The sequence below is a fragment of the Dellaglioa algida DSM 15638 genome, assembly GCF_001434695.1.
In the GTDB taxonomy this organism is placed as follows: domain Bacteria; phylum Bacillota; class Bacilli; order Lactobacillales; family Lactobacillaceae; genus Dellaglioa; species Dellaglioa algida.
Window position 1 is genome coordinate 173,015 of sequence record NZ_AZDI01000001.1, and the last position, 57,671, is coordinate 230,685.

Here is a 57,671-nt window from a genome sequence, read left to right on the forward strand (position 1 = left end):
TAAGGCTACTATTGTAAGGATCTAAACCTTTATCTTTAACTGTTTGAATGACTTCTTTTAAATATGAATCAGAAATTTTAGCATTATAAGTATCTTTTTCAGCGGAATGAGACGTTCTCAATCCGGAAGTAATTGGTGTCGCTTTTGCTGTACTTGCATCACTTGCTGATATTTTGTCATTTGATACCATGGCATCAATAACTTCATCTCGTCGTTCCTTTGAGTATTTTGGGTGAGCATAAGGATTGTAAGATGATGGCGCATTAGGAATTCCAGCAAGCATTGCAATTTGTGCGATATTTAGTTTATCTAATTTTTTACCAAAATAGTAGTTTGAAGCGGTCTGCATACCATAGACACCATTACCCATAAATACTTTGTTAGCATAGAATGTTAGTATTTGAGATTTGCTGTATTTACGCTCAACTTGAAGAGCTAACCACGCTTCTTGCGCCTTTCGCTTCATGGTTTGATCAGATGCTTTCGTTGAAAAGACGGACAGTTTAATAAGTTGTTGTGTTAAAGTACTACCGCCTTGTAGTCCAGCTGAACCTCCGGTAACATTTGCCAATGCTGCCCCCGCAATTCGAACGGGATCAACACCATTATGTTTGTAAAAACGTTTATCTTCAATAGAGACAATCGCATCCTTCAATGTTTGCGGAATATCGGAAGATTCGGCATAGACTCTTGAGGTTCCAAGAGTCGTAATGACCTCATCATTTTTAGCGTATATAACACTAGCCGGTGTGCTTTCTAAACTACTTGACGTTATTTTGGGTGAATCTTTTGCGTAGTAGAAAAACAAGCCAACACTTGCGATTACACCAACAACGAATAAACCAATTAGACTAAGAAAAATACGTTTAAAAAGTTTTTTCTTAGTGGGTTTCCCCGTTTTTCCTTTTTTGTTAGTATTTAATTCTTGTTCACGTCGCGCAACGCGAGTTTTACCTTTATTATCAGCTGCTGCCATAAATAAAATTCTCCTTTAATTACATAAAGCCTTAGTTATAGATGCTCTATCATTTTATCAACGTATTTTAAATAGGGGATAACCGGATTTAAAGTATATTGTAGTTCGAATCCTTCAGTTTGAATCGTTTTCAATGGAATTGATTTACGACCATCTTTATTCTGTTGATCCCAGTAGGTAAGAAGTGTTTTTGATGGTAACAAGTATAGCTTATCCAAGGTTGCAAACTTTATTATAACAAAACTAATTCCTTTTTGTAACACGCAAGCTTTCATGTGTTCAATCTGGTGTTCATGAAAGTTACTCAAGGGAAACGATGTTTTATTTTTGGTTTCCTTTGCCTCAAAATCTAAATAGTGGCCATTGTAAATACCATTATAATCTGTCGTCGACGCCGTTTGAAAGTAGGCTTCTTTAATGACAGCTGCACTTCGTTTAGGGTAATCAACTTTTACAATTTTAATAGGCGTTGGTTTTTTATGGATGACGGCGACGTTATTAGCAAGATAAAATGCATTGCTTGCGTTAATATCATCTTCCAATGACATGCCTCGTTTACCAAATAACAATAGATTTGATTTTTTTGGCGTATTTAAAGGTGATTGTTCATAAATTTTCCCATTCGGATAGTTAATACTCACGATTATCTCACACTCCAATCTAAAATATTATAACAATAAGTGATATAATTTAATAGCTTTAAAGGATTTGGTAACATATTCTTAATATAAGGAAAGGATGCCTAATTAATTATGAAACGTTTATGGGTGACCGGTTATCGAACATATGAGTTGGGTATTTTTAACGAAAACGACCCTAAAATAACCATAATAAAAAGTGCAATCAAAAAAAATATTATTAATGAAATAGAAAATGGGTTGGAGTGGGTTATAACTGGACCTCAACTTGGCATTGAACAATGGACGGCACAAATCTGTTTGGATATGCAAACAGATTATCCGGACTTTAAAGTATCGCTTATGTTACCATTCAAAGAGTTTGGTAACAATTGGAAAGACGATAAAAAACTAGTTTTGAGTCAAATTTTAAATAAAGTTGATTTCTCTGGCTACGTTAGTAATGATGTTTATCAGTCGCCACAACAATTAAAGAATTATCAATCATTTATGATTGAGCATACAGATGGTGCTTTACTAGTATATGATCCAGAAAATGAGGGTAAAACAAAATTTGATTTGCTAAAAATTAAAAATGTCAAAGAATCAAAAGAGTATCGGTTACGTATGATAGATTTCATGGAATTAGAGGATGTTGCAAGTGAAATTGAAGAAGAACGAAATAATCATTTGAATTATTGAATAATTCTGCTATAATAAACGAGTATTAACATTATTTATGAGAAATTAGTGATGAGGTGTACGAATATGACGGATGTTAATTTTTCACCTAAAGATATCCTACAAAAGCATTTTGAAACAAAAATGCGTGGATATGATTCTAAAGAAGTTGACGAATTTCTTGATGACGTTATTAAAGATTACGAAACCTTTGATAAAGAAGTCAAAAAAGTTCAAGAAGAAAATGATCGTCTAATTGCGCAAGTTGATGAACTTACGAAACAGGTAACTGTGGGTAAGAGTTCACAAACAACTCAAACAACGTCTACAACTTCAAATATGGATATTCTTAAACGTTTATCAAATTTGGAACGTCGCGTATTTGGTGCTCAACTAGATGAAAATGAAAATTCTAGAAATCAATTTTAAATTAATTGAATGATGTAGTAATATAGATTCAGTGTAAATTTCGGGTAATTGCGGTCTATTAAGTTAGGCTGAGGAAAGTCCATGCTTGCACAAGCTGAGATGCTTGTAGTGTTCGTGCTTGGTGAAAAAATAAGCCAAGGTACCTTCGGGTAACGGCGGATAAAATGACTAAGGCTTCGGCTATGTCAAAGTAATCTGTAAAGTGCCACAGAGACGATACAATATTGGAAACGGTATTGCTGGAACGCGGTAAACCCCACGAGTAGGCAACCCAAACTTTGGTAGGGGCGCTTCATGACGGAAATGAACAAATCATGGGGGCAGATAATATCTGGAGATAGATGATTACCACTGATTTCATCGCCTGAGATGGATGACGTACAAAACATGGCTTATAGAAATTTACATGATTTCAGGATGAACTAGGATGAAGGATTTTCTTTTATCCTAGTTTTTTTTATTAAAAAAATTAAATTATAGTGAAGGTGCAAAATGGAAACTTTTAAATTATTGGCAACCGCAGCCAGCGGTATTGAGTCAATTGTTGGAAATGAACTTAAACATATGGGCTACAATGTCCAAGTTGAAAACAGTCGTGTTCGTTTCGAAGGAACGATGGAAGATGTAATTAACACTAATCTCTGGTTGAGGAGTGCTGATCGCGTTAAGATTATTGTCGGCGAATTTACTGCCACTACTTTTGATGATCTATTTGAACAAACAAAGGCAATCTCTTGGGATAAATTTTTACCCTTGGATGCGGAGTTCCCCGTCCAAGGTAAATCTCAAAAATCAACACTTTATAGTGTGCCAGATGCACAAGCGATTGTTAAAAAAGCAATTGTTGATCAATTAAGCGATGTTTATCATCGAACTACGCGTCTACCTGAAACAGGAGCTAAATACCCATTAGAAGTTGCTATTAATAAAGATAATGTTCTTTTAACGCTTGATACGACAGGTAGCAGTTTATTTAAACGTGGCTATCGTGTTGAAAAGGGTTACGCACCATTAAAAGAAAATATGGCTGCCGCTCTAGTTATGTTAACAAATTGGTACCCGGATAAACCATTCGTTGATCCAGTATGTGGTTCGGGAACAATTCCAATTGAAGCAGCATTGATTGGGCACAATATTGCACCAGGTATTGGTCGCTACTTTGTGTTTGAAGATTGGGATTTTGTTGAAAAAGGACTCTTCGACCGATTAAGAGAAACGGCAAAAGGTGAAGCAAATCTTGATGTTGTTTTAGATATTGCAGGATATGATATTGATGCCGGCATGATTGAAATTGCTAAAAAGAATGCAGCCGAGGCAGGCGTTTTAGATAGTATTGAGTTTAAGCAACTCGCCGCAAAAGATTTCACGACTGAAAAAGAAAATGGTGTTTTAGTTGCCAATCCGCCATATGGTGAACGATTGAGTGATACTGAATCTGTTCGTGTCTTATATAAACAGATGGGTGTTGTTTATAAACAAATGCCAACTTGGAGTAAATATATTTTAACAAGCGACCTAACTTTTGAAGAGTTTTATGGATCAAGGGCGTCAAAAAAACGAAAATTATATAACGGCTCGTTAAGAACGGACTATTTCCAATATTGGGGCAAGCGTAAACCCAGAGTCTAATGAATTGAATTATATCTAACTTATTAATAAATTAGATGTCTAAACAGTCATAATTTATTATTATAAGTATTGTTGATGAAAGTATTACAAGAAATCTGCTATTTAATAGTGGGTTTCTTTTTTTATCAATAATGTATCCTGAATTTTTATATCCTGGACTAGTCTATCTAAAGTTGTTGTTCTTTTATATTTTTTGAATTAAACGGATGGCGCTAAGAATGTTGCTACATCAACGCGTAAGAACCTATGTGTGCTCCGTATAAATAAAAAAATAACATTTATCACTTTACTTATTAAAAGTAAGTGATATACTAAGTATATTCAATTAGAGAAGGAGAACTTAACTATGAAAACTCAATTATTAGATCTTATGGAACAACGTCGCACAATCTATGCTTTAGGTGAAAATGTAAGTCAAACACCAGACGAAATTAGCAGTGTTATCGAAGGTGCTGTTAAGCAATCACCAACTTCATTTAATAACCAATCAATCAGAGCAGCTGTTTTATTCGGTAAGAACTCAGATAAAGTTTGGGATATTGTTGAAAAACGTCTTGAATCTGAAGTGCCTAATGCAGATGCTTACAAAAAAACACAAGAAAAAATTGCTTCATTCCGTGCCGGATTTGGAACGGTCTTATACTTTATAGATACTAGTGTTATTGCTCAAAACGAAAAAGATTTTGCATTATACGCTGATAACTTCAGAGTATGGGCAGAACAAGGTTTGGGCGGCGCTCAACAAAGTGTTTGGACGGCATTAGCCGAAAATGGTATTGGCGCAAGCTTACAACATTACAATCCACTTATCGATGTTGAAATTAGAAATGCATTTAATATTCCAGAAAACTGGGAATTACGTGCACAAATGCCATTTGGTTCAATTGAAGCAGTAGCAGGCGATAAAGATTTTATGTCTGATGACGATCGTTTCTTAGTAATCAAATAATCATTAAAATGGATGAAACTTAAGGTTTCATCTTTTTTTTGTAAAAATTTAAAAATAACTGTTTAGTTATGTTAGACTTTAAACATGAATAAATTATCTTAGATTGGCGGAGAGGGATAACGCGTATGCAAAGACATCAAAAAACATATTTTTACCAGCCTGAACTAGCAAAAACGGTTATTTTATGGTCATGGACATTTTGTATATTATTGAGTAGTTTATTACTATGGTTAGAGATTACAACGATACAGATTTGGACAATTATTTTATTTCTTATTTTTCTTATTATATCGGTCATTCAGATTTTAAGCCGAAAATTAATAATTGACGATAAAAATATCAAATTGACAAAAGTTATTCGAAAATATAATGAAACGATTGAAATTTCTGAAATTAAAAAAGTTAAACTGAGAAGATTTGGGCTTTCATTTTATTTTTCCGATGGTAAGAAGTCAATTGTTTTAAACTCTAGAAGTAAGCTACAGCTATATACGGATTTACAAATAGATAAATAAACGATGCCGGTTGGTGTCGTTTATTTTTTGTTAAAAAGAAATATTAAAAATAAATTGGTGTAATATAACCATTAAAATACGAACTATTTTTATTATATTTTAGATATTATCCTTTTTTTGCTTTGACACAATGCTTAGTTGCTGATAAGATAGGCTTATTAAAATTGGAGGTAATCTAATGGCAGAGGTAGCAATTGTAATGGGCTCAATTTCTGACTGGACCACAATGGTATTTACGGCTAATATATTAGATGAGCTTAAAATTACATATGATAAGAAGGTTATCTCGGCGCATCGAATGCCAGCTGAGATGTCTGAATTTGCGATGAGTGCGGAGGAAAATGGTTATAAGGTCATTATCGCAGGTGCCGGTGGTGCCGCGCATCTACCCGGCATGATTGCCTCTTCAACGAGCCTCCCTGTGGTAGGCGTACCCGTACAGTCTCACGCACTGAGTGGGATGGATTCTTTATTATCAATTGTGCAAATGCCAGCAGGAACGCCGGTGGCAACTATGGCTATTGGTAAAGCCGGTGCAACAAATGCTGGTATTTTTGCCGCAAAAATTTGTGGTTTATATAATTCAAAAATAAATGATGCATTAAAAGTATATCAACTGCAGATTCGTCAAAAATCCTTGGAAAGTAGTGATTTACTTGACTAAAAAAATATTACCAGGACAGATAATTGGGATCATAGGCGGTGGACAGTTAGGTAAAATGATGACGACATCTGCAAAAGAGATGGGTTATCGTGTTATTATTTTGGATCCAGAAGAGGACTGCCCTGCAGCTCAGGTTGCTGATGAACAGGTTATCGCCAGTTATGATGATGAAAGTGCTATCATAAATCTTGCGAAAATGTGTGATGTTTTGACTTTTGAATTTGAAAATGTGAATGCAGATACGATTGACATGGCAAAACATTACTGCTATATACCGCAAGGATCAACCGCATTACGCATTTCTCAGGATAGAATTAGTGAGAAACGTTTTTTAGCGGCACGTAATTTTCCAATTGCACCGTTTAAAGTAATTCTAAATTCAGTTGAGTTACAAGATGCAATCAAAATGATGGGCTATCCGGCCATTTTAAAAACGGTTCGTGGTGGGTATGATGGCAAGGGGCAAGTTATTCTGAAAAATGCTCAAAATTTAACTGAAGCGATAAATCTTCTTCAAAATGGTGAGTGCGTGTTAGAAGGGTTCGTTCAATTTAATCGTGAAGTCTCCGTTATTATTGCTAGGAATGAATTAGGACAACAAAGTATCTTTCCAATTATTGAGAATCGACATCGCAACAATATTTTACATGAAAGTTTTTGTCCAAGTTTATTGTCAGTTGAAATGGCTACAAAAATCGAAATGATTGCCAGTAAAATTGCTGATGACTGTTTGTCTGTTGGAACGATGGGTATTGAATTTTTCATCTCAGATTCGGGAGGTATTTACGTTAATGAGATAGCGCCCAGACCCCATAATTCTGGGCATTTAACGATGGAAGCTTGTTCTCTATCACAATTTGAAGCGCATATTCGAGGCATTTGCAATTTACCAATGCCAAATCCGCAATTATTATCTGGTGCTATTATGATTAATATTTTGGGGCAGCATACTTCAAAAGTCTTGAATGAGATTAAGAATAAAGCGCAATGGCATTTTCATTTTTATGGTAAAGAAGAAGTGAAAAAAAATCGAAAAATGGGCCATATAACGGTTTTAACAAACAATTTGGAACAGGCAACAACAGATATTTATCAAACAAAAATTTGGGATTAAGAGAGGAAGATAATAATGATTGATCGTTATACAAATGCTGAGATGGGTGCTGTTTGGTCAGATGAAAATAAATACAATGCGTGGCTAGAGGTTGAAATTTTAGCCAGCGAGGCTTGGGTTGAGTTAGGGCATGTACCAGCAGCAGATGCAGGTAAAATTCGCAAAAATGCCAGTTTTGATATTGATCGTATTTTAGAAATAGAACAAGAAACAAAACATGATGTTGTTGCCTTTACAAGAGCCGTTTCGGAATCTCTTGGAGAAGAACGTAAATGGGTTCATTATGGGTTAACATCTACTGATGTGGTTGATACTGCCTATGGTTCTATTTTAAAACAGGCCAACAATATCTTACGTAAGGATATTGAAGAATTTATGACTGTTTTAGCCGATAAGGCGGTTGAGTATAAAGATACCGTTATGATGGGGAGAACGCATGGGGTACACGCTGAACCAACAACTTTTGGACTAAAAATTGCCTTGTGGTATTCAGAAATGAAACGCCATCAAACTCGCTTTGAAGCTGCGGCCTCAGAAGTTGAAGCGGGCAAAATAAGTGGCGCAGTTGGAACTTTTGCGAACATTCCAATGTTTGTTGAAACTTTTGTGTGTGAGCATCTTGGAATTAGGCCACAAGAAATTTCAACACAGGTCCTACCGCGAGACTTGCACGCTAACTATGTATCAGAAATGGCCTTACTTGCGACGTCAATTGAAAAAATGGCGACAGAGATTCGTGGACTACAAAAAAGTGAAACACGTGAAGTTGAAGAATACTTTGCTAAAGGACAAAAAGGGTCATCTGCCATGCCACATAAACGTAATCCAATTGGCTCCGAAAATATTACAGGATTAGCACGTGTTATTCGAGGTCATATGGTGACGGCTTTTGAGGACGTTACACTATGGCATGAACGTGATATTTCGCATAGTTCTGCGGAACGTATTATTTTACCCGATACAACTATTTTATTAGATTACATGTTACGTCGATTTACAAAAATCATTAAAGAGTTAACTGTATTTCCAGATAACATGAAAAAAAATATGGGTCGGACTTTTGGTCTTATCTATAGTCAACGAGTTTTGCTTAAATTAATTGATAGCGGGATGTCCAGAGAAGCCGCATACGATTTGATTCAACCTAAGACCGCAATTTCGTGGGATCAACAGATTCAATTTCGACCATTGTTGGAAGCAGATGAACAAATCATGTCGGCACTAACTCAGGAAGATTTGGATGAAGCGTTTGATTATCATTATCACATTCGAAATGTTGACGCAATTTTTAAACGAATTGGTCTTATTTAGTATCATTTAAAGGGATTTTAAGTTTTGTAGTTATCAATGTGAATTGTTATTAATAATGAATGGAACGGTTTAATAATAAGGTTATCGGAAGGTGTCCCTAATTGGGAAATACTTCCGATAATTTTTTTTATTACAGTTAATGTATTTTTTAATCGTTGAGAATGCTGTTGACGGAATATTCAGCTTAAACTTACTTTATATATCTCTAGGCAAATAAAAAACACTTCACGTTAGGATTGATTATTACAATCTCAACTAATGAAATGTTTTTTATGGTCTACTACATCCCAGAACTAGCACTGCTGTTAATCCTTAATTAGAATTTAATTTTACGAAGTGCAGCTTCGCGTTTAGCGAGCTTAGCATCACCATCAAAGGTCAGCCATTTAAATTTTTTTAGACCAATTTTATGAAAAGTTCCTACCCAGAATGAGTAGAAGACGGGTTTATGATAATGTAATTTATAATAAAGAGGCGGGGTTCCCATAGTTGTCATCATGATAACCGTGGGATTTTTAGGAAAAGGCGATTTTCCATGCTTAGGTAAAATTGAACGTGATAAAACTTTGTCTAAAAATCCTTTTGTCATAGCAGGCATAAGTTCCCACCAAATTGGAAAAATAAAAATAATTTTATCCGCGTCTAATAGGCGGTTCTGGTAATCTAATGTTTGTGGATCTAAAGAATGTCCCGTTCGCCAACTGGCTAAATCTTCAGCTGACATAACGGGGTTAAAATGATCTGCATGTAAATCGATAATATCAACGTCTTCACCTTTTGCCTTAAGCATGCTAACTGTCTGCTTAAGGACAGCGGCGGCATAGGCACGATTATGAGGTTCATTTTCACTGGCAATTGCAGTGTAAGGGTGGTCAAAAATAATAACATTTTTCATTTTATTTCCTTCTTTCTGTTTATATTCTTTGGAATGTAAACTATAATAATACGTGACGGTGTAAATGTCAAATATATATTCCTAGGAATTTAAAAGAGGCTTACTATGAATAAAGAATTATTGCAGGCATTACGTGAATTTAGAGAACGTGACGATGAATTAGATATTGAACATCAATGGATTGTTGATCATTTAGAAAGCGTAAATTTAAAAAAAAGAACTGAGGCAATTAATTCTAGCGATTTGGATGTTTTATCACTCATTTCAGAACGTCCCATTGCTTTAAAAGAAATTGTTTCAAACGTATCAATGACGCAAGGAGCAGTTTCTAAAATTATCTCTAAGTTAGAAAAAAGGGGATTAATTGAAAGGATTAAACGACCGACTAATCAGAAGGCTATTTATCTGTTATTAACGACGGATGGAATCAAATTAAAAAAAGTCCATCAACAAATGCATTTAGATTTAGATAGAAAATATGCGCAATTAGAAGACGAATTTACGCCAGAACAATTAGAGGTTATCCTGGAGTTCATACAGAAAGTTAATCATTTGCGTTATAATATAAAATAAATTTTACCGCAATCCAATTGTTAAATAGATTGGTTGCTTGCTTTGTTCTAATGGGACAGTCTATTTATAAATCATTTGTGAAAAGATAACTCCGTTCTAGTATTTTACTAGAGTGGAGTTATCTTTTTTTGTAGTTATTAGTTTTTCGTGATTATGTAAATGATTCTTTGGACAAAATACGTCATTTAAACTCAAAAACATTTCTTTATTTAGTAAAACACGAACTATTTATTTATTATTTTTAAAATATATCGTATTTAACCATTGATATTTCTTTAATATATTGTTAAACTTACTTTGTTATTAACGAACGATTATTACTATTTTCATTAAATTGTTAAGAAATTATCTAAAGGAGGCCAATTACTTGGATCAATTAATTTACGAGGGAAAAGCTAAAGATGTCTACCAAACAAGTGATAATGAAGTGCTAAGAATGGTTTATAAAAACCAAGCGACTGCTCTTAATGGTAAACGAATGGAAGAAATACCGGGTAAAGGGTCCTTGAATCGTCAAATTTCTAATATCATTTTTACTTATTTGACAAATAACGGAATTAAAACGCATTTCATTAAGAATATGTCAGAAACCGAACAATTGGTTAAAAAAACTGATATCATTCCAATTGAATTTGTTTTACGAAATGTAATTTCTGGTAGTTTTGCTCGTAAGTTTAATCAAATTGAAGGAACCAAACTATTATCACCAGTTCTTGAATACTATTATAAAAGTGATGCACTTGATGATCCGGTAATAAATGAATCCCAAATTTTTGCTTTAAAATTTGTAACGGAACTTGAAATAATTGAGATAAAAAAACAGATACTAGTTATAAATCAACTATTGGTTCAACTATTTAAAAAAATAAACATTGATTTGATTGATTTTAAACTTGAATTTGGTCGTTACCATGGTGCCATCATCTTAGCGGATGAGTTCTCACCAGATAATGCACGGTTATGGGATACAACGACACACGATTCATTAGATAAAGATATTTTTAGAAAAGAACAAGGAAGTATTATTCCAGCGTATGAGGAAGTGTTAAACCGATTGAAAACGGAAAAGGGGCTAACTAATGTATAGCGTAAAAGTATATGTTACCTATAAAGAATCAGTTTTAGATCCACAAGGGCAGGCCGTTAATGAGGCAATCAGTCGATTGGGCTTTTCAGGCGTGAGTGATGTCCGGGTTGGGAAATACTTCGTAATGAACATTAAAGCAACTGAACTTGAAATCAATCAAAAGGTTGATAATATTTGTGACAAATTGTTGGCTAATCCCAATATGGAACGTTATCGTTATGAACTTGAAGAACTGGGGGAGCAAGTATGAAATTTGCGGTTATTGTATTTCCAGGTTCGAATTGTGATGATGATTTGTTTTATGCCATTCGGGATGGCTTGCATGAGCAGGTAGCGTTCGTATCGTATACGGAAACCTCGCTTGATGGATTTGACGGCGTTTTACTTCCCGGCGGATTTTCGTATGGGGACTATCTAAGAAGTGGTGCAATCGCAAGTTTATCGCCAATTATGAATGAAGTGCGACGGTTTGCTGATGAGGGTAAACTCGTGTTTGGAACATGTAATGGTTTTCAAATGTTAACTGAAATGAACTTACTTCCGGGAGCCTTAATTCGAAATAAAAAAATTAAATTTATTTGTAAACCTGTTTCATTAAAAATCGTCAATAATCAAACAAGTTTTACAACTGATTACAAAGATCAAACATTAATTGAATTACCAATTGCGCATGGTGAAGGTAGTTATTATTGTGATGATAAAACTTTAGTTAAGTTAAAGAAAAACAAACAAATTGTTTTTAGATATGAAGACAACCCAAACGGAAGTATCGATGATATTGCTGGAATTGTTAACGAACGGGGGAATGTTCTCGGTATGATGCCTCATCCAGAACGGGCAATTGAAACATTACTAGGTTCAACCGATGGACTAGATTTATTTAAATCGATGCTAACGACACACACAGAGGGGGTGAGGTGATTTGGTTATGATACAAGAACCGACAGCACGGGAAATCGAAGAGACCAAACTGTATCAAGAATGGGGTTTAACGGACTCGGAATATAGATTAATTAAAAATGATATTTTAAAGCGTCAACCGAATTATACTGAGGCCGGTCTGTTTTCAGTCATGTGGAGCGAACATTGTTCATATAAAAATTCTCGGCCCGTTCTAAGTCGTTTTCCAAACTCTGGTCCACAAGTTTTGCAGGGACCAGGAGAGGGCGCAGGTGTTATTGACATTGGTGATGGTAAGGCAGTTGTTTTCAAAGCCGAAAGTCATAACCATCCCTCAGCCGTCGAACCATACGAAGGGGCTGCAACAGGTGTCGGAGGCATTATCAGAGATATTTTTTCAATGGGTGCTACCCCAATTGCGCTGCTGGATAGTTTGCGTTTTGGTGAATTAGATAACGAGCGCACAAAGTATCTTATGTCAGAAATTGTTTCCGGTATTGGTGGCTATGGTAACTGTATTGGGATTCCAACCATTGGCGGTGAAACGAGTTTTGATCCTTGTTATGAAGGAAATCCACTTGTGAATGCCATGTGTGTGGGACTCATTGAGCATAAAAACATTCAAAAGGGTCAAGCCAAGGGGAATGGTAATCTAGTCATTTATGTTGGCGCAAAAACAGGTCGTGATGGTATTCACGGGGCAACGTTTGCTTCCGACGAATTTGCTGATGATAAAGAAACGCAACGTTCAGCTGTTCAGGTGGGAGATCCATTTATGGAGAAATTACTGATGGATGCCTGTCTGGAACTTATTTTGGACCATCCCGACTGGTTGGTAGGAATTCAAGATATGGGTGCTGCTGGATTAGTTTCGTCGACGGCCGAAATGGCTTCCAAAGCCGGTTCCGGTATGGTTCTTGACCTGGATAAGGTGCCACAACGAGAAACGAATATGTCTGCTTATGAAATGATGTTATCTGAATCTCAAGAGCGCATGGTTCTTTGTATTAAACCCGAATTCGAAACAGAAGTAACGGATTTATTTAAAAAATATGATTTAGAAGCCGTTAATATAGGCTATGTAACGGAAAGTACGGATTACATATTAATACATGAAGGAAAAATTGTGGCCAATTTACCAGTTGATTCTTTGACAAGTGATGTACCCGTTTATCACAAAGAACAAAAAGAACCGGCTAGAATTAATCAATTTAAAAACCAGGATGATTTTATTCCTGAAATTGAAAATGTGAGGGAAACATGGCTAGATTTATTGAGGCAACCAACAATTGCGTCTAAAGCATCGTTGTATGAAACATATGATTCGCAAGTTAAGGTTAATACAGTTGTAAAACCAGGTAGTGATGCCGGTGTTATCCGTATTAGAGAAACGAATAAGGCGCTCGCAATGACGACGGATTGTAATGCACGCTACATTTACTTAAATCCGAAAATTGGTGGACAAATTGCCGTTTCTGAAGCCGCACGTAATATTGTTGCGTCTGGCGGGAGACCGCTGGCAATTACTGATTGTTTAAACTATGGTCGTCCGGAGAATCCAGAAGTATTCTGGGAATTTGATCAAAGTGCCATTGGTATTTCGGAAGCTTGCGAGTTGTTTAATACACCGGTCATTTCTGGAAACGTATCATTATATAACGAATTTAATGAACAGGCTATTTATCCGACACCCATGATTGGGATGGTTGGTTTAATCAAGGACGTTAAACACATAACAACACAGGATTTTAAACATCTTAATGATCTGCTATATCTAATTGGTACAACATACGATGATTTCAATGGTTCAGAAATTCAGAAAATGGTGTCTGGCAAGATTTCTGGTGATCTCACACATTTTGATTTAAAGCAGGAAAAACGTAACCAAGAATTAGTGTTGGAAGCTATAGAGTCTAATCTGGTCGAAAGTGCTCATGATTTGGCTGAAGGGGGCCTAGCCGTTGCCTTAAGCGAATCGGCGTTTAAAAACGACTTGGGCATGACGGTCGAGCTAGACATAACTGACGCACAACTTTTTTCGGAAACGCAATCACGTTTTATCTTATCGGTTAATCCGGCGAATGCGGAAGCATTTGAAAAATTGATGGAACTAAATGCCCAAAAAATTGGTCGCGTAACGGCGACACAGATGATTGACGTAACGACAAAAGATAACCATATAGTAATTGCTGTTGCTGAAGCAAAACATGCCTGGGAGGATGCCATTCCATGTCTAATGAAGTAAGAAGTTTAAACGAAGAATGTGGTGTTTTTGGCGTTTGGGGTCATGAAGATGCTAATCAAATAACCTATTTTGGTCTCCATAGTTTACAACATCGTGGACAAGAAGGTGCCGGCATCATCTCGAATGATGAAGGCAAGTTAATTGGGTACAGAGGATTGGGATTATTATCAGATGTTTTTAGAAAACCTGAAAAGATTAAAAAATTAACGGGGAACGCGGCCATTGGTCACGTCCGGTACGCAACTGCTGGAAGTAATGGAATTGATAATATCCAACCTTTCTTGTTTGATTTTTATGACGCACAATTTGCGTTAGCACATAATGGTAATTTAACTAATGCAACTACCCTCAGAAATGAATTAGAACAAGATGGTGCTATCTTTAAATCAAGTTCAGATTCGGAAGTTTTGATGCATTTAATTCGGCGTTCGGATGCGGATACCCTACATGAACAAGTTAAGGAAGCATTAAATCAAGTTCGCGGTGGTTTTGCATACTTATTAATGACATCTGACTGTATGATTGCGGCACTGGATCCAAATGGGTTTAGACCTTTATCAATTGGACAAATGGTTAATGGTGCTTATGTTGTTGCGAGTGAGACATGCGCGTTAGATTCTGTTGGGGCAACGTTTGTACGTGACGTTAATCCTGGAGAAATTGTTACGATCAGCAATCAGGGATTATCAATTGACGTGTACACAACGGACACAAAAATGGCAATTTGTTCAATGGAATATATTTATTTTGCCAGACCAGATTCAGATATTTGTGGGATTAATGTCCATTCGGCACGTAAAAGAATGGGTCGTCAATTAGCAAGAGAGACAAATATTGCTGCGGATATGGTTATTGGTGTGCCAAATTCATCACTATTTGCGGCGAGTGGGTACGCGGAAGAAAGTGGCATCCCTTACGAAATGGGATTAGTTAAAAATCAATATGTTGCTCGAACCTTTATTCAACCGACACAAGCGCTGAGAGAACAAGGTGTGAGAATGAAATTATCAGCCGTTAAAAGTGTTGTTAGAGGTAAAAAAATTATATTAGTGGATGATTCAATCGTTCGGGGAACAACGAGTAAGCATATTGTTCGCTTATTGAAGGCTGCTGGGGCGGCTGAAGTTCATCTAAGAATTGCTTCACCACCTCTTAAATATCCATGCTTTTATGGAATTGATATACAAAAACAATCTGAATTGATTGCTGCTCACAAATCGGTAGAAGAAATGCGGGCCATTATTGGTGTGGATTCATTATCATTTTTAAGTGAGAGCGGGTTAATTGACTCGATTGGGCTGAATTTAGATGCTCCTTATTCAGGATTATGCATGGCATATTTTAATGGAGACTACCCAACGCCATTATACGATTACGAAACCGAATATTTGGCGAATTTAACGGCAGAAAAGTGAGGATTTTAAGATGGTAAATGCTTATCAAAAATCGGGTGTTGATGTAACCGCAGGATATGACGTTGTTAAACGAATCAATAAGCAAATGTCATTAGTTAATGGAGCGAGTGACATTTCTGGATTTGGTGGACTTTTTGATCTGAGTACGAAACAGATTCAAGAACCACTGATGGTCTCAGGGACGGATGGTGTTGGCACAAAATTAATGGTAGCTTTTGAAGCAAACAAGCATGACACAATTGGTATTGACTGTGTGGCAATGTGTGTGAATGATATTGTTGCACAGGGCGCAACGCCTTTATATTTCTTAGATTACTTAGCAACGGGTAAAACTAATCCCGAGAAAATCGAAAAAATTGTATCCGGCATAATCAAGGGATGTCAAACAGCTCACATGGCCCTTATTGGTGGTGAAACGGCCGAAATGCCAGGGATGTATCAAGAAACACATTACGATATGGCGGGATTTGCAGTTGGGGTTGTCGAAAAACAACACTTAGTTGATGGACATTTAATTCAAGCCAATGACGTCTTAATCGGCATCTCATCCACGGGTATTCATTCGAACGGGTTTTCATTGGTTAGAAAAATATTCTTTGAAGATAATCGGTTTAAGTTAACTGAACCCCTACTAGAAAATCTAAATGAAACACTTGCTGAGACATTACTGAAACCCACTAAAATATATGTTGATGACTTACGCCCTTTATTCCAAGCTAACCTGATTAAAGGTGCTGCTCATATCACGGGGGGCGGCTTCATTGAGAATATTCCAAGGATGTTACCCAAGGGGCTTCAGGCAAAGATTCAATTAAATACGTGGCCAGTATTACCCATTTTTGAGGCCATTGAAAAATATGGCGAGGTTCCACATTTGGACATGTATGAAATTTTTAATATGGGAATTGGAATGGTTTTAGCGGTCGATGAATCTAATGTAGAAGCTGTCTTGACGAGTCTAAATAAGCAAACGGTTCAAGCTTTTGAAATAGGACATGTAGCCATTAAAACTAATGATGAAGTCATCAGTTTAGAGGGGGCCTGAAATGCTGAAAGTAGCTATTTTTGCGTCAGGAACCGGGTCTAATTTTGAAAACATTGCGGATGATCAAACGCTGAAAGATAGGGGATTAAAAATTGAAATCCTGGTCTGTGATCGACCAAAAGCCGCCGTAATTGAAAAGGCTAAGCGTAGAGAAATCCCGACGTTCATCATTCAGCCTAAAGATTTTGAAAATCGGAACTATTATGAGCAAGCAATTATTAAGGAGTTAGTTAATTATCAAATTGACTTCATCCTGTTGGCAGGATATATACGGGTAATAACAACTACGTTACTTGATGAGTATCCAATGAAAATAATTAATATTCATCCCGCTTTATTGCCCCTTTTTCCAGGAATTCATGGGATTGAAGATGCTTATAATGCTGGGGTAACCGAAACAGGTGTAACCATTCACTATATTGATGAAGGCGTAGATACGGGGCCAATTATTGCGCAACAAAAGGTCCCAGTCCTGGCACATGAAACGTTAAAACAATTAGAAGTAAAAATTCATTATATAGAACATCAGTTATATCCGAGTGTTATTTTGAATTTATTAAATAAATGATGAAAAGGGAGATTAATTAAGATGAGAAGAGCGTTGCTAAGTGTTTCCGATAAAACAGGTATTATTGATTTTGCTGAAGGATTAATTGAGCGCGGCTTCGAACTTATTTCCACGGGTGGGACATTTAAAGCTTTGAAGAATGCGGGACTTTCGGTTATTGAGGTTGAGGAAGTAACTCATTTTCCAGAAATGCTCGACGGGCGAGTTAAAACGTTACATCCTATGATTCATGGCGGTTTATTAGCGAAACGTGATAATCCCACGCATATGGCTAAATTAAAAAAAGAGTCGATTACGCCAATTGATTTAGTTTGTGTCAACTTATATCCTTTTAAAGAAACAATTGAAAAGCCTAACATAATTGAGTCTGAAGCAATTGAGCAGATTGATATTGGTGGCCCAGCAATGTTAAGGTCCGCTTCTAAAAATTTTCAATCAGTGTACGTTGTTGTCGATAAGGCTGATTATGCAGCTGTTCTAATTGAACTTGATGACGAAAAACAAAATCATCATTTTCGTCGTCAGTTGGCTGCCAAGGCATTTCGACATACGGCGGCATACGACGCGCTTATCGCAGATTATTTAACAAAAGAATTGGAAGTTACTTTTCCTGAAAAATTATCGTTAACATATGATTTCAAGCAAGGGATGCGCTATGGTGAAAATGCTCATCAGAGTGCTACTTTTTATCAGGCTGGGATACCTAATGCCTTTTCTATTGCCTCAGCTAAACAATTGCATGGTAAAGAATTATCATACAATAACATCAAGGACGCAGATGCTGCATTAAAGGTTGTTTCCGAGTTTAAACGTCCTGCTGTAGTTGCGATGAAACACATGAATCCTTGCGGCGTTGGTGTTGGCGAGAACATCTATGAAGCATGGCAAAAAGCATTTGATGCTGATAAAACATCTATTTTTGGTGGCATTATTGCCTTAAATCGTGAAGTCAATTTGGCGACCGCGACTGATTTACATCAGTTATTCTTAGAAATCATCATTGCACCTAGCTTTACTGATGACGCTTATGATATTTTAGCAAAGAAGAAAAATCTGCGCGTGATGACACTCGATTTCAGTCAAAAGGACCAAGCCGATAAATATGAATATGTATCAGTTCTGGGAGGATTACTGGTTCAAGAACGTGATCAGGCCATCGATCAAATGTCAGAATTAAAAACGGTCACCGAAAAATTACCAACAATTGACGAGAAGGAAGCTCTGTTGTTTGCGCAAAGAATTGTTAAACATGTTAAAAGTAATGCAATTGTGATAGCCACAAAAGACCAGACGTTGGGAATTGGGGCCGGCCAAATGAATCGTATTGGTTCCGTTAAAATTGCGATTGAACAATCCCTTGAACATGGGATGGTAGAACCATTTATTTTGGCTTCAGACGCTTATTTTCCGATGGATGATAGTGTTGAGTACGCCGCTGATCATGGTGTAACTGCAATTATTCAGCCGGGTGGATCGATTAAGGATCAGGATTCTATTGACATGGCTAACCGTAAGGCAATCGCAATGGTCTTTAGTGGTCGTCGTCACTTTAAACATTAATCAATTCAAGCAGGTTAAATGATTAATTTCTGAAAGGATTATTGAATATTATGAAAATATTGGTAATTGGTTCCGGTGGTCGTGAGCATGCTATTGCGCGAAAATTCGTTGAAAGTAATGCTGTATCTGAGGTTTATTGTCTTCCGGGAAATCCCGGGATGAGTAATAACGGGATTAAGCCAATTAAAATTGATATAACTAATTTTAAGGATATAGCTAATTTTGCCCGTGAAAATGAAATCGATTGGACTTTCGTAGGTCCAGAAATCCCATTAATTGCCGGTATAACTGATTTTTTCCAGCAGGAGGGTTTAGTTATTTATGGGCCTTCGCAAGCTGCTGCTCAGTTAGAAGGATCTAAAGAATTTGCAAAACAAATTATGAAGTCAGCTAACGTTCCGACGGCAGACTATCGACGGTTCACAGACTACCAAATGGCAATGGATTACGTTGGTATGGAACCATTCCCGTTAGTTATTAAAGCAAACGGATTGGCTGGGGGAAAAGGGGTCGTTATCGCTCAAAATCACTCGGAGGCGAAGCATGCTTTAAATTCATTTTTACTGCAGCATCAATATGGTACGACAGAAGTTTTAATTGAAGAGTATCTTGAGGGAGAAGAATTCTCCTTAATGGCATTTATTGATCGCAACAAGGTTTATCCGATGCCCATCTCCCAAGATCATAAACGCGCATTTGAAGGAGATAATGGGCCAAATACTGGTGGAATGGGCGCCTATTGCCCCGTACCACAAATCCCTGATGATATTGTTACGATGGCTATCCAAAAGATTGTGCAACCAACGGTAGATGAAATGGTGAACAGGCGTATCCCATTTATGGGTATTTTATATGTCGGATTAATTTTAACGAAAGCTGGACCTAAAGTAATTGAATATAATGTTCGATTTGGAGATCCTGAGACTGAAGTGGTGATTCCAAGATTAAAATCAGATTTGGCGGTAGTAGTTTCGCAATTATTACAACATAAGGAACCAGTTCTCGAATGGGAAACAGAAGGGATTACATTGGGAGTAGTGCTCGCCGCAGAAGGTTATCCGGAGCAGCCCTTGAAGAATATCGTATTACCAGGTCTTGAGGATTTTAAACCTATTGTTGATAAGATTGATTTTGCAGGTGTTGATACAGTCAAGAACGAGTTAGTCACCAGTGGTGGACGAATTTATATTCTGCACGAAACGGGTTCAGATATAGTCGATGCACAAAAAAAGGTCTATAATTTGATGACTGATTTTGAGGTTCCGAAAACATTTTATCGGTTAGATATTGGTTATCGAGCCACAGTAAAATAAAAAATCATCCATCCTTACTTATGGGTACGAGTAAGGATGGATGATTTATCGTTTATGCAAGATTATTATTTTATAATTGTAACGTTGGCAGCTTGTAAACCGCGGCTACCTTCTTTAACTTCAAATGTTACGTGTTGACCAGTTCCAAGGACCTTAAATGCGTCAGACTGTATAGCAGTGTAATGAACAAATATTTCTTGCTCATCACCATAAGCAATGAAGCCATAACCTTTTTGCGCGCTAAACCATTCAACAATACCAGATTCCATATCAAACGCCTCCCAAAATTGGTCATACAATTGAGTACCCTTCCAGTATATGTAACTTTAGTCCGTAGTGCAACTAATGACAATCGCCGTTTTCTCAGTTATAATTAATAAATTGAATATGGAAGGATGATAAACTTGAACGATATAGAAATTGCACAAAAAAATGTGATGAAACCTATAGAAGATATAGCTAATGAAATTGGTTTAAAAAGAACTGATATTGAACCATATGGTAACTTCAAGGCGAAAATAAATTTACCTTTAGATTTACCCGAAAAAAAGGATTCTAAGTTGATTCTAGTCACTGCAATTAGTCCCACTCCAGCCGGAGAAGGTAAATCAACGGTAACTGTTGGTTTAGGGGATGCTATGCATCGTTTAAATAAAAAAGTTATGATTGCGCTTAGAGAACCTTCGTTAGGCCCGGTTATGGGGATGAAAGGTGGCGCGACTGGCGGTGGTTATTCACAAGTTGTTCCAATGGAAGATATCAATTTGCATTTTACGGGTGATATGCATGCTTTGACAACCGCAAATAATACATTGGCTGCCTTAATCGATAATCATATTCAACAAGGTAATGCTTTAAAAATTGATCAAAGACGAATTATTTGGAAACGAGTCCTTGATATTAATGATCGCGCACTTCGAAATGTCGTTGTGGGCCTTGGTGGTCCAATGCAGGGTGTACCTAGAGAAGATGGATTTGATATCACGGTCGCTAGTGAATTAATGGCCATTTTGTGTTTAGCAAAAGATATTAAAGATTTAAAATCTAGAATAAATGACATAGTTGTGGCATACAATTATGATAAAAAACCAATTACTGTATCTGATTTGGGCGTGACAGGCGCAATTAGTCTGTTACTAAAAGATGCGATTAAACCTAACTTAGTCCAGACATTAGAACATACACCCGCAGTTATTCATGGTGGCCCCTTTGCTAATATTGCACATGGATGTAACAGCGTTCTCGCAACACAGACGGCACTTCAATTGGGTGACTACGCAATTACAGAAGCTGGATTTGGTGCCGATTTGGGTGCCGAAAAATTCCTCGATATTAAGACACCAGTTTTAGGTAAGACGCCAGATACAATTGTTATTGTGGCAACAATTCGTGCATTAAAAATGCATGGTGGTGTTTCAAAAACTGACTTAGAACTAGAAAATGTCGACGCATTAAAAGTAGGCTTTTCAAACTTGAAAAAGCACGTTGAAAATATGCAACGTTACAATATTCCGGTTGTTGTTGCTATTAACAAGTTTACTGCTGATACGAATCTTGAAGTGCAAACGCTGATTGATCTTTCTGACGAAATTGGCGTTTCAGCTGTACCTGCAGACGTATGGGGACAAGGTGGGGCCGGTGCAATTGATTTAGCAAATAAAGTCATTGAGAAAACAAGTGAGGTTCATGAATTTAAGGCATTATATGAAGCCGACGATTCCGCAGAAACTAAAATTGAAAAAATTGTTAAAACAATCTATGGCGGTACAAATGTTGAGTATGCGCCTAAGGCAAAACAACAATTACGACAGTTTAAGGAACTTGGCTGGGACAAATTACTAATCTGTATGGCAAAAACGCAGTATTCGTTATCGGATAATGCTAAACTGTTAGGAGCACCCACCGATTTTACGATTCATATTCGTGAGTTTAATCCCAAACTAGGTTCTCAGTTCTTAGTTGCTTTAACGGGTAATGTATTAACAATGCCAGGATTACCTAAAGTACCTGCTGCGAACCATATGGATATTGATGATAATGGTGTAATTTCAGGACTATATTAATGAATAATTAAGAGGGTTTAATATGTTTATATATGCACTATTAGCGGGAATTATATTAGTTGCCGACCAAGTTGTGAAATATGTCGTCTCAGCAAATATTGCGTTAGATACGAGTCAAACTGTTATACCTAATCTATTTTCTATCGCGAATATTAGAAATGATGGGGCAGCTTGGAGTTTAATGGCTGGTAAGCAATGGTTCTTTTTCATTGTTTCCATTTTAGCTTTGGGATTGATGGTTTATTATTTCTATAAATATAGAGCAAATACAGGATATAAAATTAGTATTGCTCTAATGATTGCCGGAACACTTGGTAACTTCATCGATCGTTTGAGATTTGGTTATGTCGTAGACATGTTTCAAACTGATTTCGTTAACTTTCCAATTTTTAATGTGGCGGATATGTCGTTAACGGTCGGAGTTGTTATTTTATTAATAATTGTTTTAAAGGAAGACGATAAATGACAGAATTAGTGATTCAAAATGAAACGGGACGGCTTGATAAAGTTGTCTCACAGTTAATGCCCGAAATATCTAGATCAAAATTACAACATTGGATTAAAAGTGGCGATGTATTGGTTAACGGGAAAATGGAAAAAAGTAAATATGATGTTCAACCGGGTGACAAGATTAGTTTAATTGAACCTGATCCCGTCGCGCTAGATTTAGTACCCCAGGATATCCCATTAGACATTGTCTACGAAGATGACGACGTTATTGTTGTTAATAAACCGCAAGGCATGGTCGTGCATCCATCACCGGGGCATCCAGATGGGACATTAGTAAATGCTTTACTATTTCACAGCCCATTATCAACAATTAACGGCGCGTTCAGACCAGGAATTGTTCACCGAATCGATAAAGATACATCGGGACTTTTGATGGTAGCTAAAAATGATAAAGCGCATCAATCATTGGCTGCCCAATTAAAGGCAAAAACGAATGTCCGTGAATATATCGCATTAGTCCATCAGCCGATTAAAGAGGAGTCGGGTATTATTAAGGCACCTCTTGGTCGGTCACCTAGAGATCGAATGAAGCAAGCCGTAGTTGAAGATGGGCGTCCAGCCGTTACGCATTTTAAGGTAGAGAAAAATTATGAAAATTACTCACTCATTAAATGCCAATTAGAGACAGGACGTACACATCAGATTCGTGTTCATATGCAATACATTGGGCATCCAGTTGTTGGTGATCCATTGTACGGGCCGCGTAAAACGATAAAAGGACGTGGCCAATTTTTACATGCTGCTAAACTTGGATTTAAACACCCCACAACTGGGGAAGAGCTTATTTTTGAAGTACCAATTCCTCCTATTTTTAAAAGTACCTTAGATTATCTTGACAAAACAAATTCTATCTAGTAATATAAAAACCAATAAAGATCCTTTAAAATAGTCCCGTGAGACTAAAAGGTAACACACAAATAGATTTCTCTTTGAAGAAGTCTGCCTCTTAGTCTAAGTATTTTTAGATTGGGAGGCTTTTTTATTGGACAAAAAGAGGAGGAAATAACGAATGGCAAAAGAAGTGATAGATTCATTAGCAATGAAGCGTGCCTTAACACGAATGACATACGAAATTATTGAAAAGAATAAAGGAATCGATAATCTTGTCTTAATTGGAATTAAGACAAGAGGAATCTACTTAGCAAAACGTATCGCAGATCGTTTAAAACAACTTGAAGGTGCGGACGTTTTAGTTGGGTCATTAGATATTGAACTTTATCGCGATGATCGTCATGATGCGAGTCTAGGAAATGAACCCACAATTAATACTAAAGGTAGCCAAATCGATTTCGATATTACTGGAAAGCAAGTTATTTTAATTGATGATGTGTTATTTACCGGTCGTACAATCAGAGCAGCTCTTGATGCGCTAATGGATCAGGGACGCCCACAAACAATTAATTTAGCTGTCCTTGTAGATAGAGGTCACAGAGAATTACCCATAAGAGCAGATTTCGTTGGTAAAAATATTCCCACTTCACCAGATGAACAGATTTCAGTTTCAGTAGAAGAAGTTGACGGCAAAGACTCAATTGAAATTGAAAGAATTAAATAATAAATCGTTAAATTGTTCCAGAGAGAGCAAACGATTTAGAAACGCGACATGGAATTAGTTTAAGTCGGGTTTCAACTTCGAAGGCATCTCTCTATAGAGGTGCTTTTTTTATACAGAAAGGAAATGATTAAAATGGCAGAAAAATTTAGAAATGAAGATGCAATACTTGATATTCATGATAGACCGTCGTTCGGACAATGGATGGGGCTATCAATTCAGCATTTATTTACGATGTTTGGTGCGACAGTTTTAGTCCCAATCTTAGTTGGGCTAAACCCAAGTATTGCCCTATTTAGTTCAGGTGTCGGGACGTTAGTTTATATCGGTATCACGAATGGTAAAATACCGGCTTATCTTGGATCAAGTTTTGCTTTTATCGCTGTGATGCAAATGTTAATGAAAACGTCTGGATATCCGGCAGTTGCTCAAGGAACTATCTCAGCCGGACTCGTTTATCTGATTGTTTCAATTATCATTGGGAAAGTTGGGTCGGGGTGGCTCGATCGAATTCTGCCGGCGGTTGTTGTTGGTCCTGTTGTAATGGTCATCGGGTTGTCTATGGCAACAACAGCAGCAAGTAATGCAATGTTGAACTCTGGGACCTACGATATCAAATACGTTTGGGTCGCAATCTTCACTCTGGCAATTACCATTTTCTTCAACATGTATCTTAAAGGATTTATAAGTTTAATTCCTATCTTATTAGGGATCGTCTGCGGGTACATTATGGCAGTCTTATGCGGTATCGTTGATTTTTCTACGGTAGAGAGGGCAAACTGGTTCACATTACCCGCATTCAACGTAGCATTCATAAATTATCAACCTAAAATTTATTGGAGCGCAATTATTGGTATGGCGCCAATCGCATTTGTCACGATGACGGAGCACATGGGCCATATCATGGTCTTAAATAAATTAACTAAGCGAAATTTCTTTAAAGATCCTGGATTAAACAGAACATTGTTTGGAGATGGTGTGTCATCAATTATCGCTGGATTCGTTGGGGGTCCACCAACAACGTCATATGGTGAAAATATTGGTGTTTTAGCAATGACTAAAGTCCATAGTATCTGGGTGATCGGCGGCGCCGCATTCTTCGCGATTATCTTTAGTTTCGTTGGGAAAATAAGCGCATTGATTCAAAGCATTCCAGGACCAGTTATTGGTGGAATTAGTTTCTTACTCTTCGGGGTTATTGCTTCAAGTGGCTTAAGAATCTTAATTGATAATCAAATTGATTATGATAAAAAACGTAATTTAATGATTACTGCTAGCATTTTAGTATTAGGTATTGGCGGTATGTACTTAAAAGTGGGAGATTTACAGTTAACAAGTATCGCACTTGCAACAGTTGTTGGTATCGCATTAAATCTTATTTTACCTAAAGAAGCTAAAAGCGAAAAATAATAGGAGATGATATTTTGTTAAATAAAAAGACAAATTTAGTTCAGTTACAATATTTGGTATCAATTGAAGACTTATCTACGGAAGAAGTTGAGGCATTAATTGAAAGAGCCGAAAAATTCAAACGAAATCCGTCATTATTTGACTTAAAATATCCCATCTATACAACAAATTTATTTTTTGAAAATAGTACGAGAACACATAGCAGCTTTGAGGTTGCAGAACAACGAATGAAATTAAATATTGTCTCGTTTAATCCAAGTATTAGTGCAGTAAGTAAAGGTGAGACACTGTATGATACTGTTCTGACAATGGGTGCGATTGGCACACAAATTGCGGTTATTCGTCATCCTGAAAACGAATATTACAAACAATTAATTGGAGAGAACGATTTGGGTGTAGGTATCATCAATGGTGGGGATGGGAGTGGCCAGCACCCTTCACAATGTCTGCTTGATATGATGACTATCAAAGAAGAGTTTGGGACGTTCAAGGATTTAAAAGTCGCAATCGTTGGCGACCTCACGAATTCGAGAGTTGCTAAAAGTAACATGCAGTTACTGAAAAAATTAGGTGCATCATTATACTTCTCGGGTCCAAAGGAATGGTTCTCCGAAGAATTTGCTGAGTATGGTCAGTACTTGGAGATGGACGAATTGGTTACCGAAGTAGATGTCATGATGATGTTACGCGTTCAACACGAGCGTCATGCCGATGACAGTAAATTTTCAAAACAGAACTATCACGAAAAATTTGGATTAAGTGTTGCACGTGGTAAGAAGTTAAAAGCCGGATCCATCATTATGCATCCTGGTCCGATTAATCGTGACGTTGAATTAGCAAGTGACTTAGTTGAATGTGAGCAATCACGATTTGTTAAACAAATGACGAATGGTGTTTTTGTTAGAATGGCTATTTTAGAAGCAGTTATTAACGGTCGTCATCTTATGGAGGCAGATTAGTTTATGAAAAAATTAATTAAAAATGGCACACTTTTCTTAAATCACACTTTTACGCAACAGGATTTACTGATTGAAGATGACAAAATAAAAGCAATCGGGATAGATTTAGCAGACGAATTTTCGGATATTGATTTAATCATTGATGCAGAAGGATTAATTGTGACCCCCGGATTAGTCGATGTCCACGTTCATTATCGCGAACCCGGATTTGAATATAAGGAAACAATTAAGACGGGGAGCTTGGCTGCTGCGCATGGTGGTTTTACTACGGTAGGTGCAATGCCAAACTTGGATCCCGTTCCAGATACTGTTGCACATTTTGAAGAAATAAAAAGACGAAATAAAAAAGACGGTCAGGTTCATATTCAACAATACGCCGCAATTACTAAAGATAGAACGTCAGAGGAACTGGTTGATTTTGAAGGTTTAAAAAAGGCCGGGGCCTTTGCTTTTACGAATGACGGATCAGGGATTCAAACGGCGGGAACAATGTATCTTGCAATGACGGAGGCAGCCCGAGTTAAACTGCCGCTTGTCTCACACGTTGAAGATAATTCGTTATTATTTGGTGGGGTCATGAACGAGGGTGTACGGGCTAAAAATCTGGGACTACCTGGCATAATGGGTATCGTAGAATCGTCACAATTAGCACGTGACCTGATGCTTGCACAAAAAACAGGTGTACATTATCATATGTGTCACGTTTCCACGAAGGAAAGCGTTGAATTAATTCGAATAGCTAAGGGCCATGGGATAAATGTTACATGTGAAGTTTCACCGCATCACTTATTATTAACAGATTCGGATATTCATATGGATAATGGAAATTATAAAATGAACCCACCTTTAAGGACAGAAGATGATAGATTGGCCTTAATCGAAGGATTGTTGGATGGCACAATTGATATGATTGCGACGGATCACGCACCACACAGTGAAGAGGAAAAGCAAGACAGTATGATTGACGCGGCTTTTGGCATTACAGGAAGTGAAACGGCATTTTCATTGTTATATACAAAAATGGTTAAAACTGGCATTTTAACTTTAACGCAACTAATTATTTTAATGAGTGAAAATCCGGCTAAAACCTTTAATTTAGAAAGTGGACTGCTGGAGCCAGGAATGATGGCTGATATTTCACTTTTTGATATTAGTCATGAACAAACAATACGAGAATCAGACTATATATCTAAGGGTAAAAATACGCCTTTCACTGGACAAAAAATATACGGTACAACAATTGTAACAATGGTTAGTGGTGAGATTAAATATGATAATCGAAAGGTTGAGTAAAAGTCATGAAGCGATTCTTAATTTTGGAAGACGGAAGTATCTTCAAGGGATTTAGTTTTGGTGCTGTAGCTTCTACCACTGGAGAAGTTGTTTTTACTACGGGAATGACGGGATATCAAGAAACAATTACGGATCAATCTTTCAGCAATCAGATTATAACGTTTACCAACCCAATAATCGGGAATTATGGTATTAATATGGATGATTATGAGTCGATAGAACCTTCCTGTAAAGGTGTGATTGTTAACAACGTTGCCAGAGTCTCCAGCAACTGGCGTCAACAATTAACTTTAGATGAATTTTTAAAACAAAAGGATATCCCGGGTATATATGGAATTGATACACGGGAATTAACAAAGAAGTTACGAAGCGTTGGGACAATGAAGGGCAGTATTATTGATGCAGATGCCGATATAGAACACGCATTTGATGCTATGAATGCGACCGTACTTAATCAAAATATTGTACAACAGGTTTCAACGACGAGAGCATATCCTAATCCCGGAACAAAGTTAAATATTGTCTTGATTGATTTTGGCTTAAAACATAGTATTTTACGAGAGTTATCAAAGCGAGATTGTAACGTAATTGTTCTGCCTTACAATGCGACTGCGAAGCAAATATCTGATTTACAGCCGGATGGTGTTTTATTATCAAATGGGCCGGGAGATCCTAAAAATTTACCAGAGGTAGTTGAAATGATAAAAGAAATTCAGCCTAAGTTCCCAATCTTTGGTATTTGCCTGGGTCATCAACTCTTTGCGCTAGCGAACGGTGCAGATACATACAAAATGAAATTTGGTCATCGTGGATTTAATCACCCAGTTAGAGAAATTGCGACTGGGCGAATTGATTTCACTTCACAAAATCATGGCTTTGCGGTTGACAGTGATTCTATTGATTCCAATAAATTACTAGTCACGCACCGTGAAATTAATGATGAAACTGTTGAAGGAATTAAGCATAAAACTGATCCGGCATTTAGCGTCCAATTCCATCCGGATGCCGCACCTGGTCCCCATGATGCAGATTATTTATTTGATGAATTTATTGAACTAATAAACCGAGTTGGGAGAAAATAATTATGCCTAAGAGAAAAGATATTCATAAAATAATGGTACTAGGGTCTGGACCAATTATTATAGGTCAAGCAGCAGAGTTTGATTATTCTGGTACCCAAGCGTGTTTGTCATTAAAAGAAGAAGGGTATAAAGTTGTTCTTGTAAACTCCAACCCAGCTACAATCATGACAGATAAAGAAGTTGCCGACGAGGTATATATTGAACCTTTAACGGTAGCGTCCGTTTCGGGTATCCTTCGTAAAGAATATCCGGATGCAATTGTACCGACATTAGGCGGACAAATCGGGTTAAATTTGGCAATGGAATTATCTAAATCAGGAATTCTAGATGAACTTAATATTGAATTATTAGGGACAAAATTAAAATCGATTGATCAAGCTGAAGACCGTGAACAATTCAAACAATTGATGCAAGAATTAAATGAGCCTATTCCAGAATCCTTAACAGTTGAAACGGTGGAAAATGCAATTGAATTTGCAGATATTGCAGGATATCCGGTTATTGTCCGACCTGCGTTTACAATGGGGGGTACTGGTGGTGGCTTATGTAAAACCGTTGATGAACTCAGGAAAACGGTCATCAACGGTTTAGAATTGTCTCCGACGACTCAATGCTTGATAGAAAAGAGTATTGCAGGATACAAGGAAATAGAATTTGAGGTCATGCGTGATCATGCGGACAATGCGATCGTCGTTTGTAGCATGGAGAATTTTGATCCGGTCGGTATTCATACTGGCGACTCAATCGTTTTTGCGCCAACGCAAACTTTGTCTGACAGAGAGTATCAAATGTTACGCGACGTTTCATTAAAATTGATTAGGGCACTGAAAATTGAGGGTGGTTGTAATGTACAACTTGCGCTTGATCCCAACAGTTTTAAGTACAATATTATAGAAGTTAATCCACGTGTTAGCCGTTCATCAGCTTTAGCTTCAAAGGCAACAGGTTACCCAATTGCAAAGATTGCTGCTAAAATCGCCGTAGGATTGAATTTAGATGAAATTTTAAATCCAGTGACTAAAACAACCTTTGCGGAATTCGAACCAGCCTTAGATTACGTTGTTACTAAAATTCCACGCTGGCCATTTGATAAATTTAACCACGCTAACCGTTCGCTTGGAACGCAAATGAAAGCCACCGGTGAAGTTATGGCAATTGGTCGTAATATGGAAGAAAGCATATTGAAAGCCATTCGCTCTTTAGAAATTGATGAAGATTATTTACAATTGAGTGGGGCAGATAGTCAAACTGATTCTGAGTTAGAAAACCAATTGGTTAATGCAACTGACCAGAGAATTTTCTATTTAGCCGAAGCAATTCGACGAGAATATACAATTGAAGAGATATCCGAACTTACCAAAATTAATTTAGTTTTTTTGGATAAATTAAAACATATTATCGAGATCGAGATGGCATTGAGTATAACAAATACGGATATAGACGTACTTACTAACGCAAAGATTCATGGATTTAGCGATAAGACAATTGCTAATATCTGGCAAACAACGACTGATGCCGTTAGAGCGACTCGAAAAGAAAATAAGATTGTTCCGGTTTATAAAATGGTTGATACGTGTGCCGCAGAATTTGAATCGTCAACGCCTTATTTTTATAGCACATATGAACACGAAAATGAGAGTGTTCAGAGTCAGAAACAAACAATTATGGTTATTGGATCTGGCCCCATTCGAATTGGTCAAGGCGTTGAATTCGATTATGCAACGGTTCACTGCGTCAGGGCAATTCGAGACGCTGGATATGAAGCGATTATAATGAATAGTAATCCAGAAACCGTCTCAACTGATTTTTCTATCGCGGACAAATTGTATTTTGAACCGTTAACGTTAGAAGATGTTTTAAATGTTATCGATGTTGATAGACCCTTAGGCATTATCGTTCAGTTTGGTGGGCAAACTGCAATTAATCTTGCTGAAGGTTTACAACAACAAGGTGTTAAGATATTGGGGACATCTGTTAAAAACTTGGATCGTGCCGAGGATAGAGAGTCATTTAATCAAGCGATTAAAAAACTGGAATTAAAACAACCTGTTGGTATGACAGCAACGACTCAGGATGAAGTTATCGAACGAGCTACGGAAATCGGATACCCTGTGCTTGTTAGACCTAGTTATGTTTTAGGCGGGCGCGCAATGGAAATTATTCAAAATACCGCAGAACTTAAACATTATTTGCTTAATAATGTTAAGGTGGCTCCTCAACACCCCATTTTAATTGATAGTTATCTTGAGGGTATTGAGTGTGAAGTTGATGCGATTTGTGATGGCGCATCAGTCCTAGTACCCGGAATCATGGAACATATTGAACATGCCGGAATTCATTCAGGTGATTCAATGGCGGTTTATCCGTCGCAACATTTATCAGATAAAATCAAGTCAGAAATCGTAATTGCAACTAAAAAAATTGCTCTTGAACTCAAATGTGTTGGTTTAATGAATCTTCAGTTTATTGTCCGTCAAGATGAATTATATATTTTAGAAGTTAATCCAAGGGCAAGTCGAACGGTGCCATTTTTAAGTAAAGTTACCGGTATTAAAATGACGCAAGTCGCAACTAAGATTATTTTAGGCCACGACTTACAAGAACAGGGATACAAAGATGGTTTGTTTGAAGAACCCGATGTAATACATGTGAAGGCGCCCGTCTTCTCGTTCAGTAAATTGAACGACGTTGACCCATTTCTCGGACCAGAAATGAAATCAACTGGAGAAGTTATGGGAACAGATTATTCTTTCTCTAAGGCTCTTTATAAAGCATTTGTTGCAGCGAACGTTAATCTTGCAGATAATGGGTCTATTCTATTAAATATAAATGATAAAAATAAAAACGAAGCATTACCACTTGTTAAACAATTTGTTTCTCTGGGTTATCAAATCATAACGTCAGACAAAATGGCTAAATTTTTCACGGAAAACAAAGTTAAAACGGTTATCAGTACGACATCGACAACCGTTAATGGTCAATTAAGCGATATCAGTAAATTAATTCAATCTGGAACGGTTCAATTCGTTATCGATACGCTATCCGATGATCATGATAAAGACTCTTACGGATACCAAGCCCGAAAAATGGCAATCATGCAACATATTCCATTATTCACATCACTTCAAACCGTCAGTGCCGTAATCATAGCCTTAGAAAGTCAGGCACTTACAGTATCCGCGCTATAAAACATAAGGGGGACAATATGATTAATCGACCTATTATTGCCTTAGATTTTCAGAACAAGCATCAAACGACAAATTTCTTACAATTATTTCCTCAAGATGAACAATTGTTTGTCAAAGTCGGAATGGAACTATTTTACAGTGAGGGAACCTACTTTGTTGAGGAACTGATTGATCAAGGACACGATATTTTTCTTGATTTAAAATGTCATGATATTCCAAATACAGTTCGTCAGACAATGACAAGTTTAAGCCGTCTTGGAATTTCGTTGACGACTGTCCATGCGGCTGGTGGGGTCGAAATGATGAAATACGCATTAGATGGTATAAATAAAGGTAATCATTCGAAAAAAACGCCACAAATTATTGCAATTACGCAATTAACATCGACTAGTCAGGAACAACTGGAAACAGAACAACTAGTTGAGCGCCCTTTAATAGAAAGCGTGGTTAATTACGCAAAACTAACTGAATCGGCTGGACTATCCGGGGTTGTTTGTTCAGCTCAGGAGGCAAAAATTATTAAAGAAGCCACGTCTAAAGATTTTCTGGCAGTTACACCCGGTATTCGATTGGAGGGTCAATCAGTGGGTGATCAAAAGAGGGTGATGACGCCAATCGCAGCAAAGAAAAATCAAAGTAGTGCCATTGTTGTTGGAAGGTCTATTACGCAGGCGGAAGATCCATTTGCTGCCTATCAGACAATTAAAAAAATGTGGGAGGACGCTTAGATGAATTTAGCAGAAACAATTGCCAGTGACTTATTAGAGATTGGTGCCGTAACGTTATCGCCAAATGAACCATTTACCTGGGCAAGCGGATTAAAGAGTCCCATTTATTGCGATAACCGATTAACAATTAGTTATCCGATTATCCGAACTAGAATTGCCAAAGGGATTGCCGATATTATCCGTGAGAAATACCCAGATACAGAAGTAATTGCGGGGACTGCTACTGCGGGAATTCCGCATGCTGCATGGATTGCTGATGAATTAAAATTGCCACTTATATATGTTAGAACAAAACCTAAAGATCATGGTACGGGACAGCAGATTGAAGGGCGATTAATTAAAGACCAAAAGGTTGTACTGATTGATGACTTAATTTCAACCGGTGGGAGCGTTATACAGGCAGTTAAGGCGGCTAGAAATGAAGGTGCTGATGTTTTAGGTGTCGTTGGCATATTTAGTTACGAATTAGAATCTAGTATCACCAATTTTGCTGAAATTAATACGAAATTTGATACCTTAACGAATTATTCTACGCTTATTAAGGTTGCTAAAGAACAAGATAAAATTAACGCTACAGAAAAAATATTACTTGAAAAATGGCGTGTTAATCCAAATAATTGGTAATAACAAAAAAATTCGACTAAGAAATTACTCTTAATCGAATTTTTATTTATTTACGACGCATTGCCATAATTTTTTGTAAATCTGGTGTTATAAATGTCGAATTTTGACCTTCGTAGACAACAAAACCCGGTTTTGAGCCATTCGGTTTTTTAATTCGTTTAACTTGAATATAATCTACCGGTACGGACGCAGATTGACGGTATTTTGAGAAGTAAGCCGCTAAGTTAGCTGCTTCCGTAACCGTCTCATCGCTAGGGTCGGAGCTATGGATGATGACGTGAGATCCAGGTATATTTTTAGCATGTAGCCAAATATCTGACTTATTAGCGGTCTTCATTGTTAATTGATCATTTTGAAGGTTATTCTTACCAACGGAGATTAGTGTCCCATCAGTTGCATAATATTCATCTGGTTTACTTAATTTAACCTTAATTGCTTTTTTATTTTTGTTTAATTTCTGTTCTTTTAACAATCCTTGTTGTTGTAATTCAATTTTAATATCTGGCAAGTCTTTTGGTTCTGCCAATTCGATTTCTGATTGAATTTCTTCAAGATAGTTAATTTCTTTTTGATTAAGCAAGAGTTGCTCGTTAACAAAGATAACTGCATTTTTTTGTTTTTGATATTTTTTAAAATATTTTTGTGCATTTTTTGAAGGCGAAATTTGATTAGATAATGGAATTGTCATTTCTTTTTCATTATCATAGAAATTAGGTAATGAAATCTCCGTCATACCTTGTTTAACCAAGTGGAGATAAGTTGTCAGCAACTCACCCTGAACACGCAGCAGGTCTGCAGTTTCAGTGTTTTTAAGTGTTTTTTCTAGTTTCTTTTGTTTGCCACGATTTTTCTTTAATTCGTTTTTAACGACACGAATTAAATGGCTACCCTGTTGCTGAACGCGATCTTTATTAGCTTTATCAAGATAATAAGTATCGAGCATTTCACTTAATGAATCAAATGATTGTCCAGTCGTTAATTCAACATTTGGAATTGCCGAAAAATCAAGTTTTTTACCAGATAAAATGGTAGGTACGGGCGTATCAAATTGTGTGAAGAATTTTTTCCAACTATTATCTAAATTTTTGGTATCAGCATGTAACGCTGTTGCAAGATCTAGACTCGATTGTCCAGCTAGACCCTGGTAACGATTTTGAAGCTCTTTTGCTAACACGTCTTTGTTGGGAAATTCAGATAAAAGTGATTTAAAAGCATCAGTTGTATCCGTAAATGGATTTAACTTATCTTGAGCGGGTGGTTGACGATAAGTTGCACCTGGAATTAACATACGATAGCGATTTTGATCTGAACTGATATGTTTGATCGTATCTAAAACTTTAGCATTAGTTGGGTTAACAAGAAGACAATTACTGTATCGACCCATCATCTCTAAACTTAAAATTAATGGTTGTTCATCGCCAAGTTCATTTCTAGTTAAAAATGAAAAATTAATGATACGATCGTTATCAATTTGATCAATTGCAACTAATTGACCGCTCTCCAAATATTTACGAAGCATCATGGTAAAGTTAGTTGGTGTCTTAGGATTTGAATAGGGTATATTCGTTATTTGCGCACGGGCATAACTTGAATGCGCCGATAATAGCAAGGGTTGATTCTTTCTATTAGCACGAATTGTTATAATAACCTCATTTGGGTAGGGTTGTGATATTTTTGAGACCCGACCACCGATTAGTTTCGTTCGTAGTTCACTAATCATTGCATGAGTAAAAACGCCATCAAATGACATTTGATCAACTCACTTTCTATAAAATATGTTTAATAACTATAAGTGTAACGTTTTGAACGTTAAATCGCAAAGAAACGTTATTAAATAGTTTTCTTGCCATAATTAGACTAAATATTGTATAATGCAAGGTATATCTAATTTAAGGGGTTAGCAAAATGAAAACAAGTCTTGAAAACTTACTATCAATCGATAGACAATATAAAATGATTCTACAACGATTAACTAAAAAAAATAATTTAACGATATCTGAATGGCAGTTATTGAAAAAGATTGCTGCTAAGTTTAATACGCAAGAAAAGTTATCTAAAGAGACAGATTTAGATATTTCAACGCTTAGTCGACAATTAAAACGTCTTGTCGAAAAAGATATGCTTGATAAGCATAGTATTGGCGATGATAAACGACAGTTAATTTATACAATGACTGAAGTTGGCGTTGAATCTTCAAATGCAGTCGATTTGGGTTTCACTGAACTAGAATCAACTATATTTGAAAAATGGCCAGAAGATGAGCAAAACTTATTGCGAATGTTGCTGAATCGTTTAGACAAGAGTCTGACGAGAACTGACATTTAAACCGTTATAAAATGAGGTGTTTAATTAATGAAAATAGCAATTGTAACAGATAGTACATCGTACTTATCTAAAGAACAAATTGAAAAAAATAATATTACGATTATCCCTATTCCGGTAATTATTGACAACAAAATTTATAATGAAGGCGTTGATATTACTACGGGAGAATTTTATGAAAAATTGAAGACATCAGACTCATTTCCGAGCACATCACAACCTTCCGTGGGAGAAATGATTAATTTATATGATAGATTAGGTAGCGAAGGTTATGATGTCGTTCTTAGTATCCACTTAACAAATACTATTTCAGGATTCGTTGATAACTTAAAAAATATTGCACCAACAATTGAATCAACCCGCGTAATCCCGTATGATTCCGGGATTACGGTTATGTTAATGGGTTATTTAGCTTTAGAGGCTGCTAAAATGGCTAAAGAAGAGGCTGATATTGATGATATTATCAACCGCTTAGACGATTTAAAAACGACGTTGGGTGAATACTTCATTGTTGATGACTTACAAAACCTTGTACGTGGCGGTCGATTATCTAATGCTTCAGCATTTATCGGAAGTGTGCTTAAAATTAAACCAATTTTAACTTTTGATAGTGTTTCAAATAAAATTGTTGCATTTGAAAAAATTAGATCAACAAAAAAAGCAATTAAACGAGTTGAAGATTTATTTGAAGAACATCGATCATCAATTGATTATCCGTTACGCGGATTAATTATTCATGCAAACGATGAGGCCTCAGCATTAAAATGGCAGGTTAAAATGAAGAAAAAATATCCTGATATGACATTTGATATTAGTTATTTTGGACCAGTTATTGGAACTCATTTAGGTGAAAAAGCATTAGCATTAGCTTGGATTAAAGATTTTGATCAAGCATAATAGTTTTCATAGTTTAAAACTGATATCCGAAAAATAGGATATCAGTTTTTTATTTTTTAATAATGAGGTATAACAAATTAAATGATAAATAAAGATAAAAGCGATACATAAGTACAAAATGAAAAAGCTGATAAATCAAGGGTTTATAAATAAACCATATCCAACTTTAGTTAAAACACACAATTTAATGAAAGTTGGATATCAACGTCCATATGGCATTCATACGTTTAAAATTCACAATACTAATTTATTTGATTAGTTCTTTAAATTATAGTCAACTCCAATTTATTTTCTAAGTCTCACTCTCAATAATAATAGTTAAAAAGTAACTCTAATATTATTTCAATGATAACTGTATTGATTTTATTTATTCTAGTTAGTCTTTGATACAATTTAATAGACCAACCGATAATTTGTGCTAATAACTGATTATGATCTGATTGCTGGTTGTTAAACTTGTAATCAGATCATAATTCCTAGTTTGACAATCTACCCATACTCATGGTTAATTGAAATACATAAATCGATGTTTTTCAGTCATCAAAATGTTTCAATAGATAATTGTTGCTCACATATGTCTTGATTTAATGGATACTAAGCTTAATAACACAGATATTAGATTTTTATTTATACTTTAACGAAAGTTGAAAATGAGCTCCCTTATATGGTATTCTCTAAACATAAATTGATTTAATAAGTGAGGTGTCTTTTTGAGAAAAGAAAAGTATTTAGAATTAATCGAAAATGAATTACAGCAGCAACCTTGGTATGCGCAAGAGTATTACCAATCTAAATCGACGATTCCCCTATCAAATGCAACTTTATACCAATATTTAACGGAATTTAGACGTTTTTTTGAATGGTTGATAGCTGAAGGAATCGTTAATGAAACATCAATTAAAACAATTGACATTGGTGTTTTAGAACACTTAAAAAAAGAAGATATGGAACTATATAAGTCTTCCCTACTCTCAAGAAGTAAATCTAATAATGCTAATAGTAATACTCAGCTCTCGAGAAGTACCGTAAATAGGTCTCTAACAGCGATTTCTTCTCTTTTCAGGTATCTTTCCGAGGAAACAGAAAAAGAAGATGGGGAGCCCTATTTTTACCGTAATGTGATGAAGAAAATTACAGTGGTAAAAGATAATGAAACTTTCGCAACACGAGCAGCTAACATCAAGGATAAATTAATGTTAGGTACTGAAGATCGAGATTATATTAATTTCATTGATCAAAAATATGCTGATTTACTGAAACCTAAAGGTCTCTCCTTTTTTAAACGTGATAAGGATCGGGATATAGCCATTAATGCGTTAATGCTTGGCAGTGGGTTACGTGTCTCGGAAGTTGCTAACAGCGACCTACCCGATTTAAATTTAAAAACGAATAATATTACTGTTATTCGAAAAGGTGGTAAAAAGGATACCGTTCCGATTGCGCCCTGGGTAATTCCGTATCTCGTTAAATATATTGAAGTTCGAACGATAAATTATAAAACGGACAAAACTGAAAAAGCATTATTTTGTTCTTCCTATCGGGGAAGTGGAAAAAGAATTGAGAGCGGCACTATCGAAAAGTTGGTTGCCAAATACTCTTCCGCATTTAAAGTTCGCGTAACACCACATAAATTACGACATACGCTTGCATCTAAGTTATATTTAGAAACAAAAAATGAGCAACTTGTTGCGACACAACTGGGACAAAGTTCAACGAGTGCGACTGCACTGTATACGCATATGATTGATGAAGAGCAACGCAATGCCATTAATAAATTATAAATAAAAACGATTAACTCAAATATTTGAGTTAATCGTTTTTATTTACGCCTGTCCGTCCCACTCGGCTTTAAAATTCTCAAGGAAATCCAACATAATACGATGTCTTTTCTTGGCTAATCTCATTCCTGGAGCAGTTTTCATTGAGTCTGATAATGTGAGCAGTTTCTCATAAAAATGATTAATAACCGTTTGATTATCAACGTTCCGATATTCTTCAGGAGACATATTCGCTCTAGGTCCATGTTGTGGATCATAAATTTTACTACCAACATGTCCGCCGTAGTAAAATGTTCTCGCAATTCCAATAGCACCAATTGCATCTAATCTATCTGCATCTTGAACAATCTTTGCTTCTTGTGATAATGTGATTGATTCATTTGAAAGTTGTTTTTTAAATGAAATAGATTGAATAATAGTCAAGATACTACTAATTTGATTAGTAGATAATTTAATTGATTCTAAAAAAGTAATTAGATTGTCGGTTTCTTCTTTAACATTTGTGATTACTTTGTCATCGACGACGTCATGCAGATAACCGCTTAGAACAATAACCAAATAATCGATATTATGGAGCTCTGACGCAATTGTTTTTGAATTTGCTACGACTCGTTCTATATGAGCAAAATCATGTCCAGAAGCATCTGCTGATAGCTTCTTTTGTGCGTACTTTTTAACTGCTTGAATTTGCTCTTCGGGGTTCATGTTAAATTCTCCTTAAAATAAAAAAGCTTAGACTTGAGATCTAAACTTTCTAAATACTTATTATGCTTCAAATACTGTTTGTAATTGAGGAACAACTTGTTTCTTTCTTGAAACAACGCCAGGTAATGATAGTTTGTCGTCAACGAGTTTTTTATTGAAGGCTTTTTCAACCATTTCTTTTGGTTCGCCAACAACAAGTAATTCAGAATCGCTGTCTAGAATGTTTGTAACAAGTAATAAGAATAAGTCATAGTTGTTCGTTTTACTATCAGCTTCAATTGCTGAAACCAATGCAGCTTCACGATTAAAGACTTCTTCTAAATCAACTGTATTTACTTGAGCAACTCGGACAGTTTTTCCAGCCATATCGAATGATTTGGCATCTCCATTAATTAATTCTTCTTCAGTTTTGCTTGATAAATTAGTGCCAGCTTTTAGCATGTCTAAGCCGTACACGTTGTAATCAGTATTACTGATTTTAGAAAGTGCCTTTGTTGCTTCAACGTCAACTGGTGTAGTTGTAGGTGATTTGAATAATAATGTATCTGAAATAATAGCTGACATCATTAAACCAGCAATATTAGCAGGAATTTCAATTCCATTTTCATTAAACATCTTCCAAATAACCGTACTTGAGCAACCAACAGCTTCTGAACGGAAGTTAAGTGGCATATTAGTTGTAAAGTTAGCAATGCGATGATGATCTACAACGTCTGTAACAACCAAATCAGCGATGTCAGAGACACTTTGCTGAAATTCATTGTGGTCAACTAACATAACTGACTCTACTTCATTTTTAGCTGTTTCAATGATTCTTGGTTCTGGTTCGTTAAAGTAATCTAAAACAAATTTTGTTTCTTCGCTTAGCGAACCTAACGCAACGGCTTCAGTATCGAAACCTAATTTGTTTTGTAAGTATGAAAATGCTTTTGCAGCAACTACGGCATCTGTATCAGGACTTTGATGCCCAAAAACTAATTGTTTAGTCATTATTATTATCTCCTTGGTTTTCATTAATTTCTTTAAGGCGTGTCATATAATCTTTTTCATCTAAAAATTGGTCAAAGGCGTTTAAAAAATGTTCATTTCTAGGTATTTCATCTTTATCTTTTCTAAAAACAAAAGATAAATCGAATTTAATTTCTGGTTCAAAATGAGAAGTCCAAAGATCTTTCCCCTCAGGATGAGCAGCTAAAAATGAAGTTGGTAATGCCGTGTAAGCATGAGTTGCACGAGCAAATTTTAAAATTTGTGAAGGCGATGTAAAACGAGCGACACTCTTTGGTAAATTAACTAATTGACTTTGATAAATTGTCTTAATTGTTCTATCAAGATAGTAATCACTTGGATAAGTCACCCAAACGTTATCAATTGTCTCTTGTAACTTAACCTTCTTTTTGGAAGCCAATTTTTCATTATGATGTAGAAATAATAGATCTTCAGTAAAAATTTTCTTACTCTCATATGGCTTCCAATTTTTAATACTTTCGTCTGGAAGATACATGATGGCTAGATCGATTTTATTGTTCTCAAGTTCACTCCAAATTTCTTTGCGCGTTAATAAGTGAAACGACACAATAATATCTGGATTATTCTTATAATACTCAATTACAAAATCATCAAATACTTCATCTTCAATCGAAGCCAAAATGCCAATAGTAATTTCCCCTTGTGTGGCACTGGTTGATTGTTGAATCTCATTGGTTGCTTTATTTAATGTTTCATAAATTTGATGTGTTGCATCTAACATGGTGTAACCTGCGTCTGATAGATGTAATTTTTTACCTACAGAATAAAATAATGGTGCACCGACTGTTCTTTCTAATTTTTTAATTTGTTGTGTTAACGCTGGTTGCGTAATTCCTAATATTTGGGCCGCTTGCGTATAATTCATAATATCCGCAAGTTGCAAAAAATATGTTAACGTTTTTGATGAAAATATATTTTCTTGCTTTGTTTTCATATTATCCGTGTCCCCTCAAGTTCTAAATAATAGTAGCCATATTAATATAATAAGCGTAATAAAAAAAAAGAGCAAACTAATTTGCCTTTTTTCAAAGAATTTAATTATTATTTAATCTCACTTAACAAAATTGGCATACCCAATTGAGCCGTATCGATTATGAATGATCCATTCGAATATCTGTCTGACAATGGGTATGACATTGGTTCAACAATGAATTCATTACCACTTTCAGTAATAACACTTAAATTTACTTCTTTAGTAATTGGTCTAACGCCAATTACCTTGTGAGGCTCTTTTTTAAGCTCTCTAAGAATGAGAACACCACGTTTTGCCCTACTCGTCGAACTTACTTCTGAGACAGACATACGTTTAAATGAACCGCGTTGCGTTAATAATCCGATTTGACTATTTTCGGATACTAAACAGGTTGAAGCAACAAAATCGTCTTGTTTCAGATTCATTGCAATCACACCAGCAGCTTTAGCACCGACAACGGGAACCTCTTCAAGCGGATATCTCAGACCATAACCATCATGTGAAGCACTAAAGATAAATAATGAATTATCGTCTTCTTTGAGGTATGAAATCAGAATAACATCATCATCAGCTGATTTTAGTTTCATAAACTTACTTGCGTGCCCTTTATACGTTCGGCCGGGTTGTAAATCTGAAACTGCAGTCTGTTTAATAAATCCGTTTTTTGTTGCAAAAACAAATTTACCAGGAGCATCAACCTTTTTGAAAGAAAATGCCTTTATTAGATATTCATCATTATCTAATCCAATCGTTTGTGAGATATGTTCGCCAGTATCTTTCCACTTAGCTTCCGTAATTTCATGGATTGGTCGGTAAATCATATTACCTTTATTTGTAAACATAAATAAATGATCCAAAGTATTAACGGATTCATTGAATACAATACGATCTTCATCCTTTAAGCCGTTCTCATCTACGCCAGAAGCATTAAATGAACGTAATGAACTGCGTTTAAGGTAGCCATCATGACTGACCAGAACTTGAACGTCTTCAGGTGTAATTAAGACGGCAGTCTCAATCTTAATATCTTCAATATGTTCTTGTATCTCTGTCATACGCGGTGTGGCATATTCTTTTGATACTTGTTTTAATTCTTTTTTAACAACATCTGACAACATCTTAGGATCCGCTAATATTGCCTTATATCCAGTAATTTTTTCAGCAAGTTCTGCGTTCTCTTTTTCAAGCGCAGTTACATCTGTATTAGATAAACGGTACAGTTGTAAGGATACAATGGCTTCAGCTTGTTTTTCTGTGAAGTCGAAAAGCTCCATTAAGCTTACTTTAGCGCTCTTTTTATCTTTACTTGCGCGAATTGCCTTAATAACTCGATCTAAAATAGAAAGGGCCTTAATCAAGCCTTCAACGATATGTTGACGAGACTCAGCCTTTTTTAAATCAAATTCAGTTCTTTTTTTGGTAACACTTAACTGATATTCCAAGTATGATGATAAAAATTTCTTCAAACCAACTAATTCAGGTCGTTGATTGTTGATTGCGACCATGTTGAAGTTATACGAAATTTGTAAATCAGTATTTTTAAACAAATAGTTTAGAATGCCTTGGGCGTTAACGTTACGTTTTAATTCAATGGCGATCTGTAATCCTTCACGATCACTTTCATCACGAACCTCAGCAATGCCATCAACTTTTTTAAGTAAGCGAATTTCGTCCATCTTTTTTACAAGTACAGCTTTATTCACTTCATATGGAATTTCAGAGATGATAATTTGCGTCTTTCCACCTTTTAACTCTTGAATCTCAGTCCTTGAACGAACAACGACCTTACCACGACCCGTTTTGTATGCGCTTTGAATACCAGAGAGTCCTTGTAAAATACCGCCAGTAGGAAAATCAGGGCCCTTAACGAATGACATTAATTTGTCTAACGTTGCGTTAGGATGTCCAATTAGGTAGACAACGGCATCTACAACTTCACTTAAGTTGTGAGGTGGAATTTCAGTTGCATATCCGGCTGAAATTCCGGTAGCACCATTTACTAATAAGTTAGGAAATCTTGCCGGTAGGACTGTTGGTTCATATTCTGTGTCATCAAAATTTAATACGAAATCAACGGTTTCTTTCTCAATATCACGTAGCATCTCAGTTGCAATTTTACTTGTACGAGCTTCCGTATAACGCATTGCGGCTGGAGAATCGCCATCCATTGACCCGTTGTTACCGTGCATTTCAATAAGGGGTGTACGTAATTTCCAATTTTGACTCATTCGAACCATGGCTTCATATATCGAACTATCACCATGAGGATGGAAATTACCCATAACATTTCCGACTGATTTGGCTGATTTTCTAAATCCCTTATCGTAGGTATTACCATCTTGGTTCATAGCATATAAAATACGACGTTGAACGGGCTTTAAACCATCACGAATATCAGGTAACGCACGTTCTTGAATAATGTATTTGGAATAACGACCAAATCGTTCACCCATAACATCTTCTAAAGTTAGTTCTTGAATTTTTGATGTGTCTTGTTCTATAGCCAAGTTGATATCCTCCTTCCCTAGTCAGTTGTTGTTTGATCTTCAAATAATGTTAATTCAGGGTCATCAGCATTTGAATCAGTAACTTGTTTACTTGCGACTTTATCCAAGATACTACCGTCTTCTTCGAGTGAAAATTGAACATTTTCTTCAATCCAATTTCGACGAGGTTCTACTTTATCGCCCATTAATGTTGTTACTCGTTTTTCTGCAAGTGCTGGATCATCGATTCGAATTCTAACTAAAGTTCTTGTCATTGGATCCATGGTTGTTTCCCACAATTGATCTGCATTCATTTCACCAAGACCTTTAAAACGTTGTAGATTATAGCCACGTCCAATTTGTGCTGTAGCTTTATTAAGTTCTTCATCAGTCCAGGCGTAAATGCTTTCCATTTTTTTACCTGTCCCTTTTTGAATTTTATATAAAGGTGGTAAAGCGATATAAATTTTACCAGCGTCAATTAAAGGACGCATGTATTTATAAAAGAACGTCAATAATAGTGTTTGAATATGTGCGCCATCGGTATCAGCATCGGTCATGATAATAATTTTATCGTAGTTACTGTCTTCAATTTTGAATTCAGCGCCAACACCAGCACCGACCGTGTAAATCATTGTATTTATTTCTTCATTTTTTAAAATATCTTGTAATTTTGCTTTTTCAGTATTCAAGACCTTACCGCGTAATGGCAAAATAGCCTGAAATTTACGTTCTCGCCCTTGTTTAGCTGAACCACCGGCAGAATCACCTTCGACTAAGAACAATTCGTTTTTCTTAGCATTTTTTGATTGTGCGGGTGTTAATTTACCTGAAAGTAAGCGATCGTTTTTCTTTTTCTTTTTACCATTTCGCGAATCATCGCGAGCTTTACGAGCCGCTTCACGGGCTTCGCGAGCTTTAATTGATTTTCTAACAAGTTCTTGAGCAAACTCACCATTTTCCATCAAATAAAAGCCAAGTTTTTCGCTCAGAACACTATCAACGATAGACCTTGCTTCAGGTGTACCAAGTTTCCCCTTAGTTTGTCCCTCGAATTGGAGTAACTCTTCAGGTATTCGTACTGAAATGACGCCTGAAAGGCCCTCTCGAACATCACTACCTTCTAAATTACGATCCTTATCTTTTAAAAGACCTAATTTTCTGGCATATTCGTTAAAAGCTTTAGTCCAAGCAGATTTCATTCCAGCTTCGTGTGTACCACCATCTTTTGTTCGAACGTTGTTAACAAAGGACATTAGGTTCTCTGAATAACCGTCATTGTACTGGGCAGCAACTTCAACTTCAATTTTATCTTTAATTCCATCGAAGTACATCACTTCGCCAATCGTATCTTTATCCTCATTCAAATAGGCGACAAATTCTTTAATCCCATCTTCAAAATGATAGATATCTTGTTTATCTGTTCTTTCATCTGTTAGAACGATTTTAACGCCACGTAACAAAAAGGCAGATTCTTTTAGTCTTTCGGCTAAAATATCATATTTATAGATTGTCGTTGAAAAAATACTCTCATCTGGTTTAAAGGTAACCGTTGTTCCGTTTGCTCGTTTTGTTGCGCCTAATTTTTTTAAAGTGCCAACTGGATGGCCACCATTTTCAAATTTTTCTTCATATCGAACGCCATCACGAACGGTATCAACCGTTAACGATGAAGACAACGCGTTAACAACACTTGCGCCAACTCCATGAAGGCCACCCGATGTTTTGTACCCACCCTGGCCAAATTTCCCACCAGCATGTAAGACGGTAAAGATAACTTCGACAGTTGGGATTCCTGACGCATGCATACCGATTGGCATACCACGTCCGTAATCTACAACAGTGATGCTGTTATCATTATGGATTGTGACATCTATTTGTGAACCATATCCTGACAAGGCTTCATCGACTGCATTATCAACAATTTCATAGACAAGGTGATGTAATCCTTTACTATCTGTTGACCCAATATACATACCAGGTCGTTTTCTAACCGCTTCTAGTCCTTCGAGAACTTGAATTGAATCATCATTATATTTGTTTTTATTTAGATTAGTCATTCAGTCAAACTCCCTTACTCCGTATTCCTACAGTAACGTTACTATAATAACCCATTCTTTTTTGAAATGTAAAGAAAAATCCGAATAGACGTTCTATTTTATAAAAAAATTGGTGTCTTCTAAAAAGAATGTTAAAATACTACTTATCGGATTATCGGTCGAGAGGAGTGCTTTATTTATGGGTACAATTTTATTAATGTTAACAATTGCTTATCTTTTAGGATCAATTCCATCCGGGGTCTGGATTGGAAAATATTTTTACCAAAAGGATATTAGAGAATTTGGTAGCGGAAACGTCGGAACAACTAATACTTATCGAGTTCTTGGACCAAAAGCGGGGACGATTGTTTTAGTGATGGATGTTTCAAAAGGGATTATTGCTGCAAGTCTTCCGTATATGTTTGGCGTTGCCGCAACTGTTAGTCCACTATTGATTGGTGTAGGGGCAGTTGCCGGTCATACATTTTCAATTTTCACAAAGTTTAAAGGTGGTAAGGCTGTCGCTACTGGCGCGGGAATCCTGTTGCCATATAGCCCACTATTCTTCGCAATCGCTTGTACAATTTTTATTTCGCTGATTCTTTTAACGAGTATGGTAAGTGTTGCCAGCGTGCTTGGGTTTATCGGCATTACGATTGCTGCACTTTTATTCCAAGATTGGCTATTAGCAACAATTGCTGGAATTCTGACTATATTTGTTATTTATAAACATAGAGGCAATATAAGTCGTATTTTTAATGGTACCGAGAGCATGGTCCCCTTTGGACTTGGATTATATTTACGAAATAAAAAAAATCGATGACATTGTCATCGATTTTTTTGTCTTAAAATACTGTAATATCATATGATCCTTCGAACGATTGATTTTCTTCTAACACATGAATATCACCCTTGTCGGATAATTTTCCAGTTGATTTAACGTTATCCGCTAAACCCCACCATGGTTCAATGCAAACAAATGGTGAATTTTCGGGATATTTAGACCAGATACCAACGTAGTCAGCGTTATTTACTGTGACTGAAACACCATGATCATCTTCGGGTGTTGAGAGTAGTACAGTCGTTTCTTCCTGGTTCAATTCATAGATTAGAGCATCATTTTTGAACGTCTCACGAGATAGTTTAATTGGCTCATTAAACTTAACTGATTTGGCATTCTCCATATCATTAAAAGGACCAACTAACGGAATTTGACGTCTCTCAACATTTGGTGCAACATCAATTTGATAATTTTCTAAATCTAAATACGCGTTTTTAAGTGGGACATTGAACGCTGGATGTCCACCAATTGAAAATAATAAATCGTTTTCATCTGGGTTATAGACATCATAGATAACTTTTATTTGATGGTTAGCCAAAATATAATGTAATCTTAATCTAAAATCAAACGGATATTTTGATTTTGTTTCTGGGGATGAGCCTAAGTCTAGTACGACTGATGTTTCGGTCTTAGAGATTACCGTAAAAAGCATATCACGGGCAAAGCCATGTTGCCCCATTTTGTACGTTTGTTGATTATATTCGTACTCATCATTTTTTAATCGGCCAACGACTGGAAATAATACTGGTGCGTGTCTTCCCCAGTATTTTTTATCAGCTTGCCAGATGTATTCAATTTCAGTGTCGATACCCTTAATACTAACTAATTCGGCACCTTCTTCAGAAATTTTAACTGTGATAAAATCATTCTTCAATTCAACTGTCATTCTACTCACCCATTTCTATAAGATATAACGACTAAGATCTTTATCAGCGACAATGTTACCAATTTTATCGTCAACGTAGCTTTCAGTAATTGTGATATCGCCCATTTGCATGTCAGGACCTTCAAACAATAAATCTTCAAGTAGTTTTTCTAAAATAGTGTGCAGACGTCGCGCGCCAATATTTTCAGTATCATGGTTGACATTGTAAGCAATTTCAGATATTTTTTCAACCGCTTCAATTGTGAAAGTGACATTTATATTATCAGTGCCAATTAAAGCAATGTATTGTTTAATCAACGCATTATGAGGCTCTGTTAAAATTTTAACAAAATCGGATTGACTTAAATCATCCAACTCAACTCGAATTGGAAAACGACCCTGAAGTTCCGCAATTAAATCACTTGGTTTACTTTCATGAAATGCGCCTGATGCAATAAATAAAATATGATCCGTATTAATGGGACCAAACTTTGTTGAGATTTGAGAGCCCTCGACGATTGGAAGGATATCACGTTGAACACCTTCTCTTGAAACCTCACCACTATTTTTCTGAGATTTAGAAGTGATTTTGTCAATTTCATCAATAAAAATAATACCCGTATTTTCGGCGCGTTCAATAGCCGCCTGATTTATATCTGCTGTATTAACTAATTTTTTCGATTCTTCACGAATTAGAATCTTGCGAGCCTCCGCCACCGTTAACGTTCTTTCGATTTGACGCTTTGGTGTTAAAGCACTTAAAGAATCACCTAAATCAATCCCCATTTGACCCATCATACCGTTCATTCCAGAAGGTTGTTTTGGTTCATCAATTTTGATTGTGACTTCATTATTTTCTAATAGCCCTCTAGTCAATTGTTCTGAAACAGATAATCGTTCATTTCTGATATCATCAGTTACTTCTTCTTCATCTTGTACGTCCAATCCTGCAGGCATTTGACCTTTTTGAATTTGGGACATCATTTGCATGAAGTTAACATTTTCAGCTTTTTTTTGTTTTTTAATTCCTGGTACCAATAATTTTACAAGACGCTTATCAGCCATTCTTTCAGCCGCTCCAGACACACGACCATATTGAGCATCTTCTTCTAATTTAATTGAAACATCAACTAAATCACGAACCATTGATTCTACGTCTCGGCCGGCGTAACCAACTTCGGTGAATTTTGTTGCTTCAACCTTCACAAATGGGGCTTCAAGCATTGTTGCTAAACGACGGGCAATTTCAGTCTTACCAACACCAGTTGGTCCAATCATCATTAAATTTTTTGGTGTCACATCTTTTTGCATTGATTTAGAGAGTTGCATACGACGGTATCTATTACGTAACGCAACAGCAATCGCTTTTTTTGCATCATTTTGACCAATAACATACTGATCTAGTTCTGCTACAATTTGTTTTGGTGTTTTATCAATAACAGTCATAATTTTACCTACTTTCTATAATTCTTCAGAGATAACGTGATGATTTGTAAAAATATCAATATCACCAGCAATGTTAATTGAAGCTTCAGCTATTTCTTTAGCAGACATATCAGTTGTATGATGTTTAAGTGCCTTTGCAGCGGATAACGCAAAGTTACCACCAGAGCCAATTGCTAAAATATCATCATCAGGCTCGATAACTTCACCACTACCAGAAACCAATAACATCTCTTCACTATTCATTACGATTAAAAGAGCTTCTAATTTTTGTAATGCTTGTTCACTACGCCAATCTTGAGCCAATTCAACTGCGGCACGCTGCAAATTACCACTAAATTCATTTAATTTTTTTTCGAAACGTTCTTCAAGGTTAAAAGCGTCAGCAACACTACCAGCGAAGCCAACGACCACTTGATCATTATAGATGCGGCGAACTTTTCTGGCGGTTCCCTTCATAATAACCTTTTCACCCATTGTAACCTGACCATCTCCGGCCATCGCGCAATGTCCGTTATGCTTAACGGCACAAATTGTTGTTGCATGAAATGAAACTGCTGCCATAATAAATTCCTCCAATATTACTTATTTTATTGTATTAAAAAACTTCATTGAACGCTACTACTGTAGCACAACAATGAAGCATAACTCAATTATTTTATAAGATATTTCGCAAATATTTAAAGAGTTGGTTTAACAATTGCTAAATGGTCTAAAGCACGATTTGCAACCGCTTGATTCTTTTCTTTCTTATCTCTAATTTTTGTCCCTAATTTAGGTATAATGCCGAAGTTTGCATTCATTGGTTGAAAATGTTTACCACTTGCATGTGTTATATAATGAGCCATAGAACCCATAACTGTTGTCTTAGGAAGAACAACAGGTTCTTCTCCTAAAACAATATGTGCAGCATTTATGCCTGCCAATAAGCCACTTGCGGCACTTTCAACGTAACCTTCAACACCAGTCATTTGACCGGCAAAAAATAGATCATTTCGGAATTTAGATTGATAGGTTGGTTCTAAGGTGTCAGGCGAGCGCATAAATGTATTACGATGCATAACGCCATAACGAACAAATTCGACATTTTCTAAACCCGGAATTAAAGAGAAGACTTTTTTCTGTTCGCCCCATTTTAGATGCGTTTGGAAGCCAACAATATTATATAGATCACCAACAGCATTATCTTGACGTAATTGAACAACCGCGAAAGGTGTTTTACCAGTCTTAGGATCCTCTAAACCAACTGGTTTTAATGGACCGAATAACATCGTTTTAGCGCCTCTTCTAGCCATTTCTTCAATTGGCATACAACCCTCAAAGAATTTTTCATCTTCAAAATCATGCATTTCAGCCGTCTCAGCTTCCACAAGAGCTTTATAGAATGTTATGAACTCTTCCTTAGTCATAGGACAGTTAAGATATGCAGCTTCGCCCTTATCATAGCGCGATTTTAAATATATTTTATCCATATTTAATGATGATTTTTCTAATATTGGTGCGGCAGCGTCATAAAAATATAGACCGTCACTACCATTTAATTTCTTGATAGACTCAGCCAAACCAGATGACGTTAATGGTCCAGTGGCCACAATTGTAGGACCATCTGGTAATTCTGTTAGCTCCTCATTAATAACGGTAACATTTTTATGATTCTTAACTAAATCCGTGATTTCGCCAGAAAACTTATCGCGATCAACGGCCAACGCACCACCAGCAGGGATTGAGTTATGGTCTGCCGATTTCATAATTACAGAATCTAACTGTCTCATTTCTTCCTTTAGAAGTCCAACTGCGTTTGTTATTTGATTGGCTCTCAAAGAATTGGTACAAACAAGTTCAGCGAAGTTCTCAGTATGATGAGCTGGTGTCATTTTAATGGGGCGCATCTCATACAAGTTAACATGAACCCCTCGATTAGCAATCTGCCATGCAGCTTCACTACCCGCGAGTCCAGCCCCAATTACATTAACGCTCGTTTTTGTCATTACATAATCTCCCTGCTAGATTTATTTTTGAACAGCTTCTTCGTAATCACAGTTACTACATTTAACTTGTTTGCCACCTTTTACTTTTTTCTCAACTAAATAATGTTGACATTTAGGACATTCGCGCCCAATTGGTTTATCCCATGAGACAAACTCACAGTCTGGATATCTTGAACAACCATAGAATAAGCGATTACGCTTAGATTTACGTTCAATTACTTCACCTTGGTGACACAATGGACAGATAACGCCAATTTCTTTGACAATTGCCTTTGTATTGCGACAATCTGGAAAACGACTACATGCGAAAAACTTACCATAACGCCCCATTTTAACAACCATTGGTGATCCACAAATTTCGCAATCAAAGCCAGCTGGTTCATCTTTAATTTGAACCTTTTCGATTGTTTCTTGCGCATGTTCAACGTTTTTAGAAAATGGTTTATAAAAGTTATCAACGACTTGAACCCAATTTTCATCACCGACTTCGATATTATCGAGCCCTTTTTCTAACTCAGCGGTAAATTTAACATTTACAATATCACTGAAATAAGCTTCAATCATATCATCTACTATTTCACCCAATTCAGTTGGTTCAAAACGTTTAGCAACTAACTTAACGTAATAACGTCTCTGAATTGTATCTAATGTTGGCGCGTATGTTGAAGGACGACCAACACCATTTTCTTCAAGTATCTTAATTAGATTAGCTTCAGTAAATCTAGCTGGCGGTTGTGTAAAATGTTGATTAGGCTGATTTTTAGCCAACTTAACTTTATCGCCAACCTTTAAATCAGGTAATATATTATCTGATTTTTTGTTGTCTTCGTATATTTTTGTATAACCCGCGAATTTAGTTTTAGAACCCGAAGTATGATAAATAACCCCGTTTTGTTCAATAGATACGGACATAGTATCCATAACCGCTGGAGTCATCTGACTAGCAACGAATCGTGACCAAACTAATTTGTATAATTTCATTTGATCGTTACTTAGATAATCTTTCATCGAAGCAGGTGTTCGTAGTACAGATGAGGGTCTAATAGCCTCATGCGCATCTTGCGCACCTTCTTGCAATTTACCTTTTCGGGGTTTGATGGCAGCGTATTCTTCACCGTATTTTTCATGTAAAAATTGAGCTGTTTCATGCTTAGCTGTTGTAGATACACGAGTTGAATCCGTACGCATGTAGGTGATTAATCCTACCGTACCTTGTTTTCCAAGATGGATTCCTTCATATAATTGTTGCGCAACCATCATTGTTTTTCTAGTACGAAAATTCAATTTTCTATTGGCATCTTGTTGCATTGTACTAGTCGTAAATGGCAGTGCCGGGAATCGCTTACGTTCTTTTTTTGTTACGGCAGTAATATCAAAATTGGCTTTCGTATCAATTAGTGTCATTACTTTTTGAACGTCATCATTATTCTTTAATGCTTTTTTCTTTCCATCAACACCATAGAAAGCAGCATCAAATTTTTCTTTACCTTTTTTAAATTCAGAATCAATGGTCCAATATTCTTCAGGTTCAAATGCTCGGATTTCTTTTTCTCTTTCAATAATTAAATTCAAAGCGATTGATTGAACGCGTCCGGCACTTAATCCTTTTTTTATTTTGGCCCAAAGTAATGGACTAATTGAATATCCAACTAGTCGATCAAGGATCCTACGTGCTTGTTGTGCATCCACTAGGTTCATATCAATTGATCTGGGATCAGTAAAAGCATTTTTAACAGCATCTTTAGTAATTTCGTTAAAGACAACACGATTTTTTGCCGTGATATCTAAATCTAAGATATGAGATAAATGCCAGGCAATTGCCTCACCTTCACGATCAGGATCGGCTGCAAGATAAACATTTTTAGCCTTCTTGGCTTCTTTTTTTAAACTTTTAATAACATCGCCTTTTCCACGAATGGAAATGTAGTGCGGATCGTAGTTATTTTCGACATCTACGCCCATCTTACTTCGTGGTAAATCTCTAATATGTCCAAGACTGGCTACGACATGATAACCACTCCCAAGGTACTTTTCAATTGTTTTAGCCTTAGAAGGGGATTCAACAATAACTAGATTTTTCTTAGCTGGTGTTCTTTTTTTCTTCTTGGTTACTGGCATAATTGAACTCCTTCGTCGTATTTATATTGTATTGCAATAACATTTTTTAAAATCGTAAGTAATCTTAAAGCATGATAGAGAGACTTGTCAAGCGTAATCAGTTTTCATAGAACTCATCCAGTATTTGTTGACCATTAATAACTGGTGTGGCCCCCGCTACTATTAATTCGTTGCACCCTAGTGAAAGGGGGCTTGAGATAGCGCCTGGAACAGCCAATACCGTTCTATTTTCTTGTAGCGCCAAATTGGCCGTTATTAAACTCCCACTATGATGTTTAGCTTCAGTTACTAATAGGCACTCACAAAGGCCAGCAATGATACGATTTCGTTCCGGAAAATGATTTCGGCGTGGTCCCGTATGAAGGCCATATTCGGAAATTAAAAGACCTTTTTGGGCAATCTCCATTTGTAAATTTTTGTTATTTTTTGGATAATAAATATCTAGTCCTGTACCAATAACAGCGATAGTGTCTGCCTGGTTCGCAATTGAAAACTGATGTGCCAATGTATCTACCCCAGCCGCAAGTCCGCTTACGATCACTTTATTATTTCGAACAACATCGGGTAGTAATAATCGAATTGCTTCTATTGAATAACCTGTCCTTTGTCGTGCACCAACAACTGCTAATGATTGCTGATTTAACAGTTTCAAATTGCCTCGCATAAACAGAACAATTGGTGGTCGATAACATTCTTTCAATCGAAATGGGTAATCTCTATCGATGATAGTTACCACAACAGAATTCAATTTATTAGCGCTCACTTCATTTTGTAATGAGCTGCTATTAAACGATTTAATCAGTTTTGCCCTTTTTTCGCCATTAAGCTTTAAAATACTGATGATTAATGACAACGGTAACTCCTGGCAATCTGGATTTTGTTGAAGCCAGTCAAAGATTTTATTTTCACCAATATACGTAATTTCTGAACATAATCTAAGTTTAATTAATACATCTCTTATTGTCATGATTTCTCCTTATTAGTTAATACTAATAAGGTACGTATTCAAATAATTATTTTTTTAACATTGATTTAATTGGTTCAAACGTTCGACGATGAATATCGGTAATCCCTAACTCATCGAGTCCTGCCAAATGATTTTTAGTGCCATAACCATCATTATGTGCAAAATCATATCCTGGATAACGTTCATCATAAAATTTCATAATATGATCTCGATAAACCTTAGCAACGATACTTGCTGCTGCAATACTAGCACTCTTTGAATCACCCTTAATGAAACTTTCTTGTGGAATATCACTATCAATTGTCATTGCATCAATCAGCAATTGTTGTGGCTTTATATCCAATGAATTAACGGCTTCTAACATAGCAACTCGTGCAGCCTGGTAAATATTAATTTCATCAATTACTTGGCTGTCTATTACAGATATGCCAACAGAAATTGCTTGAGATAATATTTGACCGTACAAATTTTCTCGCTTAGCAGCAGATAGTTTTTTTGAATCATTCACATCAATTAAATTGAAATCGTGTGGCAATATAACTGCAGCACTAACTACCGGCCCGGCCAGTGGTCCTCTGCCAACTTCATCAATTCCGGCAATATAAGGAATACCGTTCTGCCAAAGATTTCTTTCTATCGTCAATCTACGGTTAAAAGATTCTTGTTGTTCAAGTAGTTTTGTTTGTTTCCTACGATACTGTGTTAAAAGCGCAATAGCTCCTTTACGAGGATCGTCAGCAATTTTTTGAATAAACTGCTTCGAAGGGTTATCAAGTAATTGCGTTTTTATTTGTGAGATAGTAAATTCAGGCACGCTTATTCGCCACCTAATTGTGGGATTTCTAAAGTATATCTACCAAGTTTACTTTGTCTAATATCGAAGATAATTCGTTCACTTGCACGATCGTAATCTTCTTTAAAGCCCATTTTTTTCGTTAATTCTAATAATAAATCAACATTACTTAATTGCATTTGTTCATCAGTTAACTTGTATTTTTCTTGCAATGCTTTTGGATTTGTTTTTTTAAAATGTTCTAACCCATATAAGGCGATATCATCTTTCGCATACAAGGAATCCTTAATTGCACCCGTTAAAGCGAGACGCTTGCCAATTTCTTGATCCTCAAATTTTGGCCATAAAATACCTGGAGTATCTAAAAGGGACATTGATTTACCAGCTTTTAACCATTGTTGTGCTTTTGTTACGCCGGGTCTATTCCCAGTTATTGCTACATTTTTATTCACTAAATGATTTAATAATGTTGATTTACCGACGTTAGGAATTCCAATACACATTACTTTAACGCGTTGTTGAATAATGCCTTTACTCTCTCTCAATGCTAGTTTGTCTTTTAGAACAACATTAATTTTTTTCTCAATTGCGCTTAATTGTCCATGCTGACTGTCTACAGCAACCGCAGGAATTCCTTTACTTTCGTAGTAGCGTAACCAACGAGCCGTCACATTCGGATCCGCCATGTCTTTTTTTGTTAAAACCATAATATGTGGCTTAGTTTCAAGTAATTGTTCAAGTTGTGGATTTCTAGATGATTCAGGTAACCTTGCATCAACCAGTTCAAGCACAATATCTACTAAATTTAACTTTTCTTTTACCAGTCTTAAAGCTTTCGCCATATGTCCTGGGAACCATTGAATAACTGTCATTTAAATTCTCCTTGTTAAGCCAAGAAAACTTTCGATTAACTTGCTTAATTCTTTATATTTAACACTCTTAATCAGAATACCTTAAATTCTGCACAAAAAGAAGAGAGTTCCGCTATTTAGTTTCACTCTCTTCACGCTTCTATTAATTTATAACTGCTTTAATTGCCGCATCGTAAGCGGGATCGTTCTTTGAAATCTTTTGTTGAACTAAAGATTCTAATTTTAAAGCAGTTTCTTTATTAACTTCACCGGACTGATCTAACTTGTTTGATTCTTGGAAAGATTTAACGGCGGTAACTGTTGATGTACCAAAGTATCCATTATTTTTATCTGTATAGTATCCTAACGCTTGTAAATAGATTTGGATATTTTTAACTTGAGTTGAAACATCTTCTTTTTTATATGTCTTATCCGTGTCAATTAATGATGAATATGCATATGCGGGATAGTCCGCAGCGACGGTTGGTTTAATTCCTTTTCCGTGTATCCATGAACTATCAGGAGTTAACCACTTAGCAATTGTTACTTTTAGTTCAGTTTTGTCCGTAAAGTTATTAACGGTTTGAACAGTCCCTTTTCCATATGAGGTTGCACCAATTAATTTATCGTTTGCAGATTGATTGAGTGCAGCCGCCAAAATTTCAGAAGCACTTGCACTATCTTTATTAATGATCACAACTGTCTTTTCTGTCACTTTAAATCCAGAATCATATTCTTTACCGGCTTTATATATTTCGGGAGAACCCGTTTTTGGTTGAACTTGCATAATTTTTTTGCCATCTTTTAAGAACATCGAACTAATAGCTAACGCTTGGTCCATCAGACCACCCGGATTATCACGAACATCAAGTACGAATGATGTTGCGCCTTCTTTTCTAAGTGACTTAACCGCTGATTTAACTTCATCAGATGTTTTTTCCGCAAACGTACTAATTTGAATATAACCGATCTTCTTATTTTCTTTTGAAAGATTACTATAAACCGTTTTAACGGGAATATCATCTCGTTTGATTGAAACGTTAAATGTTGATGATCCACGTTGAATAGTTAATTTAACGGTCGTTCCCTTTTTACCTCGAATTTTCGAAACAGCTTTTTCTAAACTTTCACCATAAACTGACTTACCATCTATTTTCTGAATAATATCGTCTGTTTTTAAACCGGCTTTTTTAGCCGGGGTACCCTTAATAGCTGAAACAATTTGAATATTCTTTTTATTAATCTTAACTTCGGCGCCTATTCCGACAAATTTACTAGAAATTGACGAATCTAAATTTGTCGCATCAGCTTTACCTAAATAGGCTGTAAATTTATCGCCCGTTGCGTCAACCATGCCATTGATTGCACCATTAACCAGTTTCGTTTTACTTATGTCCTTGTAGTACGAGTTATTTAGCGTTGTGTATACAGATTCAATCTTAGATAAATCTGCACTAGTTGCTTGTAATGAACCAACTGCGGTATTAATTTGTCTAATTGCAAAAAAATACATTGCGGCAGCTCCAATAATAAATGACAAACAGATTGAGCCTACCAACGTCCAGAAATGACGATCAAATTTAAATCGTTTTACGTCTTTTTCTTCTTTCACTGTTCAGAACCTCCACTAATTCATTTTATCTAAATATCGTGCCCAAGCATCATCAAAGATTGTCATTGA

Annotated in this window: 53 protein-coding genes and 1 other RNA gene (2 of these 54 running past the window's edge); 34 read left to right on the forward strand and 20 right to left on the reverse strand. The window is 36.2% G+C overall.

Annotated elements, in window-relative coordinates:
- Both FC66_RS00945 and recU read right to left on the reverse strand, forming a co-directional pair.
- On the reverse strand, positions 1-976 hold the 5' portion of the coding sequence (locus FC66_RS00945) for a transglycosylase domain-containing protein (protein ID WP_057973496.1). It extends 1,256 nt beyond the left edge of the window; 976 of the gene's 2,232 nt are visible here — the first part of the coding sequence; its start codon is at positions 974-976; the stop codon falls past the left edge of the window.
- 35 nt (positions 977-1,011) lie between these two features.
- A complete protein-coding gene (gene recU / locus FC66_RS00950) occupies positions 1,012-1,617 on the reverse strand; it encodes a Holliday junction resolvase RecU (protein ID WP_057973497.1) in 606 nt (201 codons plus the stop codon).
- 111 nt (positions 1,618-1,728) lie between these two features.
- Between recU and FC66_RS00955 the strand changes: the two genes are divergently transcribed.
- The 9 genes from FC66_RS00955 (at position 1,729) to purB (ending at position 8,885) form a co-directional block, all read left to right on the forward strand.
- Complete coding sequence (locus tag FC66_RS00955; protein ID WP_057973498.1) at positions 1,729-2,295, forward strand: SLOG family protein; 567 nt, start codon at positions 1,729-1,731, stop codon at positions 2,293-2,295.
- 66 nt (positions 2,296-2,361) lie between these two features.
- Positions 2,362-2,703 carry a cell division regulator GpsB gene (gpsB, locus tag FC66_RS00960; protein WP_057973499.1) on the forward strand — a complete coding sequence of 114 codons (342 nt, stop codon included), beginning with the start codon at positions 2,362-2,364 and terminating at the stop codon, positions 2,701-2,703.
- A gap of 36 nt (positions 2,704-2,739) precedes the next feature.
- An RNA gene (gene rnpB / locus FC66_RS07845) (RNase P RNA component class B) lies at positions 2,740-3,103 on the forward strand.
- A 92-nt stretch (positions 3,104-3,195) separates the two neighbouring features.
- Positions 3,196-4,332, forward strand: coding sequence for a THUMP domain-containing class I SAM-dependent RNA methyltransferase (locus FC66_RS00965; RefSeq protein WP_057973500.1), 1,137 nt, complete (start codon positions 3,196-3,198; stop codon positions 4,330-4,332).
- 346 nt (positions 4,333-4,678) lie between these two features.
- On the forward strand, positions 4,679-5,281 hold the full coding sequence (locus FC66_RS00970) for a nitroreductase family protein (protein ID WP_057973501.1): 603 nt from the start codon (positions 4,679-4,681) through the stop codon (positions 5,279-5,281).
- A gap of 125 nt (positions 5,282-5,406) precedes the next feature.
- On the forward strand, positions 5,407-5,796 hold the full coding sequence (locus FC66_RS00975) for an EbsA family protein (protein WP_057973502.1): 390 nt from the start codon (positions 5,407-5,409) through the stop codon (positions 5,794-5,796).
- A 178-nt stretch (positions 5,797-5,974) separates the two neighbouring features.
- Positions 5,975-6,460 carry a 5-(carboxyamino)imidazole ribonucleotide mutase gene (gene purE / locus FC66_RS00980; protein ID WP_057973503.1) on the forward strand — a complete coding sequence of 162 codons (486 nt, stop codon included), beginning with the start codon at positions 5,975-5,977 and terminating at the stop codon, positions 6,458-6,460.
- Positions 6,444-7,574, forward strand: a complete 1,131-nt coding sequence (gene purK / locus FC66_RS00985) for a 5-(carboxyamino)imidazole ribonucleotide synthase (RefSeq protein WP_057973504.1) — start codon at positions 6,444-6,446, stop codon at positions 7,572-7,574. The genes purE and purK overlap by 17 nt, the downstream gene beginning before the upstream one ends.
- A gap of 15 nt (positions 7,575-7,589) precedes the next feature.
- Entirely contained in the window at positions 7,590-8,885 is a 1,296-nt protein-coding gene (gene purB, locus FC66_RS00990; RefSeq protein ID WP_057973505.1) for an adenylosuccinate lyase, read from the forward strand.
- A 316-nt stretch (positions 8,886-9,201) separates the two neighbouring features.
- Here the strand turns inward: purB and FC66_RS00995 are convergent, their stop codons facing one another.
- On the reverse strand, positions 9,202-9,780 hold the full coding sequence (locus tag FC66_RS00995; protein WP_057973506.1) for an NAD(P)H-dependent oxidoreductase: 579 nt from the start codon (positions 9,778-9,780) through the stop codon (positions 9,202-9,204).
- Positions 9,781-9,885: 105 nt separating this feature from the next.
- Here FC66_RS00995 and FC66_RS01000 point away from each other — a divergent pair, with 105 nt between their 5' ends.
- The 10 genes from FC66_RS01000 to purD all read left to right on the forward strand — a co-directional run bounded on the left by FC66_RS01000 (position 9,886) and on the right by purD (position 20,486).
- Positions 9,886-10,353, forward strand: coding sequence for a MarR family winged helix-turn-helix transcriptional regulator (locus FC66_RS01000; protein WP_057973507.1), 468 nt, complete (start codon positions 9,886-9,888; stop codon positions 10,351-10,353).
- Positions 10,354-10,720: 367 nt separating this feature from the next.
- The gene (gene purC / locus FC66_RS01005) at positions 10,721-11,440 is read left to right on the forward strand and encodes a phosphoribosylaminoimidazolesuccinocarboxamide synthase (protein ID WP_057973508.1); all 720 of its coding nucleotides are present in this window, start codon (positions 10,721-10,723) and stop codon (positions 11,438-11,440) included.
- Positions 11,433-11,690: a phosphoribosylformylglycinamidine synthase subunit PurS gene (gene purS, locus FC66_RS01010; RefSeq protein ID WP_057973509.1), complete on the forward strand. Its 258-nt coding sequence runs from the start codon at positions 11,433-11,435 to the stop codon at positions 11,688-11,690. Before purC ends, purS begins: the two co-directional genes overlap by 8 nt.
- The gene (gene purQ, locus FC66_RS01015; RefSeq protein WP_057973510.1) at positions 11,687-12,361 is read left to right on the forward strand and encodes a phosphoribosylformylglycinamidine synthase subunit PurQ; all 675 of its coding nucleotides are present in this window, start codon (positions 11,687-11,689) and stop codon (positions 12,359-12,361) included. The genes purS and purQ overlap by 4 nt, the downstream gene beginning before the upstream one ends.
- 1 nt (position 12,362) lies before the next feature.
- Positions 12,363-14,585, forward strand: a complete 2,223-nt coding sequence (purL, locus tag FC66_RS01020) for a phosphoribosylformylglycinamidine synthase subunit PurL (RefSeq protein ID WP_191978428.1) — start codon at positions 12,363-12,365, stop codon at positions 14,583-14,585.
- Positions 14,570-16,000, forward strand: coding sequence for an amidophosphoribosyltransferase (purF, locus tag FC66_RS01025; protein ID WP_057973511.1), 1,431 nt, complete (start codon positions 14,570-14,572; stop codon positions 15,998-16,000). The genes purL and purF overlap by 16 nt, the downstream gene beginning before the upstream one ends.
- A gap of 10 nt (positions 16,001-16,010) precedes the next feature.
- On the forward strand, positions 16,011-17,045 hold the full coding sequence (gene purM, locus FC66_RS01030) for a phosphoribosylformylglycinamidine cyclo-ligase (RefSeq protein WP_057973512.1): 1,035 nt from the start codon (positions 16,011-16,013) through the stop codon (positions 17,043-17,045).
- Between the two features lie 4 nt (positions 17,046-17,049).
- Positions 17,050-17,613, forward strand: coding sequence for a phosphoribosylglycinamide formyltransferase (gene purN / locus FC66_RS01035; RefSeq protein WP_202812830.1), 564 nt, complete (start codon positions 17,050-17,052; stop codon positions 17,611-17,613).
- A gap of 21 nt (positions 17,614-17,634) precedes the next feature.
- Complete coding sequence (gene purH / locus FC66_RS01040) at positions 17,635-19,173, forward strand: bifunctional phosphoribosylaminoimidazolecarboxamide formyltransferase/IMP cyclohydrolase (protein WP_057973514.1); 1,539 nt, start codon at positions 17,635-17,637, stop codon at positions 19,171-19,173.
- 50 nt (positions 19,174-19,223) lie between these two features.
- Complete coding sequence (purD, locus tag FC66_RS01045) at positions 19,224-20,486, forward strand: phosphoribosylamine--glycine ligase (protein WP_057973515.1); 1,263 nt, start codon at positions 19,224-19,226, stop codon at positions 20,484-20,486.
- Between the two features lie 65 nt (positions 20,487-20,551).
- Here the strand turns inward: purD and FC66_RS01050 are convergent, their stop codons facing one another.
- Positions 20,552-20,755 carry a cold shock domain-containing protein gene (locus FC66_RS01050; protein ID WP_057973516.1) on the reverse strand — a complete coding sequence of 68 codons (204 nt, stop codon included), beginning with the start codon at positions 20,753-20,755 and terminating at the stop codon, positions 20,552-20,554.
- Positions 20,756-20,890: 135 nt separating this feature from the next.
- Between FC66_RS01050 and FC66_RS01055 the strand changes: the two genes are divergently transcribed.
- From FC66_RS01055 to pyrE, 11 genes are all read left to right on the forward strand, one after another.
- A complete protein-coding gene (locus FC66_RS01055; protein WP_057973517.1) occupies positions 20,891-22,549 on the forward strand; it encodes a formate--tetrahydrofolate ligase in 1,659 nt (552 codons plus the stop codon).
- A gap of 22 nt (positions 22,550-22,571) precedes the next feature.
- Complete coding sequence (gene lspA / locus FC66_RS01060) at positions 22,572-23,015, forward strand: signal peptidase II (RefSeq protein ID WP_057973518.1); 444 nt, start codon at positions 22,572-22,574, stop codon at positions 23,013-23,015.
- A complete protein-coding gene (locus FC66_RS01065) occupies positions 23,012-23,914 on the forward strand; it encodes an RluA family pseudouridine synthase (RefSeq protein WP_057973519.1) in 903 nt (300 codons plus the stop codon). Before lspA ends, FC66_RS01065 begins: the two co-directional genes overlap by 4 nt.
- Positions 23,915-24,068: 154 nt before the next feature.
- Complete coding sequence (pyrR, locus tag FC66_RS01070) at positions 24,069-24,614, forward strand: bifunctional pyr operon transcriptional regulator/uracil phosphoribosyltransferase PyrR (protein WP_057973520.1); 546 nt, start codon at positions 24,069-24,071, stop codon at positions 24,612-24,614.
- 132 nt (positions 24,615-24,746) lie between these two features.
- A complete protein-coding gene (locus FC66_RS01075; protein ID WP_157051974.1) occupies positions 24,747-26,021 on the forward strand; it encodes a solute carrier family 23 protein in 1,275 nt (424 codons plus the stop codon).
- A gap of 14 nt (positions 26,022-26,035) precedes the next feature.
- Positions 26,036-26,980 carry an aspartate carbamoyltransferase catalytic subunit gene (locus FC66_RS01080; protein WP_057973522.1) on the forward strand — a complete coding sequence of 315 codons (945 nt, stop codon included), beginning with the start codon at positions 26,036-26,038 and terminating at the stop codon, positions 26,978-26,980.
- Between the two features lie 3 nt (positions 26,981-26,983).
- A complete protein-coding gene (locus FC66_RS01085) occupies positions 26,984-28,273 on the forward strand; it encodes a dihydroorotase (RefSeq protein ID WP_057973523.1) in 1,290 nt (429 codons plus the stop codon).
- Between the two features lie 5 nt (positions 28,274-28,278).
- Entirely contained in the window at positions 28,279-29,355 is a 1,077-nt protein-coding gene (locus FC66_RS01090; protein WP_057973524.1) for a carbamoyl phosphate synthase small subunit, read from the forward strand.
- Between the two features lie 2 nt (positions 29,356-29,357).
- Positions 29,358-32,543 (forward strand): carbamoyl-phosphate synthase large subunit, encoded by a 3,186-nt coding sequence (carB, locus tag FC66_RS01095; RefSeq protein WP_057973525.1) that lies wholly within the window; start codon positions 29,358-29,360, stop codon positions 32,541-32,543.
- Positions 32,544-32,560: 17 nt separating this feature from the next.
- Positions 32,561-33,271: an orotidine-5'-phosphate decarboxylase gene (pyrF, locus tag FC66_RS01100; RefSeq protein ID WP_057973526.1), complete on the forward strand. Its 711-nt coding sequence runs from the start codon at positions 32,561-32,563 to the stop codon at positions 33,269-33,271.
- Positions 33,272-33,895 carry an orotate phosphoribosyltransferase gene (gene pyrE, locus FC66_RS01105; RefSeq protein WP_057973527.1) on the forward strand — a complete coding sequence of 208 codons (624 nt, stop codon included), beginning with the start codon at positions 33,272-33,274 and terminating at the stop codon, positions 33,893-33,895.
- Positions 33,896-33,941: 46 nt separating this feature from the next.
- Here the strand turns inward: pyrE and FC66_RS01110 are convergent, their stop codons facing one another.
- Entirely contained in the window at positions 33,942-35,645 is a 1,704-nt protein-coding gene (locus tag FC66_RS01110; RefSeq protein WP_057973528.1) for an NFACT RNA binding domain-containing protein, read from the reverse strand.
- 155 nt (positions 35,646-35,800) lie between these two features.
- Here FC66_RS01110 and FC66_RS01115 point away from each other — a divergent pair, with 155 nt between their 5' ends.
- The 3 genes from FC66_RS01115 to xerS all read left to right on the forward strand — a co-directional run bounded on the left by FC66_RS01115 (position 35,801) and on the right by xerS (position 38,895).
- The gene (locus FC66_RS01115) at positions 35,801-36,220 is read left to right on the forward strand and encodes a MarR family winged helix-turn-helix transcriptional regulator (protein ID WP_057973529.1); all 420 of its coding nucleotides are present in this window, start codon (positions 35,801-35,803) and stop codon (positions 36,218-36,220) included.
- A 27-nt stretch (positions 36,221-36,247) separates the two neighbouring features.
- Positions 36,248-37,114 carry a DegV family protein gene (locus tag FC66_RS01120; protein WP_057973530.1) on the forward strand — a complete coding sequence of 289 codons (867 nt, stop codon included), beginning with the start codon at positions 36,248-36,250 and terminating at the stop codon, positions 37,112-37,114.
- 710 nt (positions 37,115-37,824) lie between these two features.
- The gene (xerS, locus tag FC66_RS01125) at positions 37,825-38,895 is read left to right on the forward strand and encodes a tyrosine recombinase XerS (RefSeq protein ID WP_057973531.1); all 1,071 of its coding nucleotides are present in this window, start codon (positions 37,825-37,827) and stop codon (positions 38,893-38,895) included.
- 42 nt (positions 38,896-38,937) lie between these two features.
- Here the strand turns inward: xerS and FC66_RS01130 are convergent, their stop codons facing one another.
- The 5 genes from FC66_RS01130 to parE all read right to left on the reverse strand — a co-directional run bounded on the left by FC66_RS01130 (position 38,938) and on the right by parE (position 46,145).
- The gene (locus FC66_RS01130; RefSeq protein ID WP_057973532.1) at positions 38,938-39,597 is read right to left on the reverse strand and encodes an HD domain-containing protein; all 660 of its coding nucleotides are present in this window, start codon (positions 39,595-39,597) and stop codon (positions 38,938-38,940) included.
- Between the two features lie 60 nt (positions 39,598-39,657).
- Positions 39,658-40,587 carry a manganese-dependent inorganic pyrophosphatase gene (locus FC66_RS01135; protein ID WP_057973533.1) on the reverse strand — a complete coding sequence of 310 codons (930 nt, stop codon included), beginning with the start codon at positions 40,585-40,587 and terminating at the stop codon, positions 39,658-39,660.
- Positions 40,580-41,560: a LysR family transcriptional regulator gene (locus FC66_RS01140; protein WP_057973534.1), complete on the reverse strand. Its 981-nt coding sequence runs from the start codon at positions 41,558-41,560 to the stop codon at positions 40,580-40,582. The genes FC66_RS01135 and FC66_RS01140 overlap by 8 nt, the downstream gene beginning before the upstream one ends.
- A gap of 107 nt (positions 41,561-41,667) precedes the next feature.
- A complete protein-coding gene (gene parC, locus FC66_RS01145; RefSeq protein ID WP_057973646.1) occupies positions 41,668-44,052 on the reverse strand; it encodes a DNA topoisomerase IV subunit A in 2,385 nt (794 codons plus the stop codon).
- A 71-nt stretch (positions 44,053-44,123) separates the two neighbouring features.
- The gene (parE, locus tag FC66_RS01150) at positions 44,124-46,145 is read right to left on the reverse strand and encodes a DNA topoisomerase IV subunit B (protein ID WP_057973535.1); all 2,022 of its coding nucleotides are present in this window, start codon (positions 46,143-46,145) and stop codon (positions 44,124-44,126) included.
- 178 nt (positions 46,146-46,323) lie between these two features.
- Here parE and plsY point away from each other — a divergent pair, with 178 nt between their 5' ends.
- Positions 46,324-46,947 (forward strand): glycerol-3-phosphate 1-O-acyltransferase PlsY, encoded by a 624-nt coding sequence (gene plsY / locus FC66_RS01155; protein ID WP_057973536.1) that lies wholly within the window; start codon positions 46,324-46,326, stop codon positions 46,945-46,947.
- 22 nt (positions 46,948-46,969) lie between these two features.
- Here the strand turns inward: plsY and FC66_RS01160 are convergent, their stop codons facing one another.
- From FC66_RS01160 to FC66_RS01205, 10 genes are all read right to left on the reverse strand, one after another.
- The gene (locus FC66_RS01160) at positions 46,970-47,851 is read right to left on the reverse strand and encodes an aldose 1-epimerase family protein (RefSeq protein ID WP_057973537.1); all 882 of its coding nucleotides are present in this window, start codon (positions 47,849-47,851) and stop codon (positions 46,970-46,972) included.
- Between the two features lie 15 nt (positions 47,852-47,866).
- Positions 47,867-49,276, reverse strand: a complete 1,410-nt coding sequence (gene hslU / locus FC66_RS01165; protein WP_057973538.1) for an ATP-dependent protease ATPase subunit HslU — start codon at positions 49,274-49,276, stop codon at positions 47,867-47,869.
- Between the two features lie 15 nt (positions 49,277-49,291).
- A complete protein-coding gene (gene hslV / locus FC66_RS01170; RefSeq protein WP_057973539.1) occupies positions 49,292-49,837 on the reverse strand; it encodes an HslVU peptidase proteolytic subunit in 546 nt (181 codons plus the stop codon).
- A 116-nt stretch (positions 49,838-49,953) separates the two neighbouring features.
- A complete protein-coding gene (gene trmFO, locus FC66_RS01175; RefSeq protein WP_057973540.1) occupies positions 49,954-51,261 on the reverse strand; it encodes an FADH(2)-oxidizing methylenetetrahydrofolate--tRNA-(uracil(54)-C(5))-methyltransferase TrmFO in 1,308 nt (435 codons plus the stop codon).
- Positions 51,262-51,282: 21 nt separating this feature from the next.
- Positions 51,283-53,379, reverse strand: a complete 2,097-nt coding sequence (topA, locus tag FC66_RS01180; RefSeq protein ID WP_057973541.1) for a type I DNA topoisomerase — start codon at positions 53,377-53,379, stop codon at positions 51,283-51,285.
- A 97-nt stretch (positions 53,380-53,476) separates the two neighbouring features.
- Positions 53,477-54,346: a DNA-processing protein DprA gene (dprA, locus tag FC66_RS01185; protein WP_057973542.1), complete on the reverse strand. Its 870-nt coding sequence runs from the start codon at positions 54,344-54,346 to the stop codon at positions 53,477-53,479.
- 46 nt (positions 54,347-54,392) lie between these two features.
- A complete protein-coding gene (locus FC66_RS01190; RefSeq protein WP_057973543.1) occupies positions 54,393-55,160 on the reverse strand; it encodes a ribonuclease HII in 768 nt (255 codons plus the stop codon).
- Positions 55,161-55,162: 2 nt separating this feature from the next.
- A complete protein-coding gene (ylqF, locus tag FC66_RS01195; protein WP_057973544.1) occupies positions 55,163-56,011 on the reverse strand; it encodes a ribosome biogenesis GTPase YlqF in 849 nt (282 codons plus the stop codon).
- Between the two features lie 142 nt (positions 56,012-56,153).
- On the reverse strand, positions 56,154-57,602 hold the full coding sequence (locus FC66_RS01200; protein ID WP_057973545.1) for a S41 family peptidase: 1,449 nt from the start codon (positions 57,600-57,602) through the stop codon (positions 56,154-56,156).
- Positions 57,603-57,617: 15 nt separating this feature from the next.
- Positions 57,618-57,671, reverse strand: partial view of a YozE family protein gene (locus FC66_RS01205; RefSeq protein WP_191978429.1) — the final stretch only. The gene runs 174 nt beyond the window's last position; 54 of the gene's 228 nt are visible here — the last part of the coding sequence; its start codon lies off the right edge, out of view — the gene reads right to left on this strand; it ends in the stop codon at positions 57,618-57,620.

Coding starts and splice junctions, on each gene's coding strand:
- pyrR (WP_057973520.1), top strand. CDS start 24,069: ATGGCAAAAGAAGTGATAGATTCATTAGCAATGAAGCGTGCCTTAACA.
- purF (WP_057973511.1), top strand. CDS start 14,570: ATGTCTAATGAAGTAAGAAGTTTAAACGAAGAATGTGGTGTTTTTGGC.
- lspA (WP_057973518.1), top strand. CDS start 22,572: ATGTTTATATATGCACTATTAGCGGGAATTATATTAGTTGCCGACCAA.
- FC66_RS01130 (WP_057973532.1), bottom strand. CDS start 39,597: ATGAACCCCGAAGAGCAAATTCAAGCAGTTAAAAAGTACGCACAAAAG.
- purD (WP_057973515.1), top strand. CDS start 19,224: ATGAAAATATTGGTAATTGGTTCCGGTGGTCGTGAGCATGCTATTGCG.
- hslV (WP_057973539.1), bottom strand. CDS start 49,837: ATGGCAGCAGTTTCATTTCATGCAACAACAATTTGTGCCGTTAAGCAT.
- FC66_RS00955 (WP_057973498.1), top strand. CDS start 1,729: ATGAAACGTTTATGGGTGACCGGTTATCGAACATATGAGTTGGGTATT.
- FC66_RS01120 (WP_057973530.1), top strand. CDS start 36,248: ATGAAAATAGCAATTGTAACAGATAGTACATCGTACTTATCTAAAGAA.
- FC66_RS01135 (WP_057973533.1), bottom strand. CDS start 40,587: ATGACTAAACAATTAGTTTTTGGGCATCAAAGTCCTGATACAGATGCC.
- purS (WP_057973509.1), top strand. CDS start 11,433: ATGTATAGCGTAAAAGTATATGTTACCTATAAAGAATCAGTTTTAGAT.
- FC66_RS01140 (WP_057973534.1), bottom strand. CDS start 41,560: ATGAAAACAAAGCAAGAAAATATATTTTCATCAAAAACGTTAACATAT.
- FC66_RS00965 (WP_057973500.1), top strand. CDS start 3,196: ATGGAAACTTTTAAATTATTGGCAACCGCAGCCAGCGGTATTGAGTCA.
- plsY (WP_057973536.1), top strand. CDS start 46,324: ATGGGTACAATTTTATTAATGTTAACAATTGCTTATCTTTTAGGATCA.
- gpsB (WP_057973499.1), top strand. CDS start 2,362: ATGACGGATGTTAATTTTTCACCTAAAGATATCCTACAAAAGCATTTT.
- purM (WP_057973512.1), top strand. CDS start 16,011: ATGGTAAATGCTTATCAAAAATCGGGTGTTGATGTAACCGCAGGATAT.
- pyrF (WP_057973526.1), top strand. CDS start 32,561: ATGATTAATCGACCTATTATTGCCTTAGATTTTCAGAACAAGCATCAA.
- FC66_RS01000 (WP_057973507.1), top strand. CDS start 9,886: ATGAATAAAGAATTATTGCAGGCATTACGTGAATTTAGAGAACGTGAC.
- pyrE (WP_057973527.1), top strand. CDS start 33,272: ATGAATTTAGCAGAAACAATTGCCAGTGACTTATTAGAGATTGGTGCC.
- FC66_RS01085 (WP_057973523.1), top strand. CDS start 26,984: ATGAAAAAATTAATTAAAAATGGCACACTTTTCTTAAATCACACTTTT.
- topA (WP_057973541.1), bottom strand. CDS start 53,379: ATGCCAGTAACCAAGAAGAAAAAAAGAACACCAGCTAAGAAAAATCTA.
- FC66_RS01090 (WP_057973524.1), top strand. CDS start 28,279: ATGAAGCGATTCTTAATTTTGGAAGACGGAAGTATCTTCAAGGGATTT.
- purQ (WP_057973510.1), top strand. CDS start 11,687: ATGAAATTTGCGGTTATTGTATTTCCAGGTTCGAATTGTGATGATGAT.
- FC66_RS00995 (WP_057973506.1), bottom strand. CDS start 9,780: ATGAAAAATGTTATTATTTTTGACCACCCTTACACTGCAATTGCCAGT.
- FC66_RS00975 (WP_057973502.1), top strand. CDS start 5,407: ATGCAAAGACATCAAAAAACATATTTTTACCAGCCTGAACTAGCAAAA.
- trmFO (WP_057973540.1), bottom strand. CDS start 51,261: ATGACAAAAACGAGCGTTAATGTAATTGGGGCTGGACTCGCGGGTAGT.
- parE (WP_057973535.1), bottom strand. CDS start 46,145: ATGACTAATCTAAATAAAAACAAATATAATGATGATTCAATTCAAGTT.
- ylqF (WP_057973544.1), bottom strand. CDS start 56,011: ATGACAGTTATTCAATGGTTCCCAGGACATATGGCGAAAGCTTTAAGA.
- FC66_RS01075 (WP_157051974.1), top strand. CDS start 24,747: ATGGCAGAAAAATTTAGAAATGAAGATGCAATACTTGATATTCATGAT.
- parC (WP_057973646.1), bottom strand. CDS start 44,052: ATGGGTGAACGATTTGGTCGTTATTCCAAATACATTATTCAAGAACGT.
- purE (WP_057973503.1), top strand. CDS start 5,975: ATGGCAGAGGTAGCAATTGTAATGGGCTCAATTTCTGACTGGACCACA.
- FC66_RS01115 (WP_057973529.1), top strand. CDS start 35,801: ATGAAAACAAGTCTTGAAAACTTACTATCAATCGATAGACAATATAAA.
- hslU (WP_057973538.1), bottom strand. CDS start 49,276: ATGACTGTTATTGATAAAACACCAAAACAAATTGTAGCAGAACTAGAT.
- FC66_RS01110 (WP_057973528.1), bottom strand. CDS start 35,645: ATGTCATTTGATGGCGTTTTTACTCATGCAATGATTAGTGAACTACGA.
- FC66_RS01160 (WP_057973537.1), bottom strand. CDS start 47,851: ATGACAGTTGAATTGAAGAATGATTTTATCACAGTTAAAATTTCTGAA.
- FC66_RS01065 (WP_057973519.1), top strand. CDS start 23,012: ATGACAGAATTAGTGATTCAAAATGAAACGGGACGGCTTGATAAAGTT.
- FC66_RS01050 (WP_057973516.1), bottom strand. CDS start 20,755: ATGGAATCTGGTATTGTTGAATGGTTTAGCGCGCAAAAAGGTTATGGC.
- carB (WP_057973525.1), top strand. CDS start 29,358: ATGCCTAAGAGAAAAGATATTCATAAAATAATGGTACTAGGGTCTGGA.
- purH (WP_057973514.1), top strand. CDS start 17,635: ATGAGAAGAGCGTTGCTAAGTGTTTCCGATAAAACAGGTATTATTGAT.
- FC66_RS00970 (WP_057973501.1), top strand. CDS start 4,679: ATGAAAACTCAATTATTAGATCTTATGGAACAACGTCGCACAATCTAT.
- purB (WP_057973505.1), top strand. CDS start 7,590: ATGATTGATCGTTATACAAATGCTGAGATGGGTGCTGTTTGGTCAGAT.
- dprA (WP_057973542.1), bottom strand. CDS start 54,346: ATGACAATAAGAGATGTATTAATTAAACTTAGATTATGTTCAGAAATT.